This window comes from Microbacterium sp. NPDC058345 (assembly GCF_042723855.1).
Taxonomy (GTDB): Bacteria; Actinomycetota; Actinomycetes; order Actinomycetales; family Microbacteriaceae; genus Microbacterium.
The window spans coordinates 673619-731002 of record NZ_JBHXIG010000001.1 but is presented as its reverse complement, the minus strand read 5'-3'; the positions used below and the strand labels follow the sequence as shown (position 1 = coordinate 731002).

Genomic DNA, 57384 nt, shown 5'->3' with positions numbered 1-57384 from the left:
AGACGGTGCCCGTGCCGACGAACTCGACGGACTACACCTATGCGGTGCGGGCGAGGAACAAGGCCGGATGGGGCGAGACGAGCCCGCAGTCCGTGCCGCAGCGCGCCTTCGGGCAGCCAGGGGCGCCGACGAACGTGCGAGCGACGCCGAAAGACAACGCTGTTCACGTCGAGTTCGACATGCCCCAGTCGGCCTGGAACGGGGCGAAGCAGGAGGAGCTCCGCTACCAATACCTGATCACCGGCGGTGGGTGGACGAACTGGAACGGTTCGTCGGACATCGCCGCGCGCAACGGCACGGATTACACCGTGCAGGTGCGCGCCTTCTCCGTGGTCGGCGGACAGCAGTCCAGCCCCGGTCCAGCGGGGACGTCGAACAAGGTGATCCCGTTCGGTGCGCCGCACGCCCCGAGCGGGAACGCCCAGAACCTCGGCACGTCGGTGCGCTTGAGCTGGAACGCCAACAACTCCGCGAACGGCCGCCCGATCACCGTGTACACCAGCATCAACGGCGGTGGCTGGCAGAGACGATCGGCGCTCTCGGGCTCGGTCGACCAGGGGAACGGGTACGACCAGACCCACACCATCAAGGTGCGGGTGGAGGCCACGGAGGGCGGGGCTGCCGAGTCGCCGACGTACCGCGCGACGACGAATGCGCCGCCGCAGCCGAAGATCTGGGTCACCCAGGGTGATGCGGCCGGCAACGGCTGCGTGAATGGTTGCCGCAAGTTCGTCGTGCACTGGGAGAACGCCGGCGGACTCGGCACACGCAACGTCAGCTGCTGGAATGACACCGGGCTCATCGGAACCGCCTATGTGCACCGCATCAACTTCTCCGGCGGAAGCGGGTCGCAGCAGCTCTCCTGCTGGAAGGGGCGCGACGGCGTCAACGTCTGGGTCGACGTCCAGAACTGGGGCAACAACGTCGACACCGAGAAGCGCTTCTGGCCGCGACCGTAGCAGCCCTCCACCTACACGCAGACAATGAAGAGGAACGAACACACATGAGCATGACTCCCGAACAGGCCGCCTGGTTCCAGGGCACCTTCCACCGGCTCGTCGAGAACGTCGACAAGGCGCTGCAGGGCAAGGCCGACGTGGTCAGCCTGGTCGTCGCGGCCATGCTGGCCGAAGGGCACGTGCTGCTCGAAGACGCCCCTGGCACCGGCAAGACCAGCCTCGCCAAGGCGCTGGCCGCCACCGTGCAGGGCACGAGCTCCCGCATCCAGTTCACGCCCGACCTGCTCCCCTCCGACGTCACCGGCGTGACGATCTACGACCAGCAGGCGCACCGGTTCGAGTTCCACAAGGGTCCGATCTTCGCGTCGATCGTGCTGGCCGACGAGATCAACCGCGCCTCGCCGAAGACGCAGTCGGCGCTGCTCGAGGTCATGGAGGAGTCGCGCGTGACAGTCGACGGCGTCACGCACGAAGCGGGCCGCCCGTTCCTCGTGATCGCGACCCAGAACCCGGTCGAGCAGGCCGGAACCTACAAGCTGCCCGAGGCGCAGCTCGACCGGTTCCTCATCAAGACGTCGATCGGCTACCCCGACCTCGCCGTGACCGAGAGCATCCTCGCCGGTGCCGCGCAGCGGAACCCCTCAGCCGGGCTGAGCGCGGTCATCACCACCGGCGCGGTCGCCGACATGGCCGATCTCGGGGCGACCGTGCACGTCGAATCCGCGGTGCTGCGATACACGGCCGAACTGGCCGAAGCCACCCGCAAGGACTCCGCGATCAAGCTGGGCGTCTCGGTGCGCGGCGCGATCGCCATGATCCGCATCGCGAAGGTGTGGGCGGCCGCGCACGGCCGGCATTACGTGCTGCCCGACGACATCAAGGCCCTCGCCCGCCCGGTGTGGCAGCACCGTCTGCTGCTCGACGCCGAGGCGGAGTTCGCCGGCACGTCCGCCGACAGCGTGATCGGTCGCGTGCTCGAGGGCGTCGCTGCGCCGCAGGCGCGAACGGCGGCCTGATGTCGTCAGGGACGATCGCCGCTCCTCAGCCGGGGGAGCGCGAGGCCGGTTGGCGCGACATCGTGGCGGTGCTCGCCGGGCGTGCGCTCGACCGCCTGCGGCGCATCGCCGCCGTCGTCCGTCCGCTCGGCTGGACGCTGATGGCCCTCGCCGTCGCGTTCTGGATCACCGGATCGTCGATGGGATGGCAGGAGCTCATCGTCGCCGGCTTCGTGCTGGCGGTGGCCGTCGTGCTGTGCTCGGCGTTCCTCATCGGCCGTACCGAGTACGACGTCTCGCTCGACCTGGCACGTACGCGCGTCGTCGTGGGCGAAAGAGCCGTCGGCGCCCTCACCTTGACCAACAGCGGTTCGCGGGCCATTCTGCCGTCCCGCGTGGTGCTTCCCGTCGGCGCAGGGCGTGGCGAGTTCTCCATCCAGCGCCTCGCCCCGGGGCAGCAGGCCGAAGAGCTTTTCACCATCCCCACCCAGCGCCGCGGCGTGGTCGAGGTGGGCCCGGTGAGCGTGGTCCGCGGCGACCCCCTCGGTCTTTTCGAACGCGCACACCGCCGGGACGAACCGGTCGACCTGTACGTGCACCCGAAGACCACGCTGTTCGGCGGCCAGTCGCTCGGGTTCCTCCGCGATCTCGAGGGCATGCCCGCCACCGACCTCTCCCGCGACGACGTCTCCTTCCACGCGCTGCTGGAGTACCAGCCCGGTGACGACCTGCGCCACGTTCACTGGAAGTCGACGGCGCGCACCGGCACCATGATGGTGCGTCAGTTCGAGGAGACCCGGCGTTCGCACTTCGTGATCGGGCTGTCGCGCTCCAGCGGTGACTACCGGTCCGATGACGACTTCGAGCTCGGCATCTCGGTCGCGGGTTCCATCGGCCTGCGGGCCCTGCGCGATTCGCAGCGCGTCGACGTGCGGGTACAGGGGCGGGAACTCGCCGCAGGCACCGGCAAGCAGCTGCTCGACTCGCTCTCCACCGTCGAGCAGTCCAGACCGCGCGAGGGTGGTGTCCCCGAGCTCGCTGGCGTGCTCGCGGCCCACATGCCCCTCGCCAGTGTCGTCGTGCTCGTCTGCGGCTCGACCGTGTCGACCGAGGACCTGCGGGTCGCCTGCTCCCGCCTCCCGTTCGGCGCTCGTGTGCTGGCCGTCGTCACGCAGCAGGGCATCGAGCGACCGGCCCTGCGCAAGATCGGCGACGCGGATGTGGTGACCATCGGCGCGCTGGAACAGCTTCCCCTCGCTCTGCAGAAGGTGCTCGCATGACCCACGTCGCCTCGGCCCGCGTGGCCCATCCCGTCCGCCGCTGGGTGCTCGACCTGGCCGCCGTCGCCGTGCTGCTCCTCGTGGCGATCGCGGGGTTCTGGCCGACCTTCGCGGGTGCGAGCTTCGCGCCCGCGGCCGTCGGCGGCATCCTGCTCGGCCTCGCCGTCGCCGCGCTGTGCGCGTGGCGCGGCTGGGGCATCCTGATCATCGCGGGCCTCACGGTCGCGGCATACTTCGTGTTCGGCGGAGCGCTTGCTCTGCCGCACACCACCATCGCCGGAGTCGTCCCCTCGATCGACACGCTCGTGGCTCTCGCCGTCGGCGTCGTGACGTCCTGGAAGCAGCTGCTCACCACGGTCGCACCGGTCTCGGCGGCCGACGGTCACCTTCTCGTCCCCTTCATCGTCTCGCTCGCCGCCAGCGTCACGGCCGCATCGCTCGCCCTGCGACTGCGACGCGTCGGCTGGGCGCTGATCCCGATCGTCGGAGCCCTGATCCTCGTGATCGCGCTGGGTGTTCCGCAGCCGGCCTTCCCGCTGGTGCAGGGCATCGTGCTGGCCGCCGCGAGCGTGTTCTGGCTGTCGCTGCGCGGATGGTGGGTGCCGCAGCACAGTGCGGTCGACGTGGCCGAGGCCGACCCCGCCAGGGCCGCGCACATGCGCGTGCGTCGTCTCATCGGCGGCGTCGCCGTCATCGCGGTCGCCGCCGGTGGCGGAGTGGCCGCGAGCGCCGCGACGGCTCCAGCCCAGCCGCGACACGTCTTCCGCGATGCGATCATCCCGCCGTTCGACGTGCGCGACTACCCGAGCCCGCTGCAGTCGTTCCGCAAGACCGTGCGCGATCAGAAGGAGAAGACGCTGTTCACCGTCACGGGCCTGCCCGAGGGGGCGCGCATCCGCCTGGCGGCGATGGACGACTGGGACGGCATCGTCTACAACGTCACCGACGGCGGACCGGAGACGTCCAGCGCGTTCACGCCGCTGCGCTCCGACATGGCACCGGACGCCGAGGGCGTGCCGGTCTCGCTGCGCATCGAGGTGGGCGACTACTCGGGCGTGTGGGTGCCGGGTATCGCCGCTGCCGACGACATCCTCTTCGACGGCGATCGTGCCGAAGAGCTGCGCCGCAGCGCGTATCACAACCCGGGAACGGGCACGACGGTCGTCACGGCGGCGCTCGAGAAGGGCGACGCGTACACCGTCGAGGCGGTCGTTCCCGCCGAGGTCAGCGACGAACAGCTGAAGGATGCTGAGTTCGCGAACATCAAGCTGCCGCAGCTGAGCAACGTGCCCGAGGATCTCGGGAACATCGCCGCCGATGAGACCACCGACGCCGAGACCCCGATCGAGAAGGTGCGGGCTCTGGAGTCGTACTTCGCCGAAGGCGGATTCTTCAGCCACGGCCTGGAGGGCGAGGTGCTCTCGCGCGCCGGCCACACGGCCGAGCGCATCGGCACACTGCTCGGCGGCGATCAGATGATCGGCGACGACGAGCAGTACGCCGTCGTGATGGCGCTCGCCGCGAACGAGATCGGCATCCCCGCGCGAGTGGTGATGGGCTACTACCCGAAGAAGGAGCAGGAGGGCGACCCCGTCTTCACGGCGACCGGCGCGAACGTGCACGCCTGGGTCGAAGTCAACTTCGAGGGGTTCGGCTGGCTGCCGTTCACCCCGACGCCACCCGAGGACAAGGTCCCCAACGATCAGAACACCAAGCCGAAGGTCGATCCGAAGCCGCAGGTGCTGCAGCCGCCGCCCCCGCCGCAGGAGCCGGTCGACCTCCCTCCGACCGTGCCGGATGACCGCGAGCCGCAGGACGACTCGCTGAACATCCTCGGGATCATCGGTATCATCCTCGCCATCGGCGGGATCTCGCTGCTCGTGCTGCTGATCCTCAGCTCGCCCTTCATCGTGATCGGCGCCTGGAAGGCCGCCAGGCGGCGCGCCAGGCGCAACGCCGACAGCACCTCCGACCGGATCAGCGGCGGCTGGGACGAGCTCACCGACCGTGCTGTCGACTACGGTGCCCGCCTCGCACCGGGCGCCACCCGCACCGAGGAGGCCGCGACGGTCTCGGCCGCTCTCGAGGTTCCGACGGTGACCGCGCTCGCCGACCGTGCCGACGGACAGGTCTTCGGTCCGCACGACCCCACCCAGGAGGAGGTCGAAGCGTTCTGGGCCGAGGTGGACGCTGTCGTCGGCGGCCTGAGCGAGAACGCCGGATTCTGGAAGCGCATGAAGGCGAGACTCAGCATCCGCTCGCTCACCGGGAGCGGCCGCATCGCCACCCGGATGCAGGACCTGAAGGATGCCGCGACGGCACGCGTACGCCGCGAACCTGGCAACATCGACAAGAACACCGCGCGACCCGAGAGCGAGACCCCATGACGATGCTTCCCCTCGGCGACGTCGCTCCGATCCGACGGCGAGCGATCGCCTACGTCATCGACGCGGCCATCGGCGCCGTCGTCAGCGTCGTCATCCCCACCATCGTGATGGTCGTGGTGGCTGCGACGAGCGGGAATGTGCTCACCGCGCTCCTCGTCGCCGGTCCGTTGTTCGGTCTGCTGGGCATCGCGTGGCTGATCGTCTACACCGTCATGCAGGCGGGCGGCGGCTCGATCGGTATGCGCACTCAGGGGATCCGGCTGGCGAACGCGACAGAGGGCACGGCTCTCGGCTTCGGGCGCGCGCTGCTGCGCAACGTCATCTGGGGGCTCGCCGCGTCGATCGTCGTCGGGTACTTCACCGTGCTGTTCGACGGCTCGGGTCGGTTCCAGGGATGGCACGACAAGGTGGCGGGCGCGGTGATGCTCGACGCACGGACGGCGACGTCTGCCGCGCCGCCGCTGAACGCGCCGCCGGCCGCCGACGACGCCCGCTCCCACATCGCGCCGCCCCCGGAGACGGCGATGCCCGGCTTCGCGCAGCCTGCGCCGCAGACGGCGATGCCCGGATTCTCGTCACCGCCCGCCGCGTTCGCACCGCCCCCGGGGCCGGACGTCGCACCGGCGACGACTCCGGCCCCGCAGCCGGCCATGGATGACGAGAACGTGGAGCACACGGTCATCTCGCCGCACATCAAGCGCGACCTCCCCGATGATCCGCTGATCTCGTTCGTGCCCGGCGTGACACAGGAACCGCTCCAGCGGGTCGGGAGCCCTGAGCCCGTCGCGGCGCCGCAGGTGGGCGCCGAGCCGGCCGTCGCGGCGCCCAGCGGCCCGCCGGCCGCCGCACCGGTGACCCCGACCGCACCGGTGGCCTCGGCGGCACCGGCGGCGCCGCCGGCTTCCGCGGAGCCCGCCGCACCGTTCGTGCGGCCGGCCGCGGTGGCCGCTCCGGCCGTCTTCGACGACGACGCCGAAGACATCGAGTCCACGCGGATCAGCGTGCCAGGACACCGGCTCGTCTTCACCTGGGATGACGGGCAGCGCGCGACCGTCTCCGGCCGCACGGTGTTCGGGCGCAACCCCGAGGATGGCGACGGCGCCACGAACGTCTCCGTACGCGATGAGACGCGGTCGCTGTCGAAGACCCACTTCGAGGCGGGCGCGACGGCGAACGGCGGCTGGGTCATGGACCGGCAGTCGACGAACGGCACCACGGTCGTGCGTGACGGCGCGCGTATCGCGTGCCCTCCGGGGCAGCGGGTTCCGGTGCGACTGGGTGACGCGCTCGAGATCGGCGACCGCATCGTGACGATCGGCGGTTTCGTGTGAGCGCTCCGATCATCACGGCGAGTGCCGGCGCCACCGACGTGGGTGCCCGTCGCAAGCTGAACGAAGACGCCTATCTCGCCGCGGCCCCGCTGTTCATCGTGGCCGACGGGATGGGCGGGCACGACGCCGGTGAGGTCGCCAGCGCGACGGTCATCGAGCACTTCTCGCGGTTGATCGGGATGGAGGCCCTCTCGATCGCCGAGGTGCGCGACGCCCTGGCGGCGGCGCGATCCGCCGTCGGATCGCTCGGTCAGCACGGTTCGTCCGGCGCCGGCACCACGCTCAGCGGCGTGGCGATCGCCACCGTCGACGGGCTCGGCTACTGGCTGGTGCTCAACATCGGCGACTCCCGCACCTACCAGCTGTGCAACGGCCAGCTCGAGCAGATCACCGTCGACCACTCCTACGTGCAGGAGCTGATCGACGACGGCGAGATCACTGCGGAACAGGCGAAGACCGATTCGCGCCGCAACATCATCACCCGGGCGATCGGCGCCGGCAGCGTCGGCGAGGCCGACTACTGGCTGTTCCCCGCCGAGCGGGGCGATCGCATGCTGGTCTGCTCCGACGGGCTGACCGCTGAGCTGACGGATGCGCGCATCGCCGATGTGCTGTCGACCGAGTCCGACCCGCAGCGCGCCGCCGATATGCTGACCGCAGAAGCAGTGCGCGCCGGGGGGCGGGACAACGTGACGGTGGTGATCGTCGACGCGTTGGCGGTGGCCTCCGCGCGTGGTGTTCACGTGCAGGCCGATGAAGCGGATGACATCGACGACACGCGTCCGCGTGCCGCGCTGGATGGAGGAATGCGATGAGTGACGTGGTCTATCGGCCGGGCCAGTGGCAGGTCGTCGTCGAGGAATCCGGCATCGCCGCACTCCCGGCGGATGCGGGTGCCGACAAGGTCGTCGCGCTGTCCGAGATGCTCAGCCGCGGAGTGCCCGAACTGACCGAGGCCATCGACGTGCTCTCCGGCGGGGCTATCACCGGGCTGGGATCCTTCGCCGTCGCCCTGATCGGGCCCAACGGCACGCGCTTCGCTGTGCGGGGGGCCGTGAGGGTGACCACCGGTTTCGACTCCGGCTTCTCCGGTGAGGACATCACGACGTGGAGTGAGCGTTTCATCGCCGAGCCGCCGCGGTTCGAGATCAGCTTCGGAGAGCAGGCCGCAGAGGTCGAGTACCCGATCCGCTCCGGCGTGGTTCTCGCCTCCGGCGTCCGCATCGGCGAGCCGTTCACGGCACCTCAGCCGGAAGACATCGAGCTCGGGGAGCCCGCCGCCACCGTCGCCGTCGACGCCTCCAGCGCAACGGACGACGACGCAGAGGCGGAGTCCGAGCCGGCCCCGGAGACGGATGCCGAGGAGGCGGAGCACGGCCCCGAGGCCGAGGCTGAGCCGCAGCCGGAGCCGGACGCCGGTGCGCAGTCTGAAGCGGAGCCGGAGCCGGTGGGAGCCGAGCCCGCCGAAGCCGCCTCGCCGCCCATGCAGGGCGCCGAAGACGAGGTCCTCACCGACACGGTGATGCCCGACGATCTTCCGTCCGCCGCCGTCGCGTCGGACGAGGCGCCCTCCGAGACGATCACCCCCGACGAGATCATGCTCACGCGAGGCGTGGGCGCAGAGCAGAGCGACGCGGCCGATCAGCCGGATCCGAGTGCGACCATCACGCCCGCGGAGATGCCCGTCCCGGCGCCTCCGGCTCCGGACACGGTCATGACGGCCCCGCTCGACACGCCGACGCCCGATCCCTGGTCCGTCCAGCCGCCGCCGCTGCCGGCGGCCGGACTCGACATCGGCGACCACGACGGTGCCACGATCTCTGTGGCGGAAGCTCGGCGGCTGCGCGGGACGACGTCCGCTCCCGACGCGCCCACCGAGGTCATGTCCGCCCTGCCCGGCGACCTCTCGAGCGGAGCGTCCATGCGCATCCGACTGTCGACTGGACAGGTCGTCGAGCTCGACCGACCGGTCATCATCGGGCGCAAGCCGCGCTCCACGCGCGCCAGCGGCAACTCGCTGCCGCACCTCGTCGCCGTCGAGAGCCCGTCGTCCGACATCTCCCGGAACCACCTCGAGGTGCGTCCGGAGGGCGATTCGGTCGTGGTGATCGACCTGCACACGACCAACGGCTCCACGCTCCTGCGGCCCGGCGCCGACCCGGTGCGCCTGCACCCGGGGGAGCAGACGCTCGTGCTGGGCGGTGACGTGATCGACGTGGGCGATGGGGTGACGGTCACTGTCGAGGAACTCGGATGACGCGCGCGCCGTCGCCGCCGCCTGAGCTGCCGGGGTTCGTCTACGTCCGCCCGCTGGGCACCGGCGGATTCGCCGACGTCTTCCTCTACGAGCAGCAGCTTCCCAAACGGGAGGTCGCGGTCAAGGTGCTGCTCGCCGACCGGCTCACCGCCGGTGCCGCCGAGGAGTTCACTAACGAAGCCAACGTGATGGCGCTGCTGTCGACGCACCCGGCCATCGTCACGATCTATCAGGCGGGGGTGGCCGACGACGGTCGCCCGTACCTCGTGATGGAGTACTGCCCGAGACCGAACCTCCAGATCCGCACACGCAAGGAGCCCTTCTCGGTCGCCGAGGCGCTTCGCGTCGGCGTGCAGGTGAGCGGAGCGGTCGAGACGGCGCACCGCGCGGGCGTGCTGCATCGCGACATCAAGCCGGCGAACATCCTGGTGACGGCCTACAACCGGCCGGCGCTCACCGACTTCGGGATTGCATCGACGACCGCGACCACCGGCGAGGCGGCGGGAATGTCCATTCCGTGGTCGCCGCCGGAGTCGTTCGCCGACAACCCCACCACCGGGGTGCGCACCGACGTCTACGCGCTCGGCGCGACCGTGTACACCCTGCTCTCCGGGCGGTCCCCGTTCGAGCGGAAGGGCGAGCGCAACACCAGCGCCGACCTGATCGAGCGCATCGAGCGCATGGCGGTGCCCTCTCTCGGCCGCGCCGACGTGCCGGACAGCCTGCAGGTGACGCTCGCACGTGCGATGGCGAAGCGGCCGGAGGACAGGTATCCGAGCGCCGTCGCGTTCGCCCGCGCCCTGCAGAAGGTGCAGATCGAGCTCGCGCACTCGGTGACTCCCATCGACATCGTCGACGAGCATCCGCATCACGACGACGAGGACGATGATGACGACGGTCTGACGCGGGTCCGCGAGGTCCGGTCGATCAATCCGGACACGCAGTCCTCGACCCGCCCCTCTGCCACCACGGTGCGCAAGCAGCCGGAGCGCTGGGCGGCGGACGTGCCGCGATTCGAGAACCCGCCCGTCGCCGAGGCCGTCGACGAGACGCAGCGTCGCGACGCTCCGCCGGCGCCGTCGCCATCCGACGACGAGGCCACACTTCTGCGTCGTCCCACCGTCGTCGCGCCCGACGCGCAGGCGCCGCATCCCGCCCCCGGCGTGCAACCGCCGGCATCCGCCGCACCCGTCGCCGCCGAGCCGGCGAAGACGCGTTCCGGGATGCCGTGGTGGGGCTGGGTCGTCGCCGCTGCGGGCGTGACCGTGCTGGTGCTCGGCATCGTGTTCGCCGGTGCCATCACCGACGCCCTGGTGCCGGCACCCGAACCCGTCGCGTCGGACACCCCGGAGCCGCAGGATCCCCTCGCGAGCATCGTGCCGGGGGTGACCGATCTCACCGGCAGCGCGGACGGCGGGCAGGTGACGTTCAGCTGGAAGAACCCGGAGCCGGAGGAGGGCGACTCGTACCTGTGGTACGAGGTGACGCTCGACGGCCCCGGTGAGCCGATGTACACCGAGGAGAGCACCGTCACCCTCGAAGGTGCACGGTCGGATCGCACGTGCATCGAGGTGGTCCTCAAACGCGAGGACGGACGGTCTTCGCCGCAACCGGTCAGGGGGTGCGTGGGCTGATGGAGCTCACCGTCGAGTACGCGGGGGAGTACTTCTCGCTCGATCCGCAGCAGTCGTTCTACGTCGGTCGTCAGGGTGACCTGGAGCTCGACGACAACCTCTTCCTGCACCGGCAGTTCCTCGAGATCACCAACGCCGACGGCCTCTGGTGGCTCTCGAACGTCGGTGCCAGACTCACGGCCACGGTGACGGACTCGTCCGGCGGCGTCAACGCCTGGCTGGCTCCCGGGGCGCGGCTGCCGATCGTCTTCGAGCAGACCACGGTGGTCTTCACCGCGGGACCGACGACGTATGAGCTGACGATCCACGCGAAGGGCCCGGCGTTCCGGATCGCCCCGCGCGACAGCGCCGACGACGGCGAGTCGACCATCGGGCACGTGCCGCTGACCGCGAGCCAGAAGCTGCTGATCCTCGCCCTCGCCGAACCCGTGCTGCGGCGCGAGGGCACCGGCACGAGCGAGATCCCCAGCTCGGCGAAGGCCGCCGAGCGACTGGGCTGGACGAGCACGCGCTTCAACCGCAAGCTCGACAACGTGTGCGACAAGTTCGACCGCATCGGCGTGCAGGGCATGCGAGGAGGCCAGGGCCGGCTCGCGACGAACCGGCGCGCGCGCCTGGTCGAGCACGCCGTCTCGAGTCGCCTGGTGACGAGAGACGATCTGGCGCTGCTCGACGCGCCGGTCGCCGGTGAGGACGCCGACACGGACGTGTAGCGCGCGAGCGCGCGAACAGCAGGGCAGAGCCGGCCACGCGATAATGTGGAGCGCGCGTGTGTTCAAGGAAAGCGGGGGATCCATGTCGCCTCAGACGACGACTGTCGCGCCGACGCGCCTGCTGCGCATCTCGGTGCAGTGGGAGTCCCAGCGCATCGACGTCGGCGTGCCCGGCGGTGTTCCGGTCGCCGAGATGCTGCCCTCTCTCACGCGGCGTCTTCGCGTCCTCGACAATGTGTCGGCCTCGTCGGGATTCCGGCTGGTCCGCACGGACGGCAGCGCGCTGGACGGCGACCGCACGCTGGCGGCGCAATCCGTGCACGACGGCGACTTCCTCGTGCTCGAGCAGGGCGCGACCGCGGCAGTGCCGAAGCGCTACGACGATCTCGTCGAGGCCGTCGCCGACGTCGTCGAAGAGAACGCCCCCGCCTGGTCTGCACAGAACTCGGTGACGGCGGCCACCGTCGTCGCCTCCGTCCTCCTGCTCCTCGGGCTGGTCCCGGCAATCTGGTCCTGGGTGCAGACCGGCACGATCATCACGTCCGCCGGTGCGGGCGCCGCGGCCGTCGTGCTGATCATCTGCGCGCTGGTGATGGATCGCACGCGTGCCCCGGAGCAGGCCGCGATGGCGCTCGCTCTGGTCTCGTCGGTCTACGCGGCCGCCGCCGGGTACACGCTCGTGCGGTCCGACGACGGATGGGGCCTGCCGGTCGTGGCGGGCAGCGCCGCCATGCTCGTCTTCGGCGTCGTCATCATGCTCGCGCTGAAGCGCCTGCGTGAATACGGACTCATCCCCGTCGCCGTCGGCGGCGTGTTCCTCGCGATCGGCGCCCTGGTCACCTGGCTCTCCGCGCCCATCGCGGCCACGCTCGCGGCGGCGATGGCGATCGCCGGCATCGCCGGGCTCGGCGCCCCGTGGATCGCGCTCGCATCGGTGCCGCTTCGCGTCGTGTCGGCGCGCGACGACTCGGAGGTGTACGACGCGCCCACGCGGATCTCCCCGGAGGAGGTCGCCCGGCTGTACGTGCGCGCCCACCGCCACCAGGTCTCGCTGCGGATCGCAGTGTGCCTCATCGTCCTCGTCGCGACGGCGCCCGTCGTCGCCTCAGGCTTCTGGGGGCTTCTGCTGGTCACGGTGACGTACATCGGGATGTTCCTCGGCACCCGGCAGGTGTACTCGCGCTTCGACATCATCGCGGTGGCATCCGGAGTGCTCTCGGGCGTGGTCATCGGGGTGGTCACGGCGATCATCGTGCACCCGGGGTGGATCGGAGGCCTCGTCATCGGCCTCACCGCCGCGGCCGTCTGCATCATCGTCGTGGTGCTGCTCAGCCCGCGGGCGCGACTCGGCCTCACCCGCTTCGCCGACTTCGCCGAATGGGCGACGATCGCGCTGCTGCTGCCCCTGGCCATCATCGCCGGAGGCTGGTTCTGATCCATGGCGTCCAAGTCCGAACTGCTGCAGGCACAGGCGTTCAACCGGCGCCGCCTTCAGACCGCGTTCACCAGCGGTGCGCCGGGCGGTCGTGAGCTGCCACCGGGCAAGCCGCTGCGCGGTGTCGTCGTCAGCGTCGCGCTCGCGATCCTCACCGTCATCGTGTCGCTGCTGATCGGAACGTTCACCGGGAGTCTTCCGAAGGGGTGGGGCGACGGCTCGATCATCGTCGTCAAAGGGGAGGGCTCGCGGTATGTCGCCCTCGGCGACACGCTGTATCCGGTGAAGAATCTCGCCAGCGCGCGCCTGCTCGTCGGGTCCACCGCGATCACCTCAGTCCCCGCCGACAAGCTCGACGGCATCGATCGCGATCCCACACCGGTGGGCATCGACGGCGCGCCCGATCATCTGCCGGCGCCCGATCGGCAGTACACCGGGCCCTGGCTGAGCTGCGTGTCGAGCGCGCGACCGCTCGAGATCTCCACCCGCCTGCTCGGCGACCCGTCCGGCCCGCGCGACCAGGCCGCGCTCGTGAAGGACGACGACGGCGAGTACTGGTTCATCCAGGGCGAGCGCCGATACGCCGTCGCGGCCGACAACGTCGCCGTCGTCGCGAGCGTCTTCCTGGGGATCGATGACGTGCAGTCCGTGCCCACCGTGTCGGCGCTCTGGCTGAACCTGGTGACTCCCGGCACGCCGCTCGCGGTGAACCTGGGCAGCGAGCTGGGTACGGATGCCGGCACCGCCGGGCTCATGGTCGGGCAGGCGGTGCAGACGCAGGCGGACGGCGAGATCGTGGCCGAGTACATCGTCGACGGCCGCGGCGACCTCGTACCGGCCACGCCGTTCGCGCGCACCCTGCTGACCGCCTACGTCGGCGTCGATCCGGTCGTGATGACCGTCGCCGAGGCCACCAACCTCCGCAACGTGAACTCGGATGCCGTGCCCGCCGACTGGCCGGTGCGCGTACCGGTCGAGTCGGAGAACCCGTCCGGCGCGTGCCTGCAGATGACGCCGACCGACGAGGGCCCCGTTCTCTCCGTGGCATCGACCCCGGGCGAGCTCGACGCGGGCACCCGCGTCACCCCCGGGGCTGGCGCCGCGATCACGTCGCGCAGCACCGGTGAAGGCGCGACATACGGCTTCGTCTCGGAGGCCGGGGTGTACTTCCCCGTCGAGTCCGCCACCGACCTCGGGCTGCTCGGCTATCGCACCGAGGAGTCGGTCACCGTCCCGGCGTCGTGGACGCAACTGCTCGAGCAGGGACCGACGCTCGGTCGGGCGATCGCGCAGAGGACGGCTCCGGGGCAGGCGCAGTGAGGGGCCGTCGTGCCCTGCGCAGGGCAGCGGCGGCGGTCGGCGTCTTCGCGATGCTCGTCACGGGGACGGCGGGCTCCACGGCGTCGACGGCCATCGGCATCCCGTCGGCGCGGGTGACGGAGAGCGGGCCGGTCGTCGACGCCACCGCACAGCAGTGCACGCCGAAGCAGCGGGTCCTCCTGCCCGGCGCGAGCTATCTGGTCGAGCGCCTCGGTCTACAGGAGGCCTGGACGCTCAGCCGAGGACGCGGCGTGACCGTCGCCGTGGTGGATTCCGGCGTCGAGGCGGGCAACGTGCACCTGGCCGGCGCGCTGGTGCCGGGCCACACCAGCTTCGGCGACGGATCAGCGCGACCCGACGACGACCTCTTCGGCCACGGCACCGCCATCGCCGGCATCATCGCGGCACGGGCGGTCGAGGGCTCCGGCGTCGTCGGCATCGCGCCCGAAGCCAAGATCATGCCCATCCGCGCGTTCCAGTCCGCGCCGGAGGACGGCCAGTCGTCGCGCGATCTCGTACCTCCGTCGGCGGCCACGGTCTCCGCGGGCATCCGATGGGCCGCGCAGCACGGCGCCCAGATCATCAACGTCTCCCTGTCCGACGACCAGTCGCTCGGACAGTACCGCGATGCCGTCGCCTATGCGCGCTCCCGGGGCGCCTTGGTCATCGCCAGTGCCGGCAACCGCAACACGGCCGATGCGAACAGGCCGGATCCGGCGCACTTCTACCCCGGTGAGCTCGACGGCGCCCTCGCAGTCGCGGGCCTGATGCGTGACGGCACGTGGGACGCGGGTTCGTCCTACGCGGGCGAGCATGTCGACATCGCCGCTCCCGGGCAGTCGATGCCCGCGACCTACATCTCCGGCGGTGATTGCGTGTTCAACACCGACTCGGCGTCGTCCAGCTACGCCACGGCGGTGGTGTCGGGAGCGGCGGCGCTCATCGCGGCCCGCTATCCCGACGAATCGCCCGACCAGTGGGCGTTCCGGCTGACCCAGTCGGCGATGCGCGTCTCGCCCGCGGAGCGCAGCGGCACGGTCGGGTGGGGCGAGGTGCGACCCGCCGACGCCCTCGCACTCGTCGACGACGGGATGCTGCCGGGGCCGGCATCCCCCGTGCATCCGGCGGCGACACCGGCACCCGTCGAACCCGGCACCGTCTCGATCGAGCCGGTCGCGGATCCGCTCGATCCCGCCCGGATCATCGTCGGGTGGATGCTCGGCGCCGGGGCGACGATCTCGGTCATCGTGCTCCTTCTCGCCCGCGGGCGTTCGCGTCGCACGGTCGGCTGACGCCCGTCCCCGCTCGCCACGCTCGGCGTCGGGACGACCTGCTCGCTCCCGGCGGTGATGGGGAGTCCTCCCCCTATGGCACTCTTGCACCCCTCCGTAGGATGGCCTCATCGGTCCACGAGAGAGGAAGCCCATCGTGAGTATGGACATGGCGGATGCCAATCGGCTGATGGCGGAGCTGCAGGAGACTGCTGCCGAGCTGCAGCGAGAGCTGCGCGCGCTGTCTGCCGCGTCCGGCGAGCTGACCGCCGTCACGGTGGAGGATGAGAAGAAGGCCGTGAAGCTCACCCTCGCCAAGAACGGAGCGGTCGAGGCGCTCGTGCTCGACGAGGACTGGCGTGACACGATCGGCGAGGAATCGCTCGGACTCGTGGTCACCACCTGCTACCGGAGCGCACTCGAGCAGCGCATCGGGCAGTGGATGAAGTCGTACACCGAGAACGCCGAGGAGACGGCCGCGAACGCGGATGTGACGGTGCCGAAGCCGGCACCCGTACAGCTGGGCGATCCCAGCGCGGACTGGGCAGTCGAGGGCCGTGAGCAGCTGCGTGCCATGTACGACGCGGCGGATGCCGAGCAGCAGGACTTCCTGGCGCACCGCGCGCAGCGGGCGCGGCAGACGCGCGACGGAGTGAACGCCGCGAAGACGGTCACCGTGACCCGCGAAGGCGACACGCTCACCGCGGTCACGCTCGACGAGCGGTGGGTGCGGAACACGAACGACGGCGTGATCGAGCGCGAGATCGTCAAGGCGATGAACGGCGTGATGGCGATGGCCGCACGCGAGCGCGAGAACAAGTACGAGGGGTTCCCGGCGATCGAGCAGCTTGCGAAGATCGCCCACAACCCCCGCGAGCTGATGCGCCGTATGGGCGCCATCCGCTGAGAGAGGAAGTGTAGCTATGGGCTGGCGTGATGCTCTGGGTGACGTGGTCGACGCGGTCAACCCCGTCGATGAGATCGTCGACTTCGGCACGAACATCGCCGAGGGCGATCTGCTCGGCGCGACGGGGAATCTCCTCGACGCCGCCACACCGCTCGATGAACTCGTGAGTGCGGGCTCGAACGTCGCGGAGGAGATCTTCAGCGGCGGCGTGGACGATTCCGGCGGCCTGGATCAGGCGGATCCGGCTGCGCTGCCGGATGCCGAGGGCGAGTCGGTCCTGCCGACACCGTCACCGCAGCCACCGGCGTCGTCGTTCGGCGCCGAGGGCGAGGTCGACGTCGAGACGTCGAACCTGCGCAAGGACGCCGGGCTGTGGGATGCGGCGGCCGAGTCCTACGGCAAAGTCGCGTCGGCCGCCGAAGGCCTCGACATCGAGACCTCGGCGTTCTCGTTCATCGGCGGCGAGGCGGCGAGCGCTTACAAGACGTTCCAAGCCACGATGGTGCAGCTGCTGGGCACGGCTCCGGACGCCCACACCGGTTTCGCCGACTCGCTGCGCCTGACCGCGGACGCCTATGACGAGACCGACCAGGCGTCGAAGGGCAATCAGACGAAGGACATTCCCGGCGGCGGCGACACCGGCCCGGGAGGCGGAAGCCCAGGAGGCGGGAGCCCCGGAGGCGGAAGCGCTGGCGGCAGCGCCGGTGGCGGAAGCGTCGGCGGCGGTGGGGCGGGCATCGAGCAGCCCCAGATCGATGGCGACGCCGACGGCGAGGCGGGTGACGATGCGGAGCAGGCGCGGCTGGATGCCAAAGCAGACCAGCTCGACACTCGCGCGGATGCGCTCGACCGCCAAGCCGACCAGGCCGACAAGCATGCCGACAAGGCACAGGAGCAGGTCGAAGCCATCGAGCAGCAGATCGATGCGCTCGAGGAGCGCGCGTCCGAGCTCGATCGCAGCGCCACCGACACGGAGCGGCGGGCGACGGAGCTCGATCTCAAGGCGGAGCAGCAGCAGGCCGCCGGAGATTCCCAGGCCGCTCTGCAGACGCGTACCGATTCGGCGGCGCTGCGCGCCGAGGCCGCCGCGCAGCGCGCAGAGGCCGCCGAGATCCGCCTGCAGATCGAAGAGCTCGAGGCTCAGCAGGACGAGGCCTTCGAGGAGATGACCGACGCCCGCGAGGACGCGGCAGAGCTTCGCGACAAGGCCGCCGACCTGCGCGACAGGGCCGCCGAGCTGCGCGACCAGGCCGCAGACGGAGGTGCCGGCATCGAGGTCGGAGCCGACATCGACGCTGAGCCCAACGTCGACGGCGAGGTCGAGGGCGACGCCGATGTGGCTCCCGCGCCCGGTGACGGCGACGTGGTCTCCGAGCCGGGCGAGGGTGATGGCGACGTCGCTCCGTCGCCCGGTGACGGCGATGTGGTTTCCGAGCCGGGCGAGGGTGACGGCGACGTGACCCCTGCGCCCGGCGAGGGCGATGTGGTTTCCGAGCCGGGCGAGGGTGACGGCGACGTGACCCCTGCGCCCGGCGAGGGCGACGGCGACACCGGGTCGTCGATTGGCGAGGGTGACGACGCGCCGGTTGCCGGCGAGACGGACGAAGCACGCCCGACCCCGGACCTCGACGGCGGCCCCGCGCCGCTGCAGGCACAGCCTGCGCCCGCGACCCTCCCCGGTGGCGGCGGTTTCACCGCGCAGCCGGCACCGGCCTGGCAGAACCGCCTCAACAGCTGACCTCTCAACGGGAAGAAGACGTAGATCATGGCACGACCCAGAATCCCCGGCCCCGGACCCGGAAGCAGCTCAGGATCCCCCGATCTGCCGCCGAGTGCGTTCGACAGGCCGAGCCCGAACGGTTCGCCGAGCGGCTCGCAGAGCCGCGGCGGAGCGTCCGGCGGCAGTGGCCGCGACAACGCCGCCGATGTCGAGAAGTCCAAGTCGAAGTTCCAGGAGTTCGTCGAAGGGGCCGACTCGGTCATCGGCATCATCAACGGCGTCCTCGAACTCGCGGAGCACATCCCGCTCATCGGCGAGCTCATCGAGAAGATCAACAACCTGATCCGCAAGATGTTCGAGAAGGTCAACGAGGCGATCTCGAAGACCGCGGAGATCTTCGCGTACGTCGGCAGTCCGACCACGCTGCGCCAGGCCGGTCTGAGCTGGGTGCAGAGCGTGGGCGCACCGGCGACCCAGGCGACGTCCACCATCGTGTCGTCGTCGTTGCCCAGCACGGGCAGCTGGGAAGGTGCGGCGCACAACGCGTACATCGCGCGGGTGGATCTGCAGCAGCCGGCCGCAGAGAACGTCTACGACAAGTGCGTCATGATCGACAAGGAGCTCAACACCTTCGCCGACGCGATCGTCGACTTCTGGGTCGCCTTCTCGATCGCCGCGATCACGACCGCGATCGGCGTGGCTCTCGGCATCGCCGAGATCGTCTCGGTGTTCGGTGCTCCGGGCGGCGTGGCGACGATCATCGCCGAGGTCGGCTTCTTCATCGTCGACGTCATCGGTCTCGTCGACATCATCCTCACCGCCAACCAGGCCGCGTCGGCGTTCATGATGAACGTCACCCAGGAGCTCGCTTCGACCGGAGCGTTTCCCGGCGGGGCGTGGCCGCGTCACGCGGCGTGACCATGTCGGCACCTGAGCTGTCGGCTGTCAGCGCCGAGCGATCGACCGGAGGCGGCGCTCTGCTGCTCGATTTCGGTGGGACGACAAAGCGCATTCCCGCCGGGGCGACGTTCGTGGTCGGCCGCGGGACCGATCTGTCGATCGATGACAATCCCTACGTGCACAGGCGCTTCCTCGAGATCACCGAGCGCGACGGCATCTGGTGGCTCGTCAACGTCGGCTCGGGGCTCACGGCTTCCGTCGCCTCGGCTGACGGTCTGGCGCAATCCTGGCTGGCACCCGGATCATCGATGCCCCTGGTCTTCGGATCGACCACCGTCATGTTCACCGCGGGAGCGACGACGTACGAGTTCTCGCTCGCGGCCGAGACACCCTTCTACCAGGTGTCGACGTCGTGGAACTCCTCGGCGGGCGGAAGCGTCGCAGAGCTGCTCTCGCCGGTGCAGCGGATTCTGCTGACCTCGCTGGCGGAGCCCCTGCTGCGCCAGCGGGCAGACGGGGCGGTGCAGCTGCCGTCGACCGAGGAGGTCGCGGCACGGCTGGGCTGGTCGGTCGAGAAGTTCCACCGGCGGCTGGGCACGCTGTGCGACAAGTTCGCCCGGCTGGGCATCCGCGGTCTCGAGCGTGGCGCCGACGGCGGCATCCGCTCATCCCAGCGCTCGCGCCTGGTGGAGCATGCGGTCGGCGCGCGAATCGTGACCGCCGACGATCTCGCCCTGCTCGACGCGTTCGTCGTGGCGTGACTCGTCGGCTGCAGCCGTCTGGGTGCTCAGAAAGTCCGCTCACTCTGATAGACACGGAGCGGCGTTGCGCGCGAGGGCCGCGTGTAGGCGCGGTGCGCGGCTGAGACGGTGAGGAGGGTCCGGATGAGCACTCCGGCTGGGTGGTACGACGATGGTTCCGGGCGGCAGCGCTGGTGGGACGGCACGCGGTGGACCGAGAACTTCGCTCCGGTCGATCAGGCACAAGCTTCGGCGTCGGCGACCGCGCCCGAGGCTGCGAAGCCGGCGCCGACGCTGGGGTTCGTCGGATTGGGGCTGGCCGTGTTGGGGACCATCCTCGCCTGCATCCCGTCGGTGGCGACGTTCGTCATCGGGATCGTGGTGCTGCTGGCTGCGTTCGTCGTGTCGCTGATCGCGGTGTTCAAGAAGAACACGAAGAAGTGGCCCTCGATCGTCGGCATCGCGCTGTCGATCGTGGGTGGCGTGATCGGCGCCATTGTGTTCTCGGCCGTCCTGTTCGTCTCGCTGGTCGACAACGCCATTTCGCAGATGCCGACCGATTTTCCGACATCCGCCACCAGCGAGCAACCTTCAGGCCCGCCGTCATCGGACGAGGGAGAAGGGCGCCCCACGCCTGAGGCCATCGGCGCCGGCTACCTGGCCGCCATCCAGGCGGGCGGCATCACCGACTTCGACGACGAGCCCGAGTTCATCGCGTGCATGGGGCAGTACTTCTACGACTCCGACTTATCGGACGATGCCCTCTGGCTTCTCGTAGAGGGTCAGGATGTGCAGGGTGAGGAGGCGCCGGTGGCGCTGCGGGTGACCACCGATGGCGTCGTGCACTGCGGCACGCAGTGAGACCGAAGCCGGGCCGCGGCCACCGGAGCTCCGGGCCGATTCGGGTGCGCCTGGTATACACGTAGCGGCGCATCTCGCGTACTGAGGACCTGGGTGCGAGGCGCGCAGGCTGTGATGACGAGAGGACACGGATGAGCACTCCGGCAGGTTGGTACGACGACGGTTCCGGGCGGCAGCGCTGGTGGGACGGTACGCGGTGGACGGACGATTTCGCGCCCGTCGATCACCCGCCCGCTGCGGCGTTCGCCACTGCGAAGTCGACGTCGGCGCTGGGATTCGTCGGTCTGGGGCTGGCAGTGCTCGGGACCATCCTGGCGTGCATCCCGACGGTGGCGACGTTCGTCATCGGGATCGTGGTGCTGCTGGCGGCGTTCGTCGTGTCGCTGATCGCGGTGTTCAAGAAGAACACCAAAAAGTGGCCCTCGATCGTCGGCATCGTGCTGTCGATCGTGGGTGGTGTGATCGGCGCCATCGTGTTCTCGGTCGTGCTGCTCGTCTCGCTGGTCGACAACGCCGTGCAGCAGCTCCCGACGGATTTCCCCACGTCCATTACGAGCGGACAGCCGTCTGACGAGCCGACCGACGACGGCGAGGGCCGCCCGACGCCTGAGGCGATCGCCGAGGGGTACCTCGTAGGCTTGAAGGACGAGGCAGGGATCGACGAGTACAAGACCCCCGAGGTTGCCGCCTGCGTCGGTCAGTACTACTACGACTCGGACGTCTCAGACACGCTGCTCGAGAGGGTCGCAGCAGGTGAAGTCATCACGGAGGACGTGGCGGGTGAGGAGGCGGAGCTCTTCCGCCAGGTCGCCATCGATGCCGCGACGGAGTGCGGCCCCCAGTAGAGGCGTACGTCGTGCGACGAGTTTGCGCGCCATGGCCACCTCGGGAAGACCTGATATACACGTAACGGCGCCCTCGCGCCGCTGAGCGGGGCTGCGCGTCCTCGATGTGCAGACGATTTCGACGAGGAGGATGTGGATGAGCACTCCGGCGGGTTGGTACGACGACGGCTCCGGACGCCAGCGGTGGTGGGACGGCACGCGGTGGACAGACGACTTCGCGCCCGCGGGCGCTGCCGGCGGCGCTTCGGCGCCTGAGGCGCCGCAGTCGCCGGCAGCATCGGGCGACACCGCGCCGTATGGCTCAGAAGCCACCGGAGCGCTCGTCGCCGGCGACGCGCCTTACGCGACGCCGGGTTCGGCGCCGGAAGCGCGGAAGCCCGCGCCGACGCTGGGATTCGTCGGATTGGGGCTGGCAGTGCTCGGGACCATCCTCGCCTGCATCCCGACGATGGCGACGTTCGTCATCGGGATCGTGGTGCTGCTGGCGGCGTTCGTCGTGTCGCTGATCGCGGTGTTCAAGAAGAACACCAAAAAGTGGCCCTCGATCGTCGGCATCGTGCTGTCGATCGTGGGTGGTGTGATCGGCGCCATCGTGTTCTCCGTCGTGCTGCTGGTCAACCTCGCGGGCGCCGTAGGCGAGAACCTGCCGACGGGCCTGCCCACCCCGCCGGCGAGCGAACAGCCCTCTGATCAGCCCGCAGACGGCACCGACGAGCGTCCGACGCCTCAAGCGCTCGCCGAGGGCTATCTGGTCATCATGGACGAACCAGGACTCGAGGAGTACAGGACTCCCGACGTCGCAGAGTGCATGGGGCAGTTCTACTACGACTCCGAGCTTCCGATCGACCTGCTGCAGCGGATCGCTGCCGGTGAGATCATCACGTATGAAGGTGTCGGACAGGAGCTGGGCGAGCAGTTCGAGAGCGTCACCAGCGAGGGTTTTGACGTCTGTGCGCCGTTGTGACCCGATTGCGGTGAACGGGTGCTCGCCGGCAGATGATGGGCACAGCTCCCCATGGATAACGTGCACTGCGTCGGGCTAGGATCAACGCGAACAGAATCGTCAGAGGGGGCGAGAGATGGCCGGCAAGTCCTTCGGGATGAACGCGGATAAAGCTGATCATCAGGTCAAGCGCCTGGAGGAGTGCTTTGAGATGCTCGAGCAGTCCCGGCAGACGATGGCGGACCTCGGCAAAGAGCAGACCTCCACGCTGTGGACTGCCGATGGCAAATCGGTCGTCCTCACCGCGGAGCTCAGGGCGAAATATCGCGCTGCGCAGCTCTGGCTGGCGGCGATCAGCAAGGACATCGAAGAAGCGCGGATCAATCTGCAGAAGGCTGTGGATGAGACGGATGCGATGGACGACGCGCAGAAGGCAGACTTCCAGAAGGCCCTCTATCGCGTTGTGGGCTCACCGATGAAGCCGATCGCGATCTGACCGGAGGGGACATGGGACAGAACGTGGAGCGGCTCGGCCGCTTGCGGGAGAACCGCATTAACATCGCGTCCAACATCGCTCGCGGGCGTCAGGCTGTTCAGAGCGTCGTCGTGAGCACAACGGTCAGCACCGCTTCGGCGGATCTGCACAAGGCTCAGCAGTCCGAAGGCTTCGAGGGGGATCTCGGTATCGCCGTCGCGACGAAGCTCGCCTCGATCCGCAAAGACCTCGAATCGTTCGCGGAGTACCAGAGCAAGTTGGCCGAATCGGTCAGCCTGGCCAATCAGGCGCTGCAGGACACGGCGGACGGAGTGGAAGGGCTCCCCTCCGGTGAGTTGACTCAGCAGCAGCTGAACACGATCGACATGGCTGCGAAGACGAACAGTCCCGTGCAGGTCTCGCCGGGCGTGACGATGAGTCCGGAGCAGGCCGGCCAGTGGTACGCCGACCAGGCGGAGGCTGAGCGAGAGGAAGCGGCCCGGAAGATGGCGGTCGCCCTGGACAACCGCATCCAGGAGATCATCGACGGCATGCCCACGTCGGAGTACGACCCCGACAAGCCCGACAAGGAGCGCGAAGACGACGACGGCCCCGGAGGGTCGCCGAGTGTGGACGATCCGCGCACCGGCACCGGAGCGCCGAGCGTGACGGGCACCCGCAGCGATCCGGGCGGTCGCGGTGAGTATGACGGTCCGGGGGTCACCGGTCCGGATCGGAACGATCCGCCGCGACATTGGGATCCGCACCTCCCCGATCCCCGTGACCCGGAGGTCTACCCGCCGAAGCTGCCGGACCCGGACGATCCTGACGTCCCCCGCATCGACGGTGGCATCGACGGCGTCGTGCCCGGGCAGCCTCCCGGCGGCGGTCTCAACCCTCCCGGCGGCGGTCTCACACCTCCCGGTGGCGGCGTCGTGCCGCCCGGTGGCGGAGCGGCCGCACCCGGTGGCGTCGGCCTGGTCGGCGGTGCGGGCGTCGCGGGAAGGGTCGGCGGCGCAGGCCTGGCCGGCGGCATGGCTCGTCTCGGCGGGGTCGGCGGGCTCCACGGCGCTGGCGGAGTCGCCGGCGGTGGATCCGGCGTCACCGCAGCCGGCGTCGCCCAGGGAGGTGCAGGCGCCCGTGGCGGCGTGATGGCGGGCGGCGGCATGGCCGGCGGCGCCGGAGGCGCCGGAGGCAAGAAGAACCGGCGTCGTGGACAGGATCTGCTCGCCTACGAACTCGACGACGAGGATGAGGGCGTGACGCCCGATCTCGGCGAGGCCGGGGCAGCCGGTCGCGCGGCATCCGACGGACGGGAAGAGGTCGGCTGGTAGCCGCACGCTCTTCGACGACATCCGCCCACCCGCGTCCTGCGGGTGGGCGGATTCTCGTCTGAGCGGTGACCCTCGACGGTCAGGCGGCGACGACGCGGATGACGCAGTCGCCGAGCTGCAGCACCATCCCGGGCACCAGGCCGAAGCGCTGGTGCGGGGTCATCGGACCGGAACGGCCGTCCCCCGTGCGCAGCGACGAGCCGTTCCCCGACCCGAGGTCCTCGAACCAGGTCTGGTCTCCCACGATGCCGAAGCGGCCATGGGTGCGTGAAACGGAGCGATCGCCGTCGGGCACGGCGATGAGTGCCGCATCCGCTCTCTCACCGTCGGGCAGGCTGGGCGCGCGACCGATGTACCCGGTCCCTCGAAGCGGCACCCTGGTGCCGTCCTGGAACTGCAGCGCGACCGCCGTCCCAGCCGGAGCAGGGGAGGCCGATTCGGGGGCGGAAACCCGCGAACTCGCGGCGACCTCCGCCGGCGCCGGCATCGACGGTGCTGACGGCTCCGCCGCCGCCGACGGTCCTGCCGCGGCCTGCGCCGCCCGCGCGGCCGCACGAGTGGCAGCCTCCGGTGCGGCGCGCTCGGCGACGCGGCGGAAGGCGAGCTCGGCGTCCCCACCGAGGATGAGCACATCGCCGGGCACCAGGAACGAGGGACTGTGCGGCGTGAGTTCGGTGACGCTGCCCCCCAGGTGTCGGACGGACGCGCCGTTGGCGGATCCGAGATCCTGCACCCACAGCTGACCGTCCTCCACGCCGAAAGAGGCATGCGTGCGGGAGAGCGAGCGGGCGCCGTCGGGAACGCGCACCAGGATGGCGTCGGGGATCGATTCCGGCGCGCGCGGCGCGCGACCGATGAAGCCGAGGCCCGTGGCACGGATCACCGTGCCGTCGCCCAGCTCGAACACCGGGACGGTGCCGACGGCCGTGGGCACGTGCAGTGCCGGTTCGGCGGCCGGGAGCGCGGCTGCCGACGCGGTCGGGAGCGCCACCGTGCGGGGCACCGCCACGGCAGCGTCCCCGGTCCTGGGCTCTGCGACGGGAGCGCGGGTGATCAGTCGCTGACCGGATGCCGAGTCACCGGGCATCCCCGCGGCGGAGTCCAACCGGGTGACGCGTGCGTCGAGCACCGGAGCGCCCCCGAGGTCGGCGACGGTCGACCGGCTGACCTTCCCGACGTCGATCACGCGTGCGCCGGCCGCCCCGTCCAGCGCGCCGGATGCGGCGAGCCCCACGGGAAGCAGGATCGGAATCGCATGCGAGAGGCCCATCAGAGCGCTGCGCAGGAACAGTCGAGGAGCGCCGACGGTGAGCAGACTGTCGCGCCGCACAGTGCGGATGCCGCAGATCAGGTTCCCCGGTGTCGCACCGGTGTGCCCCTCCCAGATCCAGCCGATCGCCCACAGCTCCACCACGGCGACCGCCACGAGCAGCAGCGACCCGGTGAGCAGCCAGACGGTCAGCCCGACCACGGCCACGATCGCGACGTCGATGAGGTAGGCGCCGGCGCGCTTGCCCGCGGATGCGCTCACGCGGGTCGCCGCACTGCCCTGAAGGCCGGTCGCGCGGGCGGAGGCCGGGGCCGGAGGCGCGGCAGGAGGGGAGAGGGTCACAGGAAGACCTCCAGAATCTGCCCGGCGATCCCCGAGCCGTACACGAGGGCCGCAGGCGAGAGCGCCAGCAGGACGCCCTCGATGATGTCGCCGGTGCGCGACCACGCCAGCGAGCGCCAGTCCCCGGCCAGCGGAACGGTCAAGCAGCCGATGACGATCCCGGCCAGCACCAGGGCGAGCGCGACGAGAAGGGGGGTGACCTGCAGCGCGGCGACCAGCGCGGCAGTCGAGAACACGGCGATGAGCGCGCCGGTGGTGAGCGCGGCTCCCCGGGCCAGACCATCGCGCAGCTTGCGCGAGGTCAGCAGGAAGTAGCATCCGACGCCGAGGACGCCGCCCAGCACGCACCATGCCTCGATCGTCCCGGTGCCGACGTTCAGCAGCGCGTGCAGCGTCGATAGCAGAGCCAGGCCGCACGCCGTGACCGTGCCGGCCTCGGAGCGCCGCCTCGCCAGCAGGAACTGGCGAGCCGCCCGATCGGCGTGGATGGGCGACGGCTCGGACGGCTGACGTGCACGGATGCCCTGTGCGTCGCGGATCACGTACGGGGTGTCGATCAGGTCGTCGGGATCGACGTCGAGTGCGCTTCCGCGCATGTAATGGAAGATCGGCACCGCGCAGGCGATCTGCAGGGCGGTGATCGCCGCGGGCGGCACCTCGGCGATGAACGCCGCGGCGTTCAGCACCGCGAACACCGACCACAGGGAGGCGATCACCGCAGTCGCGCCGGCGGCATCGCGGTCGTGTGCGCGTGCCAGCGCGTGCCGCACGCAGGCGACGGTGGCACCGGACACCATGCCGGTCGCCATCATCGCGCCCGCGTCGTGGAACCCCGCGAGGGCGACGGCGCCGGCGGCAGCGGCGAGGAGGGGGGCGAAGAAGGCGACGTACGCGTTCTCATCCCGCACCGGCTGTGCGAGGAGGGCGATCGATCCGGCCAGCAGCACGGCGACCGAGATGACGACGACGGCGGGCGAGGGGGCGATGACGGCACAGGCGACCAGACCCAGTGCGATCGCGAGCAGCAGGCACAGCGCCGTCCAGCGCTCTCGGGCGGGCATCGCGCGAGAGACGGCTCTCGCTGCACCCGGAGTGCGCTCCGACGTGCCTGCAGCCGCTCGATCGAAGAGCCAGATCACACCGCCGTCCCCGGGGGTGACGGAGACCTCGCTGTCGAGCTCGATGGCGGCGCCCGACGTGGTGGTGCTGACATACCTGCTGAGATCGACGCCGCCGACGGTCAGCAGCTCGGCGACGGTCGAATCGGCCGGGACGACGAGATCGTGCCGGCTGTGAGCATCCGCGACAGTGAGACGAATTGTCTTCGCTGACATGCCCCAGCCCCTCGACGATCCTCGGCACGACACCGTTTCATGCCCGCATCCTGCCACAATAGTATGCGACTCGAGGAGGGGCCTGTCGTGAGCAACACCAGAAGCCGCCGTGCGCCGAAACCGCCGGCGGGCGGGCAGCTGACGCTGCAGCAGGCGCCGGAACTCCCGAAGCCCGAGGGTGCGTCCAACACCCTGATGATGGCGCTGCCCATGGTCGGCAGTCTCGGGTCGGTCGCCGTGCTGTCGCTCACGCAGGGCGGTGACGCGACTCGCACGTACATCATGGGCGGGATGTTCCTGTTCATGGCGCTCTCCATGGTGGGCGGGCAGATGTGGCGACAGAAGTCGCAGCACTCCACGAACGTCGAGAACACCCGGCGTGAGTACCTCGCCTACCTGGCGGAGACGCGGGATGCCGTGCGCGAGGTGGCGTCGCGTCAGCGGCGGTACGAGGAATGGATGCTGCCCACGCCCCAGACGCTTCCTTTCATCGTCGAGGAGGGCTCGCGGGTGTGGGAGCGCACCGCGAGTGACGCCGAGCTGCTGACCGCCCGCGTCGGCACGGCCACGCAGCCGCTCGCAATGACCCTCGAGGAGGCGCCGATCCCCGCGCTGGCGCAGCTCGATCCGGTGAGCGCCTCGGCGGCGCACCGGTTCGTGCTCACGCACGACCAGGTGCCCGACCTGCCCTTCGCGATCAACATCGCCACCTGCGCGCGCCTCGAGGCGACCGGCGACACCGTGCGCGCTCGCGGCCTGGTGCGGTCGCTGGTCATGCATCTCGCGACCTTCGTCGCGCCCGAGGATCTGCAGATCGCCGTGCTCGCGTCCGGCGAGGACCTGCCGTACTGGGAGTGGATGAAGTGGCTTCCGCATGCCCAGTCCGACAGCGTCTCGGATGCGGTCGGCGGCGCTCGCCGCATCGGCTCGTCCTGGTCGGACATCGAGCCTCTCATCGCGCAGATCCGCAGCCGCGGACCGGTCAGCGGACAGGGCGCCGGGGCGCTGCCGCACGTCGTGCTCATCACTGACGGCGTCGATCTGCCCCCGGGCAACCCGCTGGCCGAAGAGGGAGGAGTGGACGGCGTCACCGTGGTCGACATCCCCCGCGCGTGGGCCGAGCTCACCGACCCGTTCACGATCCGGCTCCTCATCGACGACACGGCGGATGAGGGCTCGCAGCTGACCGTCGCGCGACGCGGCGCGGGCGTCGTGCACGCGACCCCGGACTTCCTGGGCATCACCTCCGCCGAGGCCGTCGCCCGGCGGCTCACCGGACTCGTCGAGGCCGTCGAGGACGAGGATGCCGCGGGCGGCGGCGCGCGTGCCATCTCGGCGGAGCTCACCGACCTGCTGGGGCTGCCCGACGTCCGCGACTTCGACCCCGAGGTGGCTTGGACGCCGCGTTCTGCCCGCGATCGTCTTCGGGTGCCGATCGGGCTCACTTCGACCGGGCAGCCGATGATCCTCGACATCAAGGAATCCGCGCAGCAGGGCATGGGGCCGCACGGCATGCTCATCGGCGCGACCGGATCGGGCAAGTCCGAGGTGCTGCGCACGCTCGTGCTGTCGCTCGCGCTGACGCATTCGTCCGAGGCGCTGAACTTCGTGCTGATCGACTTCAAGGGCGGTGCGACCTTCGCGGGCATGGCCGACATGCCACACGTCTCCGCCGTGATCACGAACCTCGGTGACGACCTGACCCTGGTGGATCGCATGCAGGACGCGATCCAGGGCGAGATGACGCGCCGGCAGGAGCTGCTGCGCGACGCCGGCAACTTCGCCAACGTCACGGACTACGAGGCCGCGCGCAAGGGCGGCCGCACCGATCTCAAGCCGCTCCCGGCGCTGCTCATCGTGGCGGATGAGTTCTCGGAGCTGCTCGCGGCCAAACCCGACTTCACCGAGCTCTTCGTCGCGATCGGGCGTCTCGGGCGCTCCCTGCAGGTGCACCTGCTGCTGTCCACCCAGCGGCTGGAGGAGGGCAAGCTGCGCGGGCTGGACTCCCACCTGTCGTACCGGATCGGTCTGAAGACGTTCTCCGGCGCCGATTCCCGTGCCGTCATCGGGGTACCGGACGCGTTCACCCTGCCGGGCGGCGGCGGGCACGGCATCTTGAAGTCGGATGCCGAGACACTCACCCAGTTCCGGGCCGCCTACGTCTCCGCCCCGCCGAAGACCCGACGCCGGCGCGCAGGCACCTCGCCGGAGGCAACGGAGAGCGAACCGCAGCTGCGGGCGATCGAGGCCCGCGCGTTCACGGCCGCTCCGGTCATCGTGCACGAGAACCCTGCGGAGCAGGTGCCGGCGCCCGTCGTGGCGAGCGGGGAAGCCCCCGAGAAGCGCGTCACGTTCGACATCGCCGTCTCGCTGATGAAGGGCAAGGGCATCCCGGCGCACCAGGTGTGGCTGCCGCCGCTGGACGTTCCTCCGACGTTCGACGAGCTGCTCGGAGATCTCATCGAGCATCCCGAGCTCGGGCTGATCTCGCCGCGGTGGCGCGAGGCCGGTCCGCTGACGCTGCCCCTCGGCATCGTCGACCGCCCGCTGGAACAGCGCCGCGACAGCCTGGTGATGAGCCTCGTCGGCGCGGGCGGGCATCTCGCCATCGTCGGCGGCGCGCGCAGCGGCAAGAGCACCCTCGCCCGCAGCGTGCTGACCGGCATCGCGCTGACCCACACCCCGCTCGAGGTGCAGTTCTACATCATGGACTTCGGCGGCGGCACGTTCGCGCCGTTCGCGAAGATGGCCCACGTGGCGGGCGTCGCCGGCCGCAACCAGCCGGATGTGCTGCGCCGGCTGTTCCAGGAGGTCCTCGGGATCGTGAACTCCCGCGAGCGGTACTTCACCGCGAACGGGATCGACTCCATCGAGACCTATCGGCGCCTGCGGGCGCAGGGCCGCGCGGACGACGGCTACGGCGACGTCTTCCTGCTGATCGACGGCTGGCCCACGATCCGGGCCGAGTTCGACGAGATGGAGTTCGAGATCCAGGCGCTCGCCGGCCGGGCCCTCACCTTCGGCGTGCACCTGGTGGTGACGACCACCCGCTGGATGGACTTCCGCACCGCGATCCGCGACACCTTCGGCTCGAAGCTCGAGCTGCGCCTCGGCGACCCGAGCGATTCCGAGATCGACCGCAAGGTCGCCGTCAACGTGCCGCAGGGTCGCCCGGGGCGCGGTCTCACCCCGTCGAAGCACCACATGCTGACGGCTCTGCCGCGGATCGACGGTTCCGGCGATCCGGACATGCTCAGCGAGGGCGTCGAAGACCTCATCGCGCGCGTGAACGCGGCATGGCGAGGCCCGCGCGGCCCGAAGCTGCGCCTGCTGCCCGAGATGCTCGAACTGTCGGATCTGCGCCGGCGTGCGGCCGGCACCGCGCTCGAGAAGCACGTCCTGCTCGGCGTCGACGAGGCCGAGCTGGCTCCGACGGCGTTCGACGCGCGACGCAATCCTCACATCTACCTGTTCGGCGACAGCCAGTCGGGCAAGTCGAGCTTCCTGCGCGGGTTCGCGCGCGAGATCATGCGCACGATGTCTCCGAAGGAGGCGCAGTTCTTCGTCGTGGACTACCGGCGTGCTCTGCTGTCGGAGATCCCCGAGGACTATCTCGCCGGCTACTACACCACCGCGCAGCAGGCGTCCGAGGAGCTGGCCGGGCTCACCGAGTACCTGCGCGGTCGGCTGCCAGGGCCGGACGTCACTCCTCAGCAGCTGCGCGACCGGTCGTGGTGGTCGGGCGCCGAGGTCTTCGTGCTCGTCGACGATTACGACCTGGTGAACACCCAGTCGGGCAACCCCATCGCCGTGCTGCAGCCGCTGCTCGCGCAGGCCACCGACGTCGGGCTGCACCTCACCCTCGCGCGTCGTACCGGCGGGGCATCGAGGGCCACCTTCGAGCCGGTGATGCAGACCCTGCGTGATCTCGCGGCGCCCGGCATCCTCCTGTCCGGAAGCCCGGACGAGGGTCAGCTCATCGGAAACCTGAAGGCGTCCTTCGCCGTCCCCGGGCGCGCGAAGGTGGTCACCCGGGAGCGCGGTCTGGAGATCATGCAGCTCGCGTACGCGCCGTCGTCACAGATGTGACGACGCGGATGCGCGGCTTCGAGACGGGCGACACGCGTGGGCAGAGCTACCCATAGGCATCCCCATCCCGAATCCGTAAGGTGTTACTTGTCGCCGGGCATCGGCGTCACGGCCCTCAGGGCTGAAAGACATTCAGGGCACAAGCCCTCAGAACCAGGAGGTGACCGTGGCCGGAGAAGTCTCCGCAGCGGATGGTGCCCTTCAGCGTGGCGCCAACATCGTCAACCAGTCGAAGGCGTCCATCGTCGCTGAGCTCAACTCGATCCAGGGCAAGCTGTCCGGCATCGGCGCGGCATGGGAGGGCCAGGGATCGTCGGCATTCCAGCAGACGTTCCAGGCGTGGCAGGACAAGTCGCGCAGGATCACGAACGCTCTCGAGCAGTTCGAGCAGAACCTGATCGACTCGCAGTCTGCATACTCCGCCACCGACGACACGTCGGCTCAGGCGCAGAACAAGTTCATGGGCCGGCTCGGCTGAGACCGGAGGGGAGAGACATCATGACCGGTGGATACAAGATGCAGTTCGGTACCGTCGAAACGGCGGGTACCGACCTCGGCGCAGGCGCCAACAACATCGAGAACAAGCTGACCGAGATGGAGAACGCGCTCAAGCCGCTGCAGGCGGACTGGACGGGTTCCGCCTCCGAGGCCTACACCCGCGCGAAGGCGCAGTGGAACGCGGCGCTGACCGAGATGAAGCAGCTGCTCGCCGAGATCGGCAAGCAGGTCATCCAGGATGCCGCCGACGGCCAGGCGAACGAGAAGAAGAACGAGGGTCGTTGGTGACGACCCCTGCGCGCCGCCAGTGACGGCGCTCGCGTGAAGCGACCCCCATGCCCGTCGGGCGTGGGGGTCGTCTGCGTCGAAGGTGATGTCAGCCGGTGGTGCTCGCGGCGTCCGCGAGATGCCGGGCGTGATGGCCGAGAACCTTCACCATGATCCCGCGCCGGCGGAGCTCCGAGACGGTGCGGGTCTCCTCATCGCGATCGCGGCCCAGTGCGTGCACGTTGGCGACGACGAGCACGTCGCCGCGCCGAAGCGTGTCGAGCAGCCGGGAGAGACGGTCGCCCCAGCTCTCCAGGATCTCGGGTGCGGGATGCCGGAACCCTTCGATCGGCACGCCGAATCGGGTGAGGTCCTCGCGCTGCTGGGTGACCGACGGCATCCCCTCACGTGCCACGACCAGGCCGACCAGGCGCGTGCCCTCCGGGCGGGCAGACCACCAGTCGTGGTCATCGTTCGCCAGGCACTTCGGGCAGGTCGCCGCGGCGTGCGGCAGGTTCAGGGGGCTCGTCAGGGCCACGTCCGGCCCGGCATGCACCGGTCCTGCGTTCGTCGCGTCGCTCATGATCGCACCTCCGGCATCCATTCTGCCCGAGACCGCCCTGCGCCGATGCGCCTTCTCGGGTGAGGCGGGTCAGACCAGCCCGAGCGCCCGCACGGCCTCCCGCTCGTCGACGAGCTCGGCGACCGACGCTTCCACGCGGCCCCGCGCCCAGTCGTCCAGCTCGATCCCCTCGACGATCTCCCAGCGCCCGTCGATCGAGCGCACCGGGAACGACGAGATGAGGCCCTCGGGCACGCCGTACTCGCCGTGCGAGACGACACCCGCGCTGGTCCAGTCCGCGGTGCCGTGCACCCAATCGCGCACGTGGTCGATGGTCGCGCTCGCCGCGGACGCCACCGACGACGAGCCACGCACATCGATGATCTCCGCACCGCGCTTCGCCACCCGCGGGATGAACGTCTGCTCCTGCCACGAGCGCACATCCCCGACCCTGTCGGCGAGACGGCCCTCGACCGGTTCGCCGTCGAGCGTGGCGTGCGAGATGTCCGGGAACTGCGTCGCCGAATGATTGCCCCAGATCGGCACCCGCCGGACGCTCGCGACCTGCGCATCCAGGGCGAGCGCGAGCTGCGCGCGCGCCCGGTTCTCATCGAGACGGGTGAGCGCGGTGAACCGCTCGGCGGGCACGCCGTCGGCGGCGGATGCGGCGATGAGCGCGTTCGTGTTGGCGGGATTGCCCACCACCGTCACGCGGATGTCGGATGCGGCGTGCGCCGCGATCGCTGCGCCCTGCGGGCCGAAGATGCCGCCGTTCGCCGCCAGCAGGTCACCGCGCTCCATGCCGGGACCGCGGGGCCTGGCGCCCACCAGCAGGGCATGGTTCGCGCCGTCGAAGCCGACCGCCGGATCGTCGGTGACCTCGGCGTGCTCGAGCAGCGGGAACGCGCCGTCCTGCAGCTCCAGCGCCGCGCCCTCCGCGGCGCCGAGACCCTGCGGGATCTCCAGCAGCCGGAGGCGAACCCGCTCGCCCGGTCCGAGCATGTCGCCCGCCGCGATGCGGAACAGCAGCGCGTAGCCGATCTGTCCGCCGGCTCCCGTGATCGTGATCGTCGTCGCCATGAGAATGAGCCTACGTCGGCCGTGAGCGGACGGGTACTCTCGTCGCATGACCTTCAACCCTGACGCGGACATCTCCGGCAACCGCACGCGACGCCGGGGGCGCAACGCCGCGATCGCCGGGGGAGGCGTCGGTGTGCTGGGTCTGGTCGCCCTGGTCGTCGCCCTGCTCGGCGGCCCTGACCTCTCCGGTCTCGTCGGAGGCTCACCCGGCGGTGACAACGCGCCGGGCTCGGGCGGCGAGCCGCTCAGCGAGTGCCGCACCGGCGAGGATGCGAACGCGAACGACGACTGCCGCATGGCGGGCGCCGAGGTCGTGCTCAACGACTACTGGGAGCAGCACGTCGACGGGTACGTCGCACCGACCATGACCGTCGTCGAAGGGCAGACGCCGACGCAGTGCGGCACCGCATCCAACTCGGTCGGCCCGTTCTACTGCCCGCCCGAGCAGGGCGTGTACATCGACCCCGACTTCTTCCAGATCATGCGGCAGCAGTTCGACGCCTCGGCGGGCGAGCTTGCCCAGCTGTACATCGTCGGCCACGAGTGGGGTCACCACATCCAGAACATCACCGGCGTGATGGACGACCACCCGAACAACGGCACGGGCCCTGACAGCAACGGCGTGCGCACCGAGCTGCAGGCCGACTGCTACGCCGGGGCGTGGCTGGGCGACGTCGCCGAGCTCGAGGACGACAACGGCGTGCGCTACATCGAGACGCCGACCGACGCGCAGCTCGCGGATGCCGTCAACGCGGCGTACACGGTCGGCGACGACCACATCCAACAGGAATCCGGCGGGTTCGTCAGCCCCGAGAGCTTCACCCACGGCACCAGCGAGCAGCGCCAGCACTGGTTCCTGAACGGCTACAAGAACGGCCTCGAGGTCTGCGACACGTTCCAGGTGCCGGCCGGCGAACTCTGACCGGCGCGAGGTCCGCGGACCTCAGGCGCGCAGCGCCTGCAGCAGGGTGCGCACCAGACCGAGAACGCCGCCCTGCGCGCGGAAACGGGTCAGCCCCTCGCTGACGACGGCACCGGTGCGCGCCGACACGAACCACGGCGGAGTGGGCAGGATGGTGAACCGACCCCCGCCGTTCAGACCCGGCAACGATCGGGGGAACGGCCGGAACGGCCCGCGCACCACCGAGCGCTCCACGCGGTCGAGCAGCAGCGCGTTGTGCACCACGCCGATGCCGCTGCCGATGTCGTCGAGGGTGTTGCCGGGAAAAGCGCCCCAGGTCAGCGTCGGGGTGATGAACCCGAACGCGGTCCACGAGTTGATCGCGATCGAGCCGTACCGCAGCTCGGCGATCGCACGCTCGACTCCGGTGCCCAGCGCGCGCTCCGTGCCCGGATCGATGAGCAGGTTCGCGCCGAGCGTGCCCTGCAGGGCGTCGTTCGCGTGCGCGACGGCGGCGTCCAGGAACTCCTGCCCCAGACCCGGCAGCTCGACCACGCCCAGGACGGGGGCGAAGTACTCGGTCGACTGCAGCGCCCCCGCATCCTGACCCTCGCCCACCTCGACGAGCAGCCGATCGGCGAGCACCAGCGCGTCGGGATGATCCTCGGCGGCCTGTCGCATGCGCGACGACGACCCGGGGTACCAGACGGGTCGTTCCGGTGCGCCGGCATACGCGCGGCGCAGCGCGGCGCGGAACTGCGTCGCCTGGGGCCAGTCGGACGACAGGATCACGACCTGACCGGCGATGCAGTTGTGTCCGCAGTTCTGCAGACGCATGGTGGCGATGTGCTCGGCGTGATACGTCAGATCGGCGTCGGTCCAGTCGCCGGGCACCACGATGATGGGCGAGACACCACCCAGCTCGGCGGTGATCGGCTTCTTCAGCTGCGGGCGGTTCTCGCGTCGCCTGCGCTTGGCGGCGGGACCGGTGCCCCAGACGATCGCGTCGAAGGTCGCCGCCGAGCCGGTGATGTGCACGTGCACCAGGTCGCGGTGCGCGGTCAGGTAGCCGCCCACCTCCGGCCCGCCGCGGACGATGCGCAGGAAGCCGGGCTCGATCAGCGGCGCGAGCGCGCGCTCGAGCACCGGCACCAGGGCGTCCTGCGTGGGGTTCACCTTCAGCAGCGCGACGCGGTTGTGCGCCAGCAGCTCGTACAGCACGTCGAGCACGGGGATCGAGGTGATGTTCCCCGCCCCCAGCACGAGGCCGACGCCGCCGGAGGCCGCTGGATCCCGCTGCGCCAGGCCCGCCGATGCGCGTGCTGTTCTCGGAGTGACGCCCGGCTCGAGCCAGACCTCGCCGGTGAAGCCCGAGAGCAGGAAGCGATCGACACCGGTGAGCGGGAAGGCGTCGATCCTCGTGCGGCCGCCCGGCGCACGCCCGATGCCGACGCCGTCGAGCGCGCCGCGCCCCTCGGCCAGCTTCGCCAGCGTGTCGGCGTAGGCGTCGATCGCCCCGAGCACCGAGTACGGCCCGCTGAGCCACTCCTCGCCGCGCAGCGGATGAGCGTTGCGCAGCCCCTTGGAATCGGCGGCGGTGTTCGCCCAGTCGTCAGCGGCGGCGGCGACGCTGGTGCGCAGCGCCTTCAGCAGCGTCACGCGCTGGGCCAGGGAGAGCGCCGACCAGCTGCGCGCGCCGCGCTGCAGGGCGGTGATGTCCGCGTCGAGTGCCCCGCGCTCGGCGTCGTCGAGGGCGGCGTCGACGCTCTTCACCGCGGCATCCGCCGTGACCGTGCCCTGCGCGGCGGCATCCTGAGTCATCGTCGTCTCCTTCGGTGGATGACACCCAGCCTATGACGCCGTGGGACTCCGTTCCGGGATGCTCCGCGGCGCACGTCCGAGTTGTGGCGGGTCCGGCGGGGCGGCACCCGCATCATCCCGGACACGGCCGATCCACGCCGCGGGCTCAGTCCACACCGCGGGCGCAGTCCACGCCGCGTGGGCTCAGATCAGCGCGAGCTCGCGCAGCTTCGACTCGACGTCGGCGTTCGACGGCTCGACGTGGTGCGACGCGTCGGGGTACACGACCACGGGGATGTTCGTGCGACCCGAGATCTCCTTCGCGACGTCGGCCGCAGCCGGGTCGTCGATGAGATCGATGTACGTGTAGTCGATGCCCAGCTCGTCGAGCTGCTTCTTCGTGCGGCGGCAGTCGATGCACCAATCGGCGCCGAACATGGTGATCGTGTCGGAGGCAGAAGTCGTCATGCTTCCAGCGTAAGGCCGCCGGAGAGCACCGGCTCCGCACGGGCCGGCCGCCCTCCGGCGGCATCCGTCACAGCACCTTCGACAGGAAGTCCTGCGTGCGCGCTTCCTTCGGGTCGTCGAACAGCTCGGCGGGCGCACCCGTCTCGACGACCTTGCCCTCGGCCATGAAGACCACCCGATCGGCGACCTCACGGGCGAAGCCCATCTCATGCGTCACGAGCACCATCGTCATACCGGATGCGGCCAGATCGCGGATCACCTGCAGCACCTCGCCGACCATCTCGGGGTCGAGCGCGCTGGTCGCCTCGTCGAACAGCATGATCTCGGGGCTCATCGCCAGCGCGCGGGCGATCGCCACGCGCTGCTTCTGCCCGCCCGACAGCGATGCGGGTCGCGCGTCGGCCTTGTCGGCGAGGCCGACGCGGGTGAGCAGCTCCAGGGCGCGGTCTCGGGCCTCTGCCTTGCTCAGCATCTTCAGTTCGATGGGGGCGAGCGCGACGTTCTCGAGCGCCGTCATGTGCGGGAACAGGTTGAAGTGCTGGAAGACCATGCCGACGCGCTGGCGCACGGCGTCGAGGTTTCTGCCCTTCGCGGTCGCGATGTTGTCGCCGACGATGAGCACCTCTCCGCTGGTGACGGCCTCGAGCCGGTTCAGGCAGCGCAGCAGCGTCGACTTGCCCGAACCGGAGGGGCCGATGACGGCGACGACCTCACCGTTCGCGACGGTCAGGTCGATGCCGGTGAGCACTTCGTTCTTGCCGAACGACTTGTGCAGGTCGCGCACCTCGATCGGGTTGCCCGGCGCGGTGGCGACAGGGCGCGTGTAGGTCTGATCGTTGTTCGTCATGCTCATCCCCTACTTGTTGAACTTGCGGTCGAACCAGTTCGACAGCACCGTGAGCAGCCAGATCACGATGAAGTACATCGCGCCGACGATGATCCAGATCTCGAACGAGCGGAACGTCGAGGCGATCACGATGCGGCCCTGGTAGGTCAGCTCGGCGAAGCCGAGCACCGACAGCAGCGACGTGTCCTTCAGGGTGATGATGAACTGGTTGATGAGGTTGGGCGTCATGATCTTGAACGCCTGCGGCATCACGACGCGCCGCATCGAGGCGCCCCAGCCGAGGCCGAGCGAGCGGGAGGCCTCCATCTGGCCCGGGTCGACCGACTGCACACCGCCGCGGACGATCTCGGTGATGTACGCGCCGGCGTTCAGCGACAGCGTGATCACACCGGCGGTCAGCGCATCGAGGGGCTGACCGGTGACGGCCGGCACACCGAAGTAGAAGAAGAACGCCTGCACCAGCACCGGAGTGCCGCGGAAGATGTTGACATACGCTCCCGCCAGCCCGCGGAGGAACGGGTTGGTCGACAGCTTCAGGATGCCGAACAGGATGCCCAGCGCCATGGCGAAGACGATCGCCAGCGCGGTGGCGAGCAGGGTGAGGCCCAGACCCTGCAGGAGCGGGGAGAACGAGGTCTGCAGCAGTGACCAGAAGGAGTTGTCGGATGCCGCGGCGTCATCGATCCCCAGGTAGCGATCGACGATCATCTGGTACGCGCCGCTGTCCTTCGCGTTCTTCAACCCTGCGTTGAACATCTCCAGCAGCTCGGGGTTCTGACCCTTCAGCACTGCGAAGCCGTAGTCGGCGCCCGGCTCGGGATCGGTCACGATCTGCAGCGGCACGTTGCCCGAGGCGATGCCGAACTGCAGCACCGGCGCGTCTTCGAAGGTCGCCGCCGAGTTGCCCGTGGCGACGTCGTTGTACATGTCGGCCGAGTCCTGGAAGGCGTTGATCTCGAAGCCGATCTCGGATCCGAGCTGCTCCGCGAAGTCGTAGCCGACCGTGCCGGTCTTGACCGCCACGGTCTTGCCCGCGAGGTCTTCGTATGCGGTGATGTCACTGTCCTGTGCCACCGCCATCTGCACGCCCGACTCGTAGTACGGGTCGGAGAAGTCGAACACGTTCCTGCGCTCGTCGGTGATGCTCATGCCGGCGATCACACCGTCGGCCTGTCCGGCCTGCACGGCCTGCAGCGCCGCATCGAAACCGAGGGTCTTCACCTCGACCTCGAATCCCTGGTTGGCGGCGATGGCCTTGAGCAGGTCCATGTCGATGCCGACATCCGTGCCGTCGAGCTGGTAGATGAACGGCGCGAACGTCGTGTCGGTCGCGATCGTGAAGGTGCCGTTGGTGACCGGCGTGTCGGTCGCGAAGTTCGGGTTCTTCGGCAGCTCGCCCGGCTTGCCGACATCGAGCTTCTCGTTGCCGAGGACGGCCTTGCCCTCGCCGATCGTCGTCGCCTCCGGTGCGTCGTCGCCGAGGTAGTCGTCGAGGATCTCCTGGTAGGTGCCGTCTTCGATGAGGTTCTTCAGGCCCTCGTTGAACGCCGTGCGGAGCTCTTCGTTCTCACCCTTCTTCACCGCCATGCCGTAGCTGGATGCCTTCTCCTGCTCGGTGACCGTCTTCAGATCGACGTTGCCGGTCGCGATGCCGTAGGCGAGGATCGGGTAGTCGTCGAACGTGGCCGCGGAGTTGCCCGCCGTGACGTCGCTGTAGGCGTCGGCGGCGTCCTGGAAGCCGGTGACCGTGAACCCGTACTCCTTGCCGAGCTCCTCGGCGAACGCGTAGCCCTCGGTGCCGGTCTTGGCAGAGACCGTCTTGCCGGCGAGGTCCTCGTAGCCCGTGATCGTCTCGTCGTCTGCGGCGATCGCCATCTGGATACCGGAGTCGAAGTACGGGTTGGAGAAGTCGAAGGTCTTCTTGCGTTCCGTGGTGATCGACATCCCGGCCATGACGGCATCCGCCTGGCCAGCGGTGACGGCGGCGAGCGCGCCGTCGAAGCCGAGCACGTCGATCTTCACCTCGAAGCCCTGGTCTTCGGCGACCGCGCGGATGAGATCGATGTCGATGCCGCGCAGTTCGCCGTCGCGCTGGAACTCGAAGGGAGCCCAGGTGGTGTCGGTGGCGATCGTGAAGGTCTGCCCTTCGACGCCTTCCGCCTTCGTGGCGGCGTTCGCGACGCCGACGGCGCCGCCGACGCTGAGCAGCAGGGTGAGCAGTGCGGTGATGCCTGCGAGCAGCGGCAGGCGGTTCTCGCGCCACCAGTTCGCAGGATGTCTGAGCAGGGTCATGTGTCCTCGTCGTCTCGTCGACCGGTCTTTCCTGGGCCCGTGCCACCTTAGCCGCCCGAGCCGGTCCGCGCGGAGTGGATTCGGTGCTCACGGAAAGATGACACGATGGATGCCGCGCCAGATCGCCGATCACGGAAGGGGAGCAGGTGAGCGCAGCATCCGTCGTGACCCCTCCCGTCACCGTCATCGTGCCCACGTTCAACGAACGGGCCAACATCGCCGAGCTCGTCGCGCGCATCGCCGCCGCGCTCCGTGGCCGCACCGCCGAGATCCTGTTCGTCGACGACAGCTCCGACGGCACGATGGACGAGATCGCGCGCGTCGCGGCATCCGCCCCGCTCACCGTGCGTGCCGTGCACCGCGATCACAACACCGGTGGCCTCGGCGGCGCCGTGGCCGAGGGACTCGCGCAGGCGGTGAACGACGTGTGCGTCGTGATGGACGGCGACCTGCAGCATCCGCCCGAGCTGCTCACGGCGATGATCGACCGGTTCGCGCAGGGCGGTGCCGATGTCGTGGCGGCGTCACGCTACATCGGCGGCGGCGACTCGGCGGGCCTCGGAACGACGCTGCGCTTCGGGGTGTCACGGGCGGCGACGTGGCTCACCAAGGCGATGTTCCCCCGCCGGCTGTGGCGCAGCACCGACCCGATGACGGGGTACTTCCTCATCGATCGTTCCCGCATCGAGCTCGGCGACCTGCGCCCGCAGGGGTTCAAGATCCTGCTCGAGATCCTGGTGCGCGGCGGGGCGAGTGACGAGCTGCGCATCGCCGAGGTGCCGATGACGTTCGGCGAACGGCGACACGGCGACTCCAAGGCCGGCCTGCGGCAGGGTGCGACGTTCGCGCTGCACCTCACCCGGCTGCGATTCGGAAAGATGAGCCTGTTCGCGCTGATCGGCGCCATCGGCGCGATCGCGAACATCGGCATCATGTGGGCGCTCACCCACGTCGGCATGGATTACGTGCTCGCCGCCATCATCGGCGCGGCCGCCACGATCATCGGCAACTTCATCCTGCAGGAGCGGTTCGTCTTCGGCGACGTGCGCGGCGACGCGTCACGGCTGTGGGTGCGCTTCGCGGCATCCGTCTCGTTCAACGGCGTCGAGGCGGCGCTGCGCATTCCGGTGATGGCCCTCATGGTCGAGACGTGGCACATCTCCAGCGTCATCGCGACGGCGATCTCGCTGCTCGTCGCGTTCTTCGCGCGCTTCCTGTTCCACGCGCTCGTCGTCTACGCGCCGCGTCGACACCGGGAGGAGGAGCAGACCGTGGGGGAGCCGCCGGTCGACACCGCCGCGCAGCGCATCATCCGCGCGATCGACGCCGAGGCGATGCGGCCCGGCGAGCTCTGATGCCGCACCGGCGCGTGGCGCTATCCTGACGCGGTGAACGAGAACCTCGCGGAGACGCGATTCCGGCTCGGTCGGATGCGGCCGCGCGATCCCGGCGAGCCGCATCGCGCCGCCAGTCCGCTGGAGCTGTTCTTCGACCTCGTCTTCGTGATCGCGGTGAGCATCGCGTCGAGCGAGCTGCACCATGCGCTGTCGGCGGGGCACGCCGCATCCGGCATCGTGTCGTATCTGATGGTGTTCTTCGCCATCTGGTGGGCGTGGATGAACTTCACCTGGTTCGCGACGTCCTTCGCGGTGGACGACTGGCTCTACCGGGTGATCACGATCGTGCAGATGGGCGGAGTCGTCGTGCTGGCGGCCGGCATCGGCCCGGTCTTCGACGAACACGAGCCCGACTTCACGATCGTGGTGATCGCCTACGTGGTGATGCGCATGGCCATGATCGTGCAATGGCTGCGCGCGTCGCGGTCGGATGCCGCTCTGCGCCGCACCGCGCGCGCCTACGCCGCCGGAATCGCGGCCGTGCAGGCGCTGTGGATCGGGTTCCTGTTCGTGCCGGATGCTGTGCGGCTGATCGTGTTCGTCGTGCTGATGCTCGCCGAGATCACCGTGCCGATCATCGCGGAGCGGGCGCAGGCGACGCCGTGGCATCCGCACCACATCACCGAGCGCTACAGCCTGTTCACCCTCATCGTGCTCGGCGAGAGTCTGCTCGCGTCCGCCACCGCCATCATCGGCGCCCGCGAGGAGGTCAGCACTCTGGGTCCGCTGATCTGGATCGCCGCCGTGACCCTCGTCTCGGCGGCGGCGATGTGGTGGATCTACTTCTGGCCACCGCACCACACCGCCATCACCACGGCGCGCACATCGTTCACCTACGGCTACATGCACTACTTCGTGTTCGCGGCGGCCGCCGCGTTCTCGGCGGGTGTCGAAGTGCAGATCGACGAGCTCACCGGGCACACCACTCTGCCGCCGATGGTCGCGTCGCTGACCGCCAGCGTGCCGATCGCGGTGTTCCTGCTCGCGATCTGGTTCGTCGCCATCCGCCGCACCGCCGATCGCGTGGTCAACACGGTCGTGCCGACCGGTGCCGTGCTGGTGCTGCTCGACCCGGTGCTGCCCGTTCCCGTCACGCTGACCGCCGTGATCCTCGTGGCGATCGTGGTCGTGCTGGTGCTGCGCAAGCCGGCCGATGGCCGTGGAATGGTGCGCTAGCCGGGCTTTTCCCGCCCGGATCGGCGCGGGCGTTGTCAACCCCATTGGCGGGCGCCGACGGCCGGGCCACTGTGGAGCGCATCGAGAGCCGACCGGCTCCTCGCAACGAACGGAGTGAATGATGACCATCGGCACCGGAATCGTCCTGTTCGTCATCGGCGCGATCCTCGCATTCGCGGTCAACGTCGAAGTCGAGTGGGCGAACCTCGACATGATCGGCTACATCCTCATGGGCGCGGGTGCGGTCGCCTTCCTGATCGGCCTCATCATGCTGCTGGTGCGCCGCAACCGCACCACCGTCGACGGCCGCGTCGTCGACGACGATGTGGTCTGAGCCCACGGCCGAACGCTGACGAACGTCAGCGACGAACGCGTGCGCGCGACCTGGCGACACTCGTCAGCGTCGCGCGCACCGGGGTCCCCAGGTACAGTCCGAGAGACGCGCCGGCCGCCAGTGCGATGCCGATGGATGCGGCGAGGACCAGGGGACCGATGCCGATCAGCAGCCCGTCGGTGGTGCCGTCGGACTGCATCAGCCCGAGCAGGCCGCGGAAGACGGCCAGACCCGGCACCAGCGGCACGATGGCCGCCGTGGTGACGGCGACGGACGGCACGTGCAGCCGGTGGGCGACGAGGATGCCGGCGAAGCTCGCCAGCAGAGCCCCCACCGCGCTCGCACCGGACTCGTGCACGCTGAGCTGCAGCATGCCGTTGTAGCCGGCGATCGCGATCAGACCCAGCACCGCGCTGACGATGATGATTCTGAGGCCCGCGCCGTTGAACAGCGCGACCGCGACGGCGACGATCGCCGCACCGCCGAGTTGCACGGGCAGCGGTCCGAACGGGATCGCGTCGATGGGCGTCGTGATGCCGAATCCCAGCACGCGCGCGAACTCGAGCCCGATGAGGATGCCGAGCACGACGCCGATGGTCTGCATCGTGAGGTCGAGGATGCGGCCTCCCGCGGTGAGAGCGAACCCGTCGATCGCGTCCTGCGCGGCGCCGACGACGGTGAGGCCCGCGAGCATCAGCACGATGCCGGAGGCGACGATGATCGACGGGCGGATGCCGACGAAGGGATCGATGCCCGCGGTGCCCAGTGCGGCGACGACGAGAGCGACGATCGTGGTGACGAAAGCGCCGGCGATCTGGCTGAAGAACGAAGGAACGCGCAGACGCGCGAGGCCGGCCTGCGCCAGAGCGGCGCAGAGGGCGGCGACGAAGCTGAGCAGGATGATGACGGGGGAGGCGTCGAACAGGAGCGCGACGCCCACGGCGAGCAGCGCGCGCGACACCACCACGACCGACGAGCGGTACAGGAACGGCGTGCGGCGGATGACCCGGAAGGCCGCATGGGCGGCGTCGAGCTCGAGCCCGTCGACGATGTCGAGGGTGAGTGCCTGAAGGCGCTGCAGCTTGGCATGATCGGGGGATGCCGCGCGCACCACGCGCAGCAGGGTGATAGGGGTGGCGTCGTGGCCGCGGTGGTACGCGGCGGTGATCGCGTTGTAGGTGACGTCGACCTGAACGCCGTGCAGGTGATAGGCGTCGGTGATGCGGACGATCGCGAACGTGACCTCATGCGCTGAAGCGCCGACCGCGAACATGGCGTCGCCGATGCGCATCGCCAGGTCGAGGATTTTCGCCGCGACTGCATCGTCGATGATGGGCAGCACCTGCGTCGGAGCGACCCGTGACGGGTCGGTGCGGATGACGCGGTGCACGGTGGCGAGCAGCCGTTTGCGACGTTCGGCGGGCATGATCCCCAGGGGGTCGGCAGACGATGAGACCCGCGGGGCGGGACGGTCTGCAACCGTATCAGTGCAGAGCGAGCGCGGGTTCGCGGTCGGCGGCGGTCAACGCGGTCAGCGCCTCCTTACGGCTGAGGAACCGGTTCGGCAACGCGACGTCGCGGAACCAGCGCACCTCGACGAAGCCGTCGTGCTCGCTCACGCAGGCGACCAGGCGGTGCGTGTCGTCCGACAGTGAGGTGTCGAAGATGACCCAGTCATCCGGTGAGACCTGATTCAACGTGTAACGGTGCTCTTGATCCTGCGACATCGTGGCCTCCTGCGTTCTCGACCTCCCCGACGCTCAGTCTGCGTGGGGGCGCGTCAGGGATTCCAGGCGTTGACGGCGGCTGCGGCGCTCTGCTACGAGCGGTCGGCGTGGCGGAGACGGTGTGCGGTCGGTGTGCGCAGCGGGCGGTGTGTGCGTTGGGCGGTGTGCGCGCGGCGGTTCACGGCACGATGACGAGCTTGCCGCGCTGGTGGCGGGTGCTGCTCGCGCGGAAGGCATCCGAGACGCCATCGAGGGGGAAGCGATCGGCGATCTCCACACGCAGAGCGCCGTCGTCGGCCATGGCGGCCAGGCGAGCGGTCTCTTCTCCGTCGGGACGCACCCAGATGTGGCGGCCGCCGTGCTCGGTGACGGAGGAATCGGCCACCGACACATGCGAACCGCCGGAGCGCAGCACGGCCAGGGTGGTCTGCAGCTGCCCGCCGGCGAAGTCGGCGACCGCGTCGACGGGGCCTCCGGCGAGGGCTCGCACGCGATCGGCGAGGCCGTCGCCGTAGGTGGTCGGCTCGGCGCCGAGCTCGCGCAGGTAGTCATGGTTGTGCTCGGAGGCCGTGCCGATCACGCGTGCGCCGCGCGCGGTCGCGATCTGCACGGCGAAACCTCCGACGCCTCCGGCCGCGGCGTGAATGAGAACAGTGCGACCGTCGAGGTCGCCGAGAGCGTCGATCGCGCGCAGCGCGGTGCCGCCGGCGAGGGGGAGCGCGGCCGCCTGCTCCCACCTGAGAGATGCCGGCTTGTGCGTCACCGCGCGCACCGGCACCGCGACCCGCTCCGCGAACGTGCCGTCGCTCAGCACGTCCTTGCGGGCGTACGCCATCACCTCGTCGCCGATCCGGAACTCCGGTGTGTCCATTCCCACGCCGATCACGACGCCGGCGACATCCCAGCCCGGGATCACCGGGAACCGGGTGGGGAAGAGGGCGTCGAGGCCGCCGGCCATGAGCTTCCAGTCGACGGGGTTCACGCCGGCGGCGCGCACCTCGATCAGCACCGACGCGGGCGGCAGCTTCGGTTCGTCGACCTCTCGCACCTCCAGATCGTCGAGGTTCTTCGAGAAGCGGTCGTAGACGACGGCGCGCATGCTGTTCCTCCTGGGCGAGCGGTGGATGCCGGGCAGCATCCACTCTTCCACGCCGGGGTGGTGGTGCAATGGTGAGCATTGCACCAACTCGGCCGAGACGCCCGACGTTCCTCGGAGACCGCCGTTTGATTCCGTGGTCTCACCGCGTGATCCAGAGGTGGTCTATCCGCGCACCACGTTGGACCACAGAACCACAGCACTGGCCACGGGGGCAGCGAGAATGACGAACGCCGCGTATCCGACAGGGATCGCGAGAAGTGGCGAGGTCATCAACAGGGTGATCAAGATCGCTGCGGGAACAATCGCTGTCACGACTGCCTTCGTTTTCGTGGTCCATCTCGGGGAGAGCCACACGAGAGCGGCCGAAATGACCCATCCCCAGGGCTGAAGCAAGAACATTCCGAAGGCCATAGCGAGGATCACAGCGCCAACCCCTGTGGGTGAGGCCAAGAATCTATATCCACCGCGCAGAAAGCGGAGATGGTGTTCGCGAGTTTTTTCGGACACCATCTGGACCGTGCTCCTTCGAACGTGAAGATCGGGTGCTGGCGACTCTGTGGGGCTGTCCATCCGCCTGATCCCACGTCGGCTTTGGTTTGGACGTCGGCTGGTCCCCCTGAGTTCTCGGTGGCACCGCCTGTGGTGAACTGCCTGTTGAACTCTTGTGTCCCCGGCATTGCGCTCCATTGTGCGTCGCGCTCACCGGTGATGGTATCCGGCTTGCCGGCCTAGAGGATGTCGTCAGCGCGGAAGGATGCGAAAAGCGTCCCTACTCAGGTGTAGACGAAGTCGTTGGAGTACTTCTCACCTCCGGTCACCAAAACTACAGAGCACTGGCTGACGCTCATCAAAGTGATGAGACCCGTTCTCGGCGTGCCCGATGCACATCTTCGTCGCAGAGGCCGACTCGTCCGGAAAGCGGTCGATCGTCGTAGACGACGGCGCGCATGCTGCTCCCCCTGGGCGAGCGGGGGATGCCGGGCAGCACCCACTCCGCCACGCCCGGGTGGCGGCGCGGTGGTGTCAGACGCTCAGGCGTGCGAGGCCGGCGCGGTCGTCGTCGTGCCCGACGCGGAGTCTCATCGGCAAAGATGCGCGGCATCCGCGGTCAGCCCGCGCTCAACTCCGCGATGCTTCGCAAGTACCGGGTGAGTGTCGCTCTGGACGGGACAGGAAAGGCGCTTCCGGCGGTGGTGAGATTGTGGACAGCGCCCAGCACGAAGAAGGCGACGGCGTCAACGTCGACATCGGGTCCGATGCGACGCTGTCTCTGCTCTTTCGCAAGGTAGTCGGCCAGTACGGTCTGGAACGTGTCTGTCAGTCCCGTTGCCCGAGACAGTTCGTCGACGAGACGCAGGAATCCTTCGTCGCCATCGGCATTGGCGTGGACCAGTGCCGGGGTATCGGATTCGAGGAGCAGCGTGGCGAACTCGTCGAGGTTCTCGCCGACGGTGCGAGTGCCCGCCTTCCGGCTCCAGGCGCGGAGTTGATTGCTGAGGGCGGCCAGTTCTCTGGTGACCAGCTGCGCGAGCAGTGCATCGCGACTGTCGAAGATCTTGTACGGCAGTCCGACTGCGCACTTCGCTTCGAGAGCGAGCGCTCGCATCGTGAGAGATCTCGCGCCCTCTCGCTTCACGAGGGATGCGGCGGAGTCGAGCAAGGTCGTTCGCAGCGCTTCCGTCTCATCGGGCGTTCGTCGTGCAGGCAACTGTGGAACCCCCGGATTCGTGCTCTGCCGATGTTCACCGGCTGGTCGCTCGGTAGCAACCATAACCACATCGCGAGTCGCGTTGAGTGGTCGCTTGCGCGGACTGCTGCGTGAGACTATCGTGAACAAACGTTCACGATAGGAGTACGCGATGAGCCATCCCGTCCATGACTCGACAGACGCACCACCGGCGGATCGACGCGCGCTGCCTCGCAGGCGAGCCCGCACACTGCTGGCCGTCCTCTGCCTGGTGCAGTTCATGCTTGTTCTCGACGTGACGGTGGTGAACGTCGCCCTGCCGTCGATCGCCGCGGATCTGCAGCTCTCCGCACTGGCCACTCCGTGGGTGATCAACGCCTACGTCGTCGCGTTCGGCGGTCTGATGCTGCTCGGCGGCCGGCTCGCCGACGCCTATGGGCAGCGGTTCATGCTCGTCCTTGGTCTGATCATCTTCGTCGCGAGCTCCGCGCTGTGTGCCGCGTCAGCCGACGAGTCGATGCTGTTGCTGGGCCGGGTGTTGCAAGGGGTGGGCGCGGCACTGATGTCGCCGGCGGCGCTGTCCAGCCTCACGAGGAGCTTCAACGGTCACGGGCGGCTGCGTGCCCTCGCAGCGTGGGCGGGAGTCGCGAGCAGTGGATTCGCCGCAGGTCTCATCGTCGGTGGGGTGCTGACGAATAGCCTGGGATGGCAGTCGATCTTCGCGATCAATGTCGTGACCGGCCTCGTGGTCGCGCCCTTCATCGTCGTGCTCGTGCCACGCGCGAGCGACGGCGACCGAGGGCGGGTTGACGTCGTCGGAGGCGTGTTGGCCACGCTCATCGTCGGGGCGGTCGTCTACGCGATCACGGCACTCGCCGAAATGCCCGAGCGGTGGACGGAGGTCGCGATCAGCGCGGCAGTCGCACTCGTCGCGGCGTTCGGGTTCGTCGTCGCATCGCGTCGGGCCGTCTCGCCGCTCATTCCTCCTCGAGTCCTGCGCCGACGGTCTGTCGTCGCCGGGCTCTTGGTGATGATCGCCGCGACGGGCGGCATGCTGTCTCTGTACTACCTGGCATCTGCGTACCTGCAGATCGGCCTGGGCGGCACGCCGTTGTGGACGGGCATCGCCTTCCTTCCGGCGGCGCTGACGATTCTCGCGTCCGCTCATCTCTCCACACGCTTGATCGCCACACATGGCGCGCGAGAGGTGGCCATCGGGTCCTTCCTCGTCGCGAGCGGCGGCGCCGCCCTCCTGTCACTGGTGTGGTGGCAGGCAGAAAGTGGGTGGATCGTCGTCGGCGGACTGATCTTCGCCTCCGCGGGTCTCGGTCCGCTCTTCGTCGTCGCGACGTCCACCACCATGTCCGCGGTGAGCCCCACAGACACCGGATCCGCCAGCGGCATCGTGAACACCGGACACGAGCTGGGCGGCGCGATGGGAGTCGCGGGCGTCTCGGCTGTCGTCGGAAGCATCCTGACCGCGTCTGCGGCAGACTTCAGCCGTGCCTTCGTGATCGTTGCAGTCGCGACGGGCGCGATGGCGCTGGCAGCACGCTGGCTGGTGCCGCCGATCCGGGTCGCGAGCGGTCACGGACACGGCCATTGATCCCGAGGTCGGAAGGCGGGGGCGACGTCGGTGTGAACTTTCCGCCGCCGTCGGAATCAGCCTCGCAGGTCTCGCAGGATGCGTGAGACCAATGCGTCGGTCGTGACGCTCGCGCTTACCCGTGTCTCGGGTGTTTCGGGCAGCGGCTGCCACCCGTCGTGCCACTCGCGCAGTTTGTCGGGCCCGAAGGCGGCGCGCAGCGGACGCCGCTCGTGACGCCGGATCGTCTCGTCGAGGCCGACGTCGAACTGGTAGACGCGTGTGGTGCCGCGGTGATCGCGCGCGAGCGCATCGAGCGGTTCGGCGTAGTCGCGCAGATTGAAGATGCCGTCCAGGATCACGTCGTAGCCGAGATCGAGGGACTGGCGCGCGGCGCCGATGATGAGGAGGCTGGCGTCTCGGGCGCGCTGGAACCGGTCGGGATTCTCGAGCAGCTCGCGCCGGAAATGATCCTGGTGGATGAGAGCCGTGCGCGGTCCGAGCAGCGGCCGCAGCGCGAGCGCGGTCGTCGTCTTGCCCGACGCGGAGTCTCCGCGGAGGATGACGAGACGCGTGGATGCCGTGCCGACCTGCATCCGTCCATCATCCCCTGACCGGTCGCGAGCGTCGGCCAAGGCCAATGTGGAGCGCCCCCGTACGGCCTTCGCTGCCAGATCCGCATCGGCGGTCCGTCGACCGCCCGTCGATGAAGTCGGTCCGCGCGTCACAGCCCTCACCACTCTTACGGAGCATGTGGGGCTGCGAAATCGCAAGGGCGGTGGTCACTCGCGGCTCCAGACGCGCAGTCATCGTCGTTCTCGTCCCGGCTACGTACCCCTCGTCAGGGAGTGGCGTAGCGGGCGGCGATGGTCCGCGCGGCTCCCGCGATGACCAGCTCCTGCTCATCGTCGGTGATCGACCAGGTGCCATGCATGAGGCGTGGCCAAAAAATCGACGATGCGATCATGCCGAGGAACTGCGCGGACGCCATCTCCGGGTCGTCGATCTCGGCGACCCCTGCTGCATGCGCATCGCGGAGGTAGCGCCCCAGCGCTGCGAGCACAGGCAGGGTGCCGAAGTCGAAGGTGCGTTCCCGCAGCTCGGGGAACCGCGGGGATTCGGCGATCACCGTGCGCATCAGTGCCGCCATCTCAGGCCGGGTCAGCAGCTCTGCGTAGGCCCGTCCGAGCGTTACGAGACTGGCGGAGAAGTCATCCGCACGGACGTCGACGGGCTCCGGGACCTGCGAGCTGCCTGCCGCGAGCACTGCCGCTTCGAACAGCGCCGCCTTGGTCGGAAACTGCTTGAAGAGCGTTGCCCTCGATACGCCCGCGTGCTGAGCGATGCTCGCCAGCGACGTGCGATCGTAGCCGTCCTCCAGAAACAGCTGGGTGGCCGCGACGAGCATCGATTCACGTTTCGTCGCGGCGATCTCGCGATGGTACGAGGAGCGTCCGCGTGTCACATTGCCATTATCCCATAGACATGAGTGGGTTGACTCACCTCTTTGGGTGCCTCTACGGTGATAGTGGTGAGTCGTCTGGCTCACTACTATCTCCAAGGAGTGCACCGTGGCCACAGTGATCGTCCACGCAACCATCACCCTCGACGGGTTTCTGGCCGACCAGGACGGTTCGGTCGACTGGATGTTCGGCAGACCTTCTGATCCCGAAGACGACTTCGTCGTGGAGCGGGTCATGAGTCGGATCGGAGCAGTCGTCGGAGGCGCGAACCGTTCTCAGACCATCGAGGACGACGAGCTCCCCTATGGCGGCATGCTGAAGGTGCCGGTCTACCTCATGACCCACAGCGCCCGTGAGCCGATCGAGCGCGGCGGCACCACCTATACCTTCGTCGTCGACGACATCTCTGAAGCGGTTGCGCTGGCCGCGCAGTCCGCCGGTGACGGGTGGGTCAGCCTGCTCGGCGGAAGCATCTCGCGGCAATGTCTGCGGCTCGGGCTCGTCGATGAACTGCACCTTGATGTTGCACCCGTGCTGCTCGGCGACGGCATCCCTCTGTTCACGGGCCTGGGGCAGCGCGTCGAGCTCGAACGGCTGGAAACGTCGGCGTACGCGAGCGAAGCCCACCTCCGCTATCGTGTCGTCAAGCCGTCGGCTGCCGCTGAGTGAGCGACGTCGCCACCTACGCCGATGTCGCTCGTTCAGAGCAACGTGCTGAGAGCTCAGGTCGCGGATCGGCGACGGACTGGCCATACGCGGTCAGGAGAGCGCGAATATCCGCCGGGCGATCCGCCAGCTGGGTGCTGACCCCCGCGACGCGCTGCAGCCACTCTTCCGTGCTGTCGTCGGGGAGATCAGTCGCCGTGGGTGTCCAACGCGGCGAAAGCAAAACCCCCGCCATGTAGAAGCTAGGCGAGGGTTTCTGGGATGACTGTAATGATCATCCGTGTGGCTCCGACCGGCATCGATCCGGTGACCTTTCGATTTTCAGTCGAACGCTCTACCAACTGAGCTACAGAGCCGCGCGACGGCGATGCTGTCGCGTCCTACACAACGAGCCTCCTCGAAAGAAGGCTCGTCGCTGGGAGCGACCCTGACGGGACTTGAACCCGCGACCTCCGCCGTGACAGGGCGGCACGCTAACCAACTGCGCTACAGGGCCATAACTTTTCAATTGTATCCGACCGAGTGACCCCAACGGGATTCGAACCCGTGCTACCGCCGTGAAAGGGCGGCGTCCTAGGCCGCTAAACGATGGGGCCGAAGGGATCCCCGGGGGTTTCCCTTGCCGACGCTCAAGCATAAGGGATTCGTCGGCGGAAAACGAAATCGAGGGCGAGCCTGCTTCCATCCCGGGCGTTTCGGGCGCACCATGGGAGAACCACGTGTGCCCGCGCGTGCACCCTGACCTGTTGCAGATGTGACGAATGTTGTTACTGTTACTTCTGTGAATCCCGGCGGAAGGGGCCGTGTGAACGATCTGAGTACGGATGCTCGCGCAGCATCCGAGGCCTGCGGATGCGCACCCACGCCCGCCGAGCGCCGCGCGCTCTGGCCTTCTGCCGCCGTGAGCCGGCGCGTCGCCCTCACGGTCGGCGCACTCGGTGCGCTCGGTGTCGGCGCTCTCAGCGTCTCGTCGGGAATCAACGCCGCGTACGCCGCCGACTACCCGAGCTGGGAAGACGTCAAGCGCGCCAAGGCGAGCGAAGCGGCCAAGGGCGCCGAGATCACGCGCATCCAGGGACTCATCCAGCGTCTCACCGCCGATGTGGCAGCCAAGGAGGCTGCGGCGAAAGCCGCCGGCGACGAGTTCTACGAGGCGCAGCAGGCGTACCACGAGCAGGCGGCGGTGGCCGCCGAGCTCGAGGAGCAGGCCCAGGCTCAAGCGAAGGTCGCCGATGAGACCGCCCTCAAAGCCGGACAGGTCGCGACGCAGCTGTATCGCAACGGCGGCGATGAGACCGCACTCGAGCTCTTCTTCTCCGGCTCGGCCGAAGGTGCCGACAGTCTGCTCGCCCGCCTCGGCGGCATGGACAAGCTGCTCGAGTACAACCGCACCGTGTACGACAACGCGGTCGCGGCCCGTGATCAGGCCCAGTCGCTGACCGATCAGGCCAAGGCGGCGCGCGACGAGCGAGACCGCCTGCAGAAGCTCGCCGAAGAGAAGATGGTCAAGGCGCAGGAGGCCGCTGAGGCCGCTCAGGCCGCGCTCGCCGCGAAGCAGGAGAACCTCTCGACGCTGGAGGCGCAGCTCGCCGCGCTCAAGGACTCGACGGCCAAGACGGTCGCCGCGTACCAGGAGGGCGAGCGCATCCGCAAGGCGGAGGAGGAGCGTCGCCGCAAGGCTGCCGAAGAGGCCGCCCGAAGGGCCGCTGAAGAAGCCGCGAAGAACAACCAGGGCGGCGGCGGTGGCGGAGGCGGCGGTGGTGGCGGCGGCGGCGGAAGCGGCTGGGTCCGCCCGCACGGTGGTCGCATCTCATCGGGGTACGGCCCGCGCGGTCAGCAGTGCACCAACGGCTACTGCTCGTCGCGGTGGCACCTCGGCCTCGACTTCGCCAACGGATGCGGCGCCGCGATCTTCGCCGCCTCGTCGGGCACGGTCGTCTACGCGGGCTACAACGGCGGCTTCGGCAACTACGTCAAGCTGCGCCACGGTGGCGGCGTCGGCACGGGCTACGGTCACATGTCGCGCATCGCGGTGCGCTACGGCCAGTCGGTGCGCGCGGGGCAGGTCATCGGCTACGCGGGCAACACCGGCAACTCCTTCGGCTGCCACCTGCACTTCGAGGTCTATCCGTCCGGCGGCGGAACGACGAATCCGTACAACTGGCTCGCCGCGCGCGGCGCCCTCTGATCGCGACAGTCTTCTCAGACACACGAAACCCCCGGCGCGAACCGGGGGTTTCGTGTATCCGCTGACGGTCAGTGGCCCTCGGAGCCGAAGCGCTCGATCGCCTCGTCGAGGATGCGCTGCGCCTCGGCGGCGTCGCCCCACGCGTCGACCTTGACCCACTTGTTGGGCTCGAGGTCCTTATAGTGCTCGAAGAAGTGCTCGATCTCCTTCTTGGTGTACTCGGGCAGGTCGCCGATGTCCTGGATGTGCTGCCACCGCGGATCCTTCGACAGCACGGCGACCAGTTTGTCGTCGCCGCCCGCCTCATCGCTCATCTTCAGCACGGCCACCGGGCGCACGTTCACCACGACGCCGGGGAAGATGGTGTGGTCGAGCAGCACGAGCACGTCCAGCGGGTCGCCGTCCTCGCCGAGCGTGTTGTCGAAGTAGCCGTAGTCGGCCGGATACCCGAACGTCGTGTACAGCACCCGGTCGAGGTGGACGCGACCGGTCTCGTGGTCGACTTCGTACTTCACGCGGCTTCCGCGCGGGATTTCGATGACGGCGTCGTGTGCGCCCATGCGTGTGCTCCTTGGAAATGAACGGTGGATGCCGCGCACCAGCCTACCTGCGCAGTCGGAGGAGCCACCTCTGCAGGGGGCCGACCAGCACGAGAAGCAGCAGTCCTGCGTAGCCGATCGGATGCACCCACGCCGCCACGACGAGCGCGATGACGAACAGGATGCCGGCGGCGGCGTCTCCCGCGACGCCCCTTCGAAGCGCCTCGGCCGGGATGTCGGTGAGGTCCGGGTGGCGCAGCAGGTAGAGCTTCGCCACCAGCGTGACCATCTGGGTCACGATCAAGGTGCCGATGTAGACCGCGGCCTGCGCCGCATCCGTCGGCATCTGCCCCAACATCGCCGTCGGCACGGGCAGCCACACGATGGTCAGCAGCCAGGCGACGTTGATCCACAGCAGCGCGGGCGTGATCGCCGACACCTCACGGTACGTCCGATGATGCTCCATCCAGAACGCCGCGATCAGCACGAAGCTCAGAGCGAAGCTGAGCAGCTGCCCCGACGTCTCGCGCAGGAACTCCGCCGTGCCCAGGCCCTGCGCTGCGGCATCCGTCACCGACTCCAGCAACGGCAGGATCAGCAGCGTCATGGCGATGGCGATCACCGCGTCGGCGAACGCCGTGAAGCGCTCCGGCGCGAATCGCGTCGCTGCGGTCCGCTCGCTCACCGCCCCAGGGTACGACCGTGCACCCCTGCCGCGCCACGGTAGGGATGCCCGGGCGGGACGAGACCCAGCAGCTCGTCCTGCACGGCCGTCGTGCGGCGACGCAGCGCGTCGGCCACGGCGGCGACGGCGGGCTGGCGCAGGGAGTCCGGGCGCAGCACGAGCCAGTACGGAAGCCGCTCGGCGAACTGCTCCGGCAGAAGTCGCACCAGGTCGGGATGGCCGTCGGCCAGGAAGCAGGGCAGGAATCCGATTCCGGCACCCGCACGCGTCGCCTCGACATGCACGAAGACGTTGGTGGAGCTCAGTGAGTCGCGCATCTCGGGCACCAGGCGCCGCGGCGCGTCGAGGTCGTCGACCTGCAGCATCGAGTCGACGAAGTACACCAGCGGATGCTCGCGCAGCTCCGCGATGCTGCCGGGTGCACCGAACTCATCGAGATACCCGCGGGCGGCGTACATGCCCAGGGTGTAGTCGCCGAGCCGGATCGCCTCGGCGCGGTGCACCTGCGGCTCACCGACGACCACCTCCATGTCCAGTCCCGAGCGATGCTGCAGAGCGCGACGGGTCACGTTCACGATCTCCACGCTGAGCCGTGGATGCCGTCGCCGCAGGTCTGCGACCGCGGGCGCGACGACGAACGCGCTGAACCCGTCCGTGGCGGAGATCCGCACGACGCCGGCGATCTGATCCGCCTCCGCGTCGTCCTCGCGGATCGACGCCATCGCGCCTTCCACGTCCTCGGCGGCGCGCACGGCGCGCCGCCCGAGGTCGGTCAGCTCCCAGCCGCCCGCGCTGCGGGCGAGCACGCGCCCGCCGAGGGCGGTCTCCAGTGCGGCGATCCGCCGCGAGACCGTGGTGTGATTCAGCCCCAGCGCCTCGCCCGCTGTCGTGAAGCGCCCGGCGCGCGCGACCGCGAGCAGCACCAGAAGATCGTCCGGACTGGCCGCCGGGATGCCGATGTCTGTCGTCATATCTGCAATTCTGCACACAACCTCTGCCGGACTGATCATTGTCGCACAGTAGGGTGGCTGTCCATACTGACGGGAGCCGAGCCGTGGCCACCGCCCGCCGGTCTGATGTCGACGAGGACATCGCGTCACACGAAGGAGTGCATCAATGAGCGACAGCAACACGGCAGCCGCCCCGCAGCAGGAAGCGTCCGGTCTGAAGAGGATCGTGGCCGCCTCGATGGTGGGCACGGTGGTGGAGTGGTACGAGTTCTTCCTCTACGCCACCGCCGCCTCGCTGATCTTCGGCACCTTCTTCTTCCCCGACGCCGGCACCGAGCTCGACGGCATCATCGCGGCGTTCCTCACGTACGCCGTCGGATTCATCGCGCGGCCGCTCGGCGGCATCGTCTTCGGGCAGATCGGCGACCGGCTGGGTCGCAAGCACACCCTGCAGGTCACGATCATCCTGGTCGGCGTCGCCACCTTCCTGATGGGCTGCCTGCCCGGCTTCAACGCCATCGGCTACTGGGCGCCGGCGCTGCTCGTGCTGCTGCGCTTCATCCAGGGCTTCGCCGTCGGCGGCGAATGGGGTGGAGCGGTTCTGCTCGTCGCCGAGCACAGCCCGAACAGGTCCCGAGGCTTCTGGGCGAGCTGGCCGCAGGCCGCCGTTCCGGTGGGCAACCTGCTGGCCACACTGATCCTGCTCGGCATGTCGTGGATTCTTCCCGCCGAGCAGTTCCAGGGCTGGGGCTGGCGGGTGGCGTTCTGGGCGTCGGCGATCGTGGTGATCATCGGCTATTACATCCGCACGCACGTCAGCGAGGCGCCGATCTTCCTCGAGGCCCGCGCGCAGGTCGAGGCCGAGAAGGCAGCCGCCTACGGAGTCCTCGAGGTCGTCAAGCGCTACCCGCGAGGCATCTTCGGTGCGATGGGTCTGCGCTTCGCCGAGAACATCCTGTACTACATCATCGTGTCCTTCACGATCGTGTACCTGAAGACGGTGCACGCGTACGACACCAGTCAGCTGCTGCTGGCACTGCTGGTGGCCCACGCCATCCACTTCGTCGTCATCCCGCAGGTCGGCCGTCTCTCCGACGCCTTCGGCCGCAAGCCGGTGTACCTCGCCGGCGCGGTGCTCGGCGCCACCTGGCCGTTCTTCGCCTTCCCGATGTTCGACACGCTGAACCCGTTCCTCATCATCGCGGCCGTCACGGTCGGCCTCTGCTTCCACGCGCTCATGTACGCCGGTCAGCCGGCCATCATGGCCGAGATGTTCCCCACCCGGATGCGCTACTCGGGCGTCTCGCTGGGGTACCAGGTGACCTCGATCGTCGCGGGCTCGATGGCCCCGATCATCGCGACCGCGCTGCTGCAGGACTTCGGCACGTGGCTTCCCGTGGCCGTGTACGTGGCTGCCGCCTGCGCCGTCACCGCCGTCGCCGTCATCACGTTGAAGGAGACCCGGGGTGTGTCACTGCTCGACATCGACGAAGCGGATGCCCGCCGGCACGGTCTGAGGCCGGCGAAGGTCGCCCAGTGACCTCCGGCGGGGAGCCGCTGTCCGGCAGGCGCGCGCTCGTCACGGGTGGTGCCGGCGGTATCGGGCGGGCCGTCGCGCAGGCGCTCGCCGCCCGTGGTGCCCACGTGGTCGTGGCCGACAGCGACGCCGCCGGTTGCGCCGCGGTGGCCGAGGAGGTCGGCGGATCGGCGTGGGCCGTCGACCTGCTGGATCCCGCAGCCCTCGTCGATGAGCGGTTGGCAGCGGAGCTCGCCGACGTCGACATCCTGGTGAACAACGCGGGGATCCAGCATGTCAGCCCGATCCAGGACT

Annotated in this window: 50 protein-coding genes and 3 tRNA genes (2 of these 53 only partly in view); 33 read left to right on the top strand and 20 right to left on the bottom strand. The window is 69.3% G+C overall.

The window, feature by feature from the left end; all coding sequences use genetic code 11:
- The 21 genes from ACFWH5_RS03555 to ACFWH5_RS03455 form a co-directional block, all read left to right on the top strand.
- Positions 1-959: the 3' end of an Ig-like domain-containing protein gene (locus tag ACFWH5_RS03555; protein ID WP_378831840.1), read on the top strand. The gene continues 5068 nt to the left of window position 1, outside the view; the window shows 959 of its 6027 coding nt (coding positions 5069-6027); its start codon lies beyond the left edge, outside the window; its stop codon occupies positions 957-959.
- Between the two features lie 44 nt (positions 960-1003).
- Positions 1004-1975 carry an AAA family ATPase gene (locus tag ACFWH5_RS03550; protein WP_378831838.1) on the top strand — a complete coding sequence of 324 codons (972 nt, stop codon included), beginning with the start codon at positions 1004-1006 and terminating at the stop codon, positions 1973-1975.
- Positions 1975-3234: a DUF58 domain-containing protein gene (locus tag ACFWH5_RS03545; RefSeq protein WP_378831836.1), complete on the top strand. Its 1260-nt coding sequence runs from the start codon at positions 1975-1977 to the stop codon at positions 3232-3234. The genes ACFWH5_RS03550 and ACFWH5_RS03545 overlap by 1 nt, the downstream gene beginning before the upstream one ends.
- Positions 3231-5621, top strand: coding sequence for a transglutaminaseTgpA domain-containing protein (locus tag ACFWH5_RS03540; RefSeq protein WP_378831834.1), 2391 nt, complete (start codon positions 3231-3233; stop codon positions 5619-5621). The genes ACFWH5_RS03545 and ACFWH5_RS03540 overlap by 4 nt, the downstream gene beginning before the upstream one ends.
- Complete coding sequence (locus ACFWH5_RS03535) at positions 5618-6952, top strand: RDD family protein (RefSeq protein ID WP_378831832.1); 1335 nt, start codon at positions 5618-5620, stop codon at positions 6950-6952. Before ACFWH5_RS03540 ends, ACFWH5_RS03535 begins: the two co-directional genes overlap by 4 nt.
- Positions 6949-7767, top strand: coding sequence for a PP2C family protein-serine/threonine phosphatase (locus ACFWH5_RS03530; protein ID WP_378831830.1), 819 nt, complete (start codon positions 6949-6951; stop codon positions 7765-7767). Before ACFWH5_RS03535 ends, ACFWH5_RS03530 begins: the two co-directional genes overlap by 4 nt.
- Entirely contained in the window at positions 7764-9209 is a 1446-nt protein-coding gene (locus tag ACFWH5_RS03525; RefSeq protein ID WP_378831828.1) for an FHA domain-containing protein, read from the top strand. The genes ACFWH5_RS03530 and ACFWH5_RS03525 overlap by 4 nt, the downstream gene beginning before the upstream one ends.
- Positions 9206-10843 carry a protein kinase gene (locus ACFWH5_RS03520; RefSeq protein ID WP_378831825.1) on the top strand — a complete coding sequence of 546 codons (1638 nt, stop codon included), beginning with the start codon at positions 9206-9208 and terminating at the stop codon, positions 10841-10843. Before ACFWH5_RS03525 ends, ACFWH5_RS03520 begins: the two co-directional genes overlap by 4 nt.
- Positions 10843-11556: a hypothetical protein gene (locus ACFWH5_RS03515; protein WP_378831823.1), complete on the top strand. Its 714-nt coding sequence runs from the start codon at positions 10843-10845 to the stop codon at positions 11554-11556. Before ACFWH5_RS03520 ends, ACFWH5_RS03515 begins: the two co-directional genes overlap by 1 nt.
- Positions 11557-11638: 82 nt before the next feature.
- The gene (gene eccD, locus ACFWH5_RS03510; RefSeq protein ID WP_378831821.1) at positions 11639-12991 is read left to right on the top strand and encodes a type VII secretion integral membrane protein EccD; all 1353 of its coding nucleotides are present in this window, start codon (positions 11639-11641) and stop codon (positions 12989-12991) included.
- Positions 12992-12994: 3 nt separating this feature from the next.
- A complete protein-coding gene (gene eccB, locus ACFWH5_RS03505; protein WP_378831819.1) occupies positions 12995-14311 on the top strand; it encodes a type VII secretion protein EccB in 1317 nt (438 codons plus the stop codon).
- Positions 14308-15603, top strand: a complete 1296-nt coding sequence (locus ACFWH5_RS03500; protein ID WP_378831817.1) for a S8 family serine peptidase — start codon at positions 14308-14310, stop codon at positions 15601-15603. The genes eccB and ACFWH5_RS03500 overlap by 4 nt, the downstream gene beginning before the upstream one ends.
- Before the next feature lie 136 nt (positions 15604-15739).
- Complete coding sequence (locus tag ACFWH5_RS03495; protein ID WP_378831814.1) at positions 15740-16489, top strand: hypothetical protein; 750 nt, start codon at positions 15740-15742, stop codon at positions 16487-16489.
- Positions 16490-16505: 16 nt separating this feature from the next.
- Positions 16506-18227, top strand: coding sequence for a type VII secretion target (locus ACFWH5_RS03490; RefSeq protein ID WP_378831811.1), 1722 nt, complete (start codon positions 16506-16508; stop codon positions 18225-18227).
- A 27-nt stretch (positions 18228-18254) separates the two neighbouring features.
- Positions 18255-19127, top strand: coding sequence for a hypothetical protein (locus ACFWH5_RS03485; protein WP_378831810.1), 873 nt, complete (start codon positions 18255-18257; stop codon positions 19125-19127).
- A 2-nt stretch (positions 19128-19129) separates the two neighbouring features.
- A complete protein-coding gene (locus ACFWH5_RS03480; protein WP_378831807.1) occupies positions 19130-19870 on the top strand; it encodes a hypothetical protein in 741 nt (246 codons plus the stop codon).
- Positions 19871-19993: 123 nt separating this feature from the next.
- Positions 19994-20710, top strand: a complete 717-nt coding sequence (locus ACFWH5_RS03475) for a DUF2510 domain-containing protein (protein WP_378831805.1) — start codon at positions 19994-19996, stop codon at positions 20708-20710.
- Positions 20711-20841: 131 nt separating this feature from the next.
- Positions 20842-21555, top strand: a complete 714-nt coding sequence (locus tag ACFWH5_RS03470) for a DUF2510 domain-containing protein (protein ID WP_378831803.1) — start codon at positions 20842-20844, stop codon at positions 21553-21555.
- 136 nt (positions 21556-21691) lie between these two features.
- Positions 21692-22519: a DUF2510 domain-containing protein gene (locus ACFWH5_RS03465; RefSeq protein WP_378831800.1), complete on the top strand. Its 828-nt coding sequence runs from the start codon at positions 21692-21694 to the stop codon at positions 22517-22519.
- Between the two features lie 115 nt (positions 22520-22634).
- On the top strand, positions 22635-22994 hold the full coding sequence (locus tag ACFWH5_RS03460; RefSeq protein ID WP_378831798.1) for a hypothetical protein: 360 nt from the start codon (positions 22635-22637) through the stop codon (positions 22992-22994).
- Positions 22995-23104: 110 nt separating this feature from the next.
- Complete coding sequence (locus ACFWH5_RS03455) at positions 23105-24307, top strand: hypothetical protein (RefSeq protein ID WP_378831796.1); 1203 nt, start codon at positions 23105-23107, stop codon at positions 24305-24307.
- 79 nt (positions 24308-24386) lie between these two features.
- Here the strand turns inward: ACFWH5_RS03455 and ACFWH5_RS03450 are convergent, their stop codons facing one another.
- Together ACFWH5_RS03450 and ACFWH5_RS03445 are read right to left on the bottom strand one after the other, a co-directional pair.
- Positions 24387-25838, bottom strand: a complete 1452-nt coding sequence (locus tag ACFWH5_RS03450) for an FHA domain-containing protein (protein WP_378831793.1) — start codon at positions 25836-25838, stop codon at positions 24387-24389.
- A 77-nt stretch (positions 25839-25915) separates the two neighbouring features.
- Positions 25916-27253, bottom strand: a complete 1338-nt coding sequence (locus ACFWH5_RS03445) for a hypothetical protein (protein WP_378831790.1) — start codon at positions 27251-27253, stop codon at positions 25916-25918.
- A gap of 87 nt (positions 27254-27340) precedes the next feature.
- Here ACFWH5_RS03445 and eccCa point away from each other — a divergent pair, with 87 nt between their 5' ends.
- From eccCa to ACFWH5_RS03430, 3 genes are all read left to right on the top strand, one after another.
- Positions 27341-31342 (top strand): type VII secretion protein EccCa, encoded by a 4002-nt coding sequence (gene eccCa / locus ACFWH5_RS03440; protein ID WP_378831788.1) that lies wholly within the window; start codon positions 27341-27343, stop codon positions 31340-31342.
- A 166-nt stretch (positions 31343-31508) separates the two neighbouring features.
- Positions 31509-31820 (top strand): WXG100 family type VII secretion target, encoded by a 312-nt coding sequence (locus tag ACFWH5_RS03435; protein WP_378831786.1) that lies wholly within the window; start codon positions 31509-31511, stop codon positions 31818-31820.
- A gap of 20 nt (positions 31821-31840) precedes the next feature.
- Entirely contained in the window at positions 31841-32128 is a 288-nt protein-coding gene (locus ACFWH5_RS03430; protein ID WP_378831784.1) for a WXG100 family type VII secretion target, read from the top strand.
- 88 nt (positions 32129-32216) lie between these two features.
- Here ACFWH5_RS03430 and ACFWH5_RS03425 read toward each other — a convergent pair whose 3' ends face one another.
- Both ACFWH5_RS03425 and ACFWH5_RS03420 read right to left on the bottom strand, forming a co-directional pair.
- On the bottom strand, positions 32217-32690 hold the full coding sequence (locus ACFWH5_RS03425; RefSeq protein WP_378831782.1) for a recombinase family protein: 474 nt from the start codon (positions 32688-32690) through the stop codon (positions 32217-32219).
- Between the two features lie 69 nt (positions 32691-32759).
- The gene (locus ACFWH5_RS03420; RefSeq protein WP_378831779.1) at positions 32760-33749 is read right to left on the bottom strand and encodes a malate dehydrogenase; all 990 of its coding nucleotides are present in this window, start codon (positions 33747-33749) and stop codon (positions 32760-32762) included.
- 46 nt (positions 33750-33795) lie between these two features.
- Here ACFWH5_RS03420 and ACFWH5_RS03415 point away from each other — a divergent pair, with 46 nt between their 5' ends.
- Entirely contained in the window at positions 33796-34671 is an 876-nt protein-coding gene (locus ACFWH5_RS03415) for a neutral zinc metallopeptidase (protein ID WP_378831777.1), read from the top strand.
- Positions 34672-34692: 21 nt separating this feature from the next.
- On the opposite strand, the gene ACFWH5_RS03410 is transcribed toward ACFWH5_RS03415, so the two are convergent.
- The 4 genes from ACFWH5_RS03410 to ACFWH5_RS03395 form a co-directional block, all read right to left on the bottom strand.
- The gene (locus ACFWH5_RS03410) at positions 34693-36471 is read right to left on the bottom strand and encodes an aldehyde dehydrogenase family protein (protein ID WP_378831775.1); all 1779 of its coding nucleotides are present in this window, start codon (positions 36469-36471) and stop codon (positions 34693-34695) included.
- Between the two features lie 183 nt (positions 36472-36654).
- Positions 36655-36918 carry a glutaredoxin family protein gene (locus ACFWH5_RS03405; protein ID WP_378831773.1) on the bottom strand — a complete coding sequence of 88 codons (264 nt, stop codon included), beginning with the start codon at positions 36916-36918 and terminating at the stop codon, positions 36655-36657.
- 67 nt (positions 36919-36985) lie between these two features.
- Positions 36986-37765, bottom strand: coding sequence for an amino acid ABC transporter ATP-binding protein (locus ACFWH5_RS03400; RefSeq protein ID WP_378831771.1), 780 nt, complete (start codon positions 37763-37765; stop codon positions 36986-36988).
- Between the two features lie 9 nt (positions 37766-37774).
- On the bottom strand, positions 37775-40057 hold the full coding sequence (locus ACFWH5_RS03395; RefSeq protein ID WP_378831768.1) for an ABC transporter substrate-binding protein/permease: 2283 nt from the start codon (positions 40055-40057) through the stop codon (positions 37775-37777).
- Between the two features lie 146 nt (positions 40058-40203).
- Between ACFWH5_RS03395 and ACFWH5_RS03390 the strand changes: the two genes are divergently transcribed.
- The 3 genes from ACFWH5_RS03390 (at position 40204) to ACFWH5_RS03380 (ending at position 42964) form a co-directional block, all read left to right on the top strand.
- Positions 40204-41412 (top strand): glycosyltransferase, encoded by a 1209-nt coding sequence (locus ACFWH5_RS03390; protein ID WP_378831766.1) that lies wholly within the window; start codon positions 40204-40206, stop codon positions 41410-41412.
- Positions 41413-41487: 75 nt separating this feature from the next.
- The gene (locus tag ACFWH5_RS03385; RefSeq protein ID WP_378833521.1) at positions 41488-42630 is read left to right on the top strand and encodes a low temperature requirement protein A; all 1143 of its coding nucleotides are present in this window, start codon (positions 41488-41490) and stop codon (positions 42628-42630) included.
- 121 nt (positions 42631-42751) lie between these two features.
- Positions 42752-42964 carry a DUF6458 family protein gene (locus tag ACFWH5_RS03380; protein WP_378831763.1) on the top strand — a complete coding sequence of 71 codons (213 nt, stop codon included), beginning with the start codon at positions 42752-42754 and terminating at the stop codon, positions 42962-42964.
- Between the two features lie 25 nt (positions 42965-42989).
- Here the strand turns inward: ACFWH5_RS03380 and ACFWH5_RS03375 are convergent, their stop codons facing one another.
- The 4 genes from ACFWH5_RS03375 to ACFWH5_RS03360 all read right to left on the bottom strand — a co-directional run bounded on the left by ACFWH5_RS03375 (position 42990) and on the right by ACFWH5_RS03360 (position 47561).
- Positions 42990-44390 carry a threonine/serine exporter ThrE family protein gene (locus tag ACFWH5_RS03375; protein ID WP_378831761.1) on the bottom strand — a complete coding sequence of 467 codons (1401 nt, stop codon included), beginning with the start codon at positions 44388-44390 and terminating at the stop codon, positions 42990-42992.
- A 58-nt stretch (positions 44391-44448) separates the two neighbouring features.
- Complete coding sequence (locus ACFWH5_RS03370; RefSeq protein ID WP_378831759.1) at positions 44449-44691, bottom strand: hypothetical protein; 243 nt, start codon at positions 44689-44691, stop codon at positions 44449-44451.
- A 178-nt stretch (positions 44692-44869) separates the two neighbouring features.
- On the bottom strand, positions 44870-45790 hold the full coding sequence (locus ACFWH5_RS03365) for an NADP-dependent oxidoreductase (RefSeq protein WP_378831757.1): 921 nt from the start codon (positions 45788-45790) through the stop codon (positions 44870-44872).
- 1108 nt (positions 45791-46898) lie between these two features.
- Positions 46899-47561: a TetR/AcrR family transcriptional regulator gene (locus ACFWH5_RS03360; protein WP_378831755.1), complete on the bottom strand. Its 663-nt coding sequence runs from the start codon at positions 47559-47561 to the stop codon at positions 46899-46901.
- Between the two features lie 88 nt (positions 47562-47649).
- Here ACFWH5_RS03360 and ACFWH5_RS03355 point away from each other — a divergent pair, with 88 nt between their 5' ends.
- Positions 47650-49083 (top strand): MFS transporter, encoded by a 1434-nt coding sequence (locus ACFWH5_RS03355; protein WP_378831753.1) that lies wholly within the window; start codon positions 47650-47652, stop codon positions 49081-49083.
- Positions 49084-49139: 56 nt separating this feature from the next.
- On the opposite strand, the gene ACFWH5_RS03350 is transcribed toward ACFWH5_RS03355, so the two are convergent.
- Together ACFWH5_RS03350 and ACFWH5_RS03345 are read right to left on the bottom strand one after the other, a co-directional pair.
- Complete coding sequence (locus tag ACFWH5_RS03350) at positions 49140-49658, bottom strand: AAA family ATPase (RefSeq protein WP_378831750.1); 519 nt, start codon at positions 49656-49658, stop codon at positions 49140-49142.
- A gap of 245 nt (positions 49659-49903) precedes the next feature.
- Positions 49904-50527, bottom strand: coding sequence for a TetR/AcrR family transcriptional regulator (locus ACFWH5_RS03345; RefSeq protein ID WP_378831749.1), 624 nt, complete (start codon positions 50525-50527; stop codon positions 49904-49906).
- 106 nt (positions 50528-50633) lie between these two features.
- On the opposite strand from ACFWH5_RS03345, the gene ACFWH5_RS03340 reads away from it, so the two are divergent.
- Positions 50634-51194, top strand: a complete 561-nt coding sequence (locus tag ACFWH5_RS03340; protein ID WP_378831748.1) for a dihydrofolate reductase family protein — start codon at positions 50634-50636, stop codon at positions 51192-51194.
- A gap of 280 nt (positions 51195-51474) precedes the next feature.
- On the opposite strand, the gene ACFWH5_RS03335 is transcribed toward ACFWH5_RS03340, so the two are convergent.
- From ACFWH5_RS03335 to ACFWH5_RS03325, 3 genes are all read right to left on the bottom strand, one after another.
- Positions 51475-51547 (bottom strand) — tRNA-Phe (locus ACFWH5_RS03335).
- Between the two features lie 66 nt (positions 51548-51613).
- Positions 51614-51687: transfer RNA gene (locus ACFWH5_RS03330), tRNA-Asp, on the bottom strand.
- Positions 51688-51714: 27 nt separating this feature from the next.
- Positions 51715-51787, bottom strand: a tRNA-Glu gene (locus ACFWH5_RS03325).
- Between the two features lie 209 nt (positions 51788-51996).
- Between ACFWH5_RS03325 and ACFWH5_RS03320 the strand changes: the two genes are divergently transcribed.
- Positions 51997-53379 (top strand): peptidoglycan DD-metalloendopeptidase family protein, encoded by a 1383-nt coding sequence (locus ACFWH5_RS03320; RefSeq protein ID WP_378831745.1) that lies wholly within the window; start codon positions 51997-51999, stop codon positions 53377-53379.
- Between the two features lie 68 nt (positions 53380-53447).
- On the opposite strand, the gene ppa is transcribed toward ACFWH5_RS03320, so the two are convergent.
- The 3 genes from ppa to ACFWH5_RS03305 are packed head-to-tail and all read right to left on the bottom strand — an operon-like array spanning position 53448 to position 55574.
- Positions 53448-53939 carry an inorganic diphosphatase gene (ppa, locus tag ACFWH5_RS03315; RefSeq protein WP_378831743.1) on the bottom strand — a complete coding sequence of 164 codons (492 nt, stop codon included), beginning with the start codon at positions 53937-53939 and terminating at the stop codon, positions 53448-53450.
- A gap of 43 nt (positions 53940-53982) precedes the next feature.
- The gene (locus ACFWH5_RS03310) at positions 53983-54603 is read right to left on the bottom strand and encodes a TMEM175 family protein (RefSeq protein ID WP_378831740.1); all 621 of its coding nucleotides are present in this window, start codon (positions 54601-54603) and stop codon (positions 53983-53985) included.
- Complete coding sequence (locus ACFWH5_RS03305; protein ID WP_378831738.1) at positions 54600-55574, bottom strand: LysR family transcriptional regulator; 975 nt, start codon at positions 55572-55574, stop codon at positions 54600-54602. Before ACFWH5_RS03305 ends, ACFWH5_RS03310 begins: the two co-directional genes overlap by 4 nt.
- Before the next feature lie 145 nt (positions 55575-55719).
- Between ACFWH5_RS03305 and ACFWH5_RS03300 the strand changes: the two genes are divergently transcribed.
- A complete protein-coding gene (locus ACFWH5_RS03300) occupies positions 55720-57093 on the top strand; it encodes an MFS transporter (protein WP_378831735.1) in 1374 nt (457 codons plus the stop codon).
- On the top strand, positions 57090-57384 hold the 5' portion of the coding sequence (locus ACFWH5_RS03295; RefSeq protein WP_378831733.1) for a 3-hydroxybutyrate dehydrogenase. 479 nt of this gene lie beyond the right edge of the window; the window shows 295 of its 774 coding nt (coding positions 1-295); its start codon is at positions 57090-57092; its stop codon lies off the right edge, out of view. The genes ACFWH5_RS03300 and ACFWH5_RS03295 overlap by 4 nt, the downstream gene beginning before the upstream one ends.

What these genes read in the sequence shown, in the direction of transcription:
- ACFWH5_RS03550 (WP_378831838.1), top strand. Translation starts at nt 1,004, where the DNA reads ATGAGCATGACTCCCGAACAGGCCGCCTGGTTCCAGGGCACCTTCCAC.
- ACFWH5_RS03545 (WP_378831836.1), top strand. Translation starts at nt 1,975, where the DNA reads ATGTCGTCAGGGACGATCGCCGCTCCTCAGCCGGGGGAGCGCGAGGCC.
- ACFWH5_RS03540 (WP_378831834.1), top strand. Translation starts at nt 3,231, where the DNA reads ATGACCCACGTCGCCTCGGCCCGCGTGGCCCATCCCGTCCGCCGCTGG.
- ACFWH5_RS03535 (WP_378831832.1), top strand. Translation starts at nt 5,618, where the DNA reads ATGACGATGCTTCCCCTCGGCGACGTCGCTCCGATCCGACGGCGAGCG.
- ACFWH5_RS03525 (WP_378831828.1), top strand. Translation starts at nt 7,764, where the DNA reads ATGAGTGACGTGGTCTATCGGCCGGGCCAGTGGCAGGTCGTCGTCGAG.
- ACFWH5_RS03520 (WP_378831825.1), top strand. Translation starts at nt 9,206, where the DNA reads ATGACGCGCGCGCCGTCGCCGCCGCCTGAGCTGCCGGGGTTCGTCTAC.
- ACFWH5_RS03515 (WP_378831823.1), top strand. Translation starts at nt 10,843, where the DNA reads ATGGAGCTCACCGTCGAGTACGCGGGGGAGTACTTCTCGCTCGATCCG.
- eccD (WP_378831821.1), top strand. Translation starts at nt 11,639, where the DNA reads ATGTCGCCTCAGACGACGACTGTCGCGCCGACGCGCCTGCTGCGCATC.
- eccB (WP_378831819.1), top strand. Translation starts at nt 12,995, where the DNA reads ATGGCGTCCAAGTCCGAACTGCTGCAGGCACAGGCGTTCAACCGGCGC.
- ACFWH5_RS03490 (WP_378831811.1), top strand. Translation starts at nt 16,506, where the DNA reads ATGGGCTGGCGTGATGCTCTGGGTGACGTGGTCGACGCGGTCAACCCC.
- ACFWH5_RS03485 (WP_378831810.1), top strand. Translation starts at nt 18,255, where the DNA reads ATGGCACGACCCAGAATCCCCGGCCCCGGACCCGGAAGCAGCTCAGGA.
- ACFWH5_RS03480 (WP_378831807.1), top strand. Translation starts at nt 19,130, where the DNA reads ATGTCGGCACCTGAGCTGTCGGCTGTCAGCGCCGAGCGATCGACCGGA.
- ACFWH5_RS03475 (WP_378831805.1), top strand. Translation starts at nt 19,994, where the DNA reads ATGAGCACTCCGGCTGGGTGGTACGACGATGGTTCCGGGCGGCAGCGC.
- ACFWH5_RS03470 (WP_378831803.1), top strand. Translation starts at nt 20,842, where the DNA reads ATGAGCACTCCGGCAGGTTGGTACGACGACGGTTCCGGGCGGCAGCGC.
- ACFWH5_RS03465 (WP_378831800.1), top strand. Translation starts at nt 21,692, where the DNA reads ATGAGCACTCCGGCGGGTTGGTACGACGACGGCTCCGGACGCCAGCGG.
- ACFWH5_RS03460 (WP_378831798.1), top strand. Translation starts at nt 22,635, where the DNA reads ATGGCCGGCAAGTCCTTCGGGATGAACGCGGATAAAGCTGATCATCAG.
- ACFWH5_RS03445 (WP_378831790.1), bottom strand. Translation starts at nt 27,253, where the DNA reads ATGTCAGCGAAGACAATTCGTCTCACTGTCGCGGATGCTCACAGCCGG.
- ACFWH5_RS03430 (WP_378831784.1), top strand. Translation starts at nt 31,841, where the DNA reads ATGACCGGTGGATACAAGATGCAGTTCGGTACCGTCGAAACGGCGGGT.
- ACFWH5_RS03425 (WP_378831782.1), bottom strand. Translation starts at nt 32,690, where the DNA reads ATGAGCGACGCGACGAACGCAGGACCGGTGCATGCCGGGCCGGACGTG.
- ACFWH5_RS03420 (WP_378831779.1), bottom strand. Translation starts at nt 33,749, where the DNA reads ATGGCGACGACGATCACGATCACGGGAGCCGGCGGACAGATCGGCTAC.
- ACFWH5_RS03415 (WP_378831777.1), top strand. Translation starts at nt 33,796, where the DNA reads ATGACCTTCAACCCTGACGCGGACATCTCCGGCAACCGCACGCGACGC.
- ACFWH5_RS03410 (WP_378831775.1), bottom strand. Translation starts at nt 36,471, where the DNA reads ATGACTCAGGATGCCGCCGCGCAGGGCACGGTCACGGCGGATGCCGCG.
- ACFWH5_RS03405 (WP_378831773.1), bottom strand. Translation starts at nt 36,918, where the DNA reads ATGACGACTTCTGCCTCCGACACGATCACCATGTTCGGCGCCGATTGG.
- ACFWH5_RS03400 (WP_378831771.1), bottom strand. Translation starts at nt 37,765, where the DNA reads ATGACGAACAACGATCAGACCTACACGCGCCCTGTCGCCACCGCGCCG.
- ACFWH5_RS03395 (WP_378831768.1), bottom strand. Translation starts at nt 40,057, where the DNA reads ATGACCCTGCTCAGACATCCTGCGAACTGGTGGCGCGAGAACCGCCTG.
- ACFWH5_RS03385 (WP_378833521.1), top strand. Translation starts at nt 41,488, where the DNA reads ATGCGGCCGCGCGATCCCGGCGAGCCGCATCGCGCCGCCAGTCCGCTG.
- ACFWH5_RS03380 (WP_378831763.1), top strand. Translation starts at nt 42,752, where the DNA reads ATGACCATCGGCACCGGAATCGTCCTGTTCGTCATCGGCGCGATCCTC.
- ACFWH5_RS03375 (WP_378831761.1), bottom strand. Translation starts at nt 44,390, where the DNA reads ATGCCCGCCGAACGTCGCAAACGGCTGCTCGCCACCGTGCACCGCGTC.
- ACFWH5_RS03370 (WP_378831759.1), bottom strand. Translation starts at nt 44,691, where the DNA reads ATGTCGCAGGATCAAGAGCACCGTTACACGTTGAATCAGGTCTCACCG.
- ACFWH5_RS03365 (WP_378831757.1), bottom strand. Translation starts at nt 45,790, where the DNA reads ATGCGCGCCGTCGTCTACGACCGCTTCTCGAAGAACCTCGACGATCTG.
- ACFWH5_RS03360 (WP_378831755.1), bottom strand. Translation starts at nt 47,561, where the DNA reads ATGGTTGCTACCGAGCGACCAGCCGGTGAACATCGGCAGAGCACGAAT.
- ACFWH5_RS03355 (WP_378831753.1), top strand. Translation starts at nt 47,650, where the DNA reads ATGAGCCATCCCGTCCATGACTCGACAGACGCACCACCGGCGGATCGA.
- ACFWH5_RS03350 (WP_378831750.1), bottom strand. Translation starts at nt 49,658, where the DNA reads ATGCAGGTCGGCACGGCATCCACGCGTCTCGTCATCCTCCGCGGAGAC.
- ppa (WP_378831743.1), bottom strand. Translation starts at nt 53,939, where the DNA reads ATGGGCGCACACGACGCCGTCATCGAAATCCCGCGCGGAAGCCGCGTG.
- ACFWH5_RS03305 (WP_378831738.1), bottom strand. Translation starts at nt 55,574, where the DNA reads ATGACGACAGACATCGGCATCCCGGCGGCCAGTCCGGACGATCTTCTG.
- ACFWH5_RS03300 (WP_378831735.1), top strand. Translation starts at nt 55,720, where the DNA reads ATGAGCGACAGCAACACGGCAGCCGCCCCGCAGCAGGAAGCGTCCGGT.